This is a genomic window from Pseudomonas vranovensis (assembly GCF_040438935.1).
GTDB lineage: Bacteria > Pseudomonadota > Gammaproteobacteria > Pseudomonadales > Pseudomonadaceae > Aquipseudomonas > Aquipseudomonas vranovensis.
Genome location: NZ_CP159259.1, coordinates 4557990 through 4613430, shown reverse-complemented (window position 1 = coordinate 4613430; position 55441 = coordinate 4557990). Strand labels below are relative to the sequence as shown.

Annotated in this window: 54 protein-coding genes (2 of these 54 only partly in view); 28 read left to right on the top strand and 26 right to left on the bottom strand. The window is 62.6% G+C overall.

Annotated features, from left to right (window positions below):
- Positions 1-928, bottom strand: the 5' portion of a protein-coding gene (locus ABVN19_RS21410) for a coniferyl aldehyde dehydrogenase (protein WP_105641864.1). It extends 506 nt beyond the left edge of the window; the window shows 928 of its 1434 coding nt (coding positions 1-928); its start codon is at positions 926-928; the stop codon falls past the left edge of the window.
- A 147-nt stretch (positions 929-1075) separates the two neighbouring features.
- Between ABVN19_RS21410 and ABVN19_RS21405 the strand changes: the two genes are divergently transcribed.
- Complete coding sequence (locus ABVN19_RS21405) at positions 1076-1741, top strand: TetR/AcrR family transcriptional regulator (RefSeq protein ID WP_028943892.1); 666 nt, start codon at positions 1076-1078, stop codon at positions 1739-1741.
- Between the two features lie 39 nt (positions 1742-1780).
- Positions 1781-2635 (top strand): sulfurtransferase, encoded by an 855-nt coding sequence (locus ABVN19_RS21400; protein ID WP_028943893.1) that lies wholly within the window; start codon positions 1781-1783, stop codon positions 2633-2635.
- A gap of 24 nt (positions 2636-2659) precedes the next feature.
- On the opposite strand, the gene ABVN19_RS21395 is transcribed toward ABVN19_RS21400, so the two are convergent.
- The 4 genes from ABVN19_RS21395 to ABVN19_RS21380 all read right to left on the bottom strand — a co-directional run bounded on the left by ABVN19_RS21395 (position 2660) and on the right by ABVN19_RS21380 (position 7171).
- Positions 2660-3655 (bottom strand): hydrolase, encoded by a 996-nt coding sequence (locus tag ABVN19_RS21395; RefSeq protein WP_028943894.1) that lies wholly within the window; start codon positions 3653-3655, stop codon positions 2660-2662.
- A gap of 75 nt (positions 3656-3730) precedes the next feature.
- On the bottom strand, positions 3731-4324 hold the full coding sequence (rsmD, locus tag ABVN19_RS21390; RefSeq protein WP_028943895.1) for a 16S rRNA (guanine(966)-N(2))-methyltransferase RsmD: 594 nt from the start codon (positions 4322-4324) through the stop codon (positions 3731-3733).
- Positions 4324-5823, bottom strand: a complete 1500-nt coding sequence (locus ABVN19_RS21385; protein ID WP_028943896.1) for a pitrilysin family protein — start codon at positions 5821-5823, stop codon at positions 4324-4326. Before ABVN19_RS21385 ends, rsmD begins: the two co-directional genes overlap by 1 nt.
- The gene (locus tag ABVN19_RS21380) at positions 5816-7171 is read right to left on the bottom strand and encodes a pitrilysin family protein (protein ID WP_028943897.1); all 1356 of its coding nucleotides are present in this window, start codon (positions 7169-7171) and stop codon (positions 5816-5818) included. Before ABVN19_RS21380 ends, ABVN19_RS21385 begins: the two co-directional genes overlap by 8 nt.
- 230 nt (positions 7172-7401) lie before the next feature.
- Between ABVN19_RS21380 and ftsY the strand changes: the two genes are divergently transcribed.
- From ftsY to ABVN19_RS21355, 5 genes are all read left to right on the top strand, one after another.
- Positions 7402-8961, top strand: a complete 1560-nt coding sequence (gene ftsY, locus ABVN19_RS21375; protein ID WP_353632770.1) for a signal recognition particle-docking protein FtsY — start codon at positions 7402-7404, stop codon at positions 8959-8961.
- Positions 8958-9629, top strand: a complete 672-nt coding sequence (gene ftsE / locus ABVN19_RS21370) for a cell division ATP-binding protein FtsE (protein ID WP_009396779.1) — start codon at positions 8958-8960, stop codon at positions 9627-9629. The genes ftsY and ftsE overlap by 4 nt, the downstream gene beginning before the upstream one ends.
- Entirely contained in the window at positions 9626-10654 is a 1029-nt protein-coding gene (gene ftsX, locus ABVN19_RS21365) for a permease-like cell division protein FtsX (RefSeq protein WP_105641866.1), read from the top strand. The genes ftsE and ftsX overlap by 4 nt, the downstream gene beginning before the upstream one ends.
- 113 nt (positions 10655-10767) lie before the next feature.
- Entirely contained in the window at positions 10768-11622 is an 855-nt protein-coding gene (rpoH, locus tag ABVN19_RS21360) for an RNA polymerase sigma factor RpoH (RefSeq protein ID WP_028943900.1), read from the top strand.
- Between the two features lie 80 nt (positions 11623-11702).
- A complete protein-coding gene (locus tag ABVN19_RS21355; RefSeq protein ID WP_028943901.1) occupies positions 11703-12212 on the top strand; it encodes a DUF1993 domain-containing protein in 510 nt (169 codons plus the stop codon).
- Positions 12213-12273: 61 nt separating this feature from the next.
- Here ABVN19_RS21355 and mtgA read toward each other — a convergent pair whose 3' ends face one another.
- On the bottom strand, positions 12274-13032 hold the full coding sequence (gene mtgA, locus ABVN19_RS21350) for a monofunctional biosynthetic peptidoglycan transglycosylase (RefSeq protein WP_177431051.1): 759 nt from the start codon (positions 13030-13032) through the stop codon (positions 12274-12276).
- Positions 13033-13065: 33 nt separating this feature from the next.
- Here mtgA and ABVN19_RS21345 point away from each other — a divergent pair, with 33 nt between their 5' ends.
- The 4 genes from ABVN19_RS21345 to trmB all read left to right on the top strand — a co-directional run bounded on the left by ABVN19_RS21345 (position 13066) and on the right by trmB (position 15314).
- Positions 13066-13437, top strand: a complete 372-nt coding sequence (locus tag ABVN19_RS21345) for a DUF423 domain-containing protein (protein ID WP_028943903.1) — start codon at positions 13066-13068, stop codon at positions 13435-13437.
- 101 nt (positions 13438-13538) lie between these two features.
- Entirely contained in the window at positions 13539-13739 is a 201-nt protein-coding gene (gene thiS, locus ABVN19_RS21340) for a sulfur carrier protein ThiS (protein WP_028943904.1), read from the top strand.
- Between the two features lie 48 nt (positions 13740-13787).
- Positions 13788-14582, top strand: coding sequence for a thiazole synthase (locus ABVN19_RS21335; protein ID WP_028943905.1), 795 nt, complete (start codon positions 13788-13790; stop codon positions 14580-14582).
- Between the two features lie 9 nt (positions 14583-14591).
- Complete coding sequence (gene trmB, locus ABVN19_RS21330; protein WP_028943906.1) at positions 14592-15314, top strand: tRNA (guanosine(46)-N7)-methyltransferase TrmB; 723 nt, start codon at positions 14592-14594, stop codon at positions 15312-15314.
- Positions 15315-15367: 53 nt separating this feature from the next.
- Here the strand turns inward: trmB and ABVN19_RS21325 are convergent, their stop codons facing one another.
- From ABVN19_RS21325 to ABVN19_RS21285, 9 genes are all read right to left on the bottom strand, one after another.
- A complete protein-coding gene (locus tag ABVN19_RS21325) occupies positions 15368-15691 on the bottom strand; it encodes a DUF3392 domain-containing protein (protein WP_028943907.1) in 324 nt (107 codons plus the stop codon).
- 9 nt (positions 15692-15700) lie between these two features.
- Positions 15701-16915, bottom strand: a complete 1215-nt coding sequence (gene hemW / locus ABVN19_RS21320; protein WP_105641867.1) for a radical SAM family heme chaperone HemW — start codon at positions 16913-16915, stop codon at positions 15701-15703.
- Entirely contained in the window at positions 16912-17508 is a 597-nt protein-coding gene (gene rdgB / locus ABVN19_RS21315) for an RdgB/HAM1 family non-canonical purine NTP pyrophosphatase (protein WP_105641868.1), read from the bottom strand. The genes hemW and rdgB overlap by 4 nt, the downstream gene beginning before the upstream one ends.
- Positions 17505-17939: a DUF4426 domain-containing protein gene (locus ABVN19_RS21310; protein WP_028943910.1), complete on the bottom strand. Its 435-nt coding sequence runs from the start codon at positions 17937-17939 to the stop codon at positions 17505-17507. The genes rdgB and ABVN19_RS21310 overlap by 4 nt, the downstream gene beginning before the upstream one ends.
- Before the next feature lie 22 nt (positions 17940-17961).
- On the bottom strand, positions 17962-18582 hold the full coding sequence (gene metW / locus ABVN19_RS21305; RefSeq protein WP_028943911.1) for a methionine biosynthesis protein MetW: 621 nt from the start codon (positions 18580-18582) through the stop codon (positions 17962-17964).
- A 7-nt stretch (positions 18583-18589) separates the two neighbouring features.
- Positions 18590-19729: a homoserine O-acetyltransferase gene (locus ABVN19_RS21300; RefSeq protein ID WP_028943912.1), complete on the bottom strand. Its 1140-nt coding sequence runs from the start codon at positions 19727-19729 to the stop codon at positions 18590-18592.
- 129 nt (positions 19730-19858) lie between these two features.
- Positions 19859-20449: a YggT family protein gene (locus tag ABVN19_RS21295; RefSeq protein WP_028943913.1), complete on the bottom strand. Its 591-nt coding sequence runs from the start codon at positions 20447-20449 to the stop codon at positions 19859-19861.
- Between the two features lie 10 nt (positions 20450-20459).
- Positions 20460-21278 carry a pyrroline-5-carboxylate reductase gene (gene proC, locus ABVN19_RS21290; protein WP_105641869.1) on the bottom strand — a complete coding sequence of 273 codons (819 nt, stop codon included), beginning with the start codon at positions 21276-21278 and terminating at the stop codon, positions 20460-20462.
- Between the two features lie 38 nt (positions 21279-21316).
- Entirely contained in the window at positions 21317-22003 is a 687-nt protein-coding gene (locus ABVN19_RS21285; protein WP_105641870.1) for a YggS family pyridoxal phosphate-dependent enzyme, read from the bottom strand.
- Between the two features lie 66 nt (positions 22004-22069).
- Here ABVN19_RS21285 and ABVN19_RS21280 point away from each other — a divergent pair, with 66 nt between their 5' ends.
- A complete protein-coding gene (locus ABVN19_RS21280; protein WP_105641871.1) occupies positions 22070-23098 on the top strand; it encodes a type IV pilus twitching motility protein PilT in 1029 nt (342 codons plus the stop codon).
- On the opposite strand, the gene ABVN19_RS21275 is transcribed toward ABVN19_RS21280, so the two are convergent.
- A complete protein-coding gene (locus ABVN19_RS21275; protein WP_028943917.1) occupies positions 23095-23718 on the bottom strand; it encodes a C40 family peptidase in 624 nt (207 codons plus the stop codon). The genes ABVN19_RS21280 and ABVN19_RS21275 overlap by 4 nt on opposite strands.
- Positions 23719-23965: 247 nt before the next feature.
- Between ABVN19_RS21275 and ABVN19_RS21270 the strand changes: the two genes are divergently transcribed.
- Positions 23966-24385: an NINE protein gene (locus ABVN19_RS21270; RefSeq protein ID WP_028943918.1), complete on the top strand. Its 420-nt coding sequence runs from the start codon at positions 23966-23968 to the stop codon at positions 24383-24385.
- Between the two features lie 42 nt (positions 24386-24427).
- Here the strand turns inward: ABVN19_RS21270 and ABVN19_RS21265 are convergent, their stop codons facing one another.
- The 3 genes from ABVN19_RS21265 to ABVN19_RS21255 form a co-directional block, all read right to left on the bottom strand.
- Positions 24428-25117: an SPOR domain-containing protein gene (locus ABVN19_RS21265; protein ID WP_028943919.1), complete on the bottom strand. Its 690-nt coding sequence runs from the start codon at positions 25115-25117 to the stop codon at positions 24428-24430.
- 1 nt (position 25118) lies between these two features.
- The gene (gene argS / locus ABVN19_RS21260) at positions 25119-26855 is read right to left on the bottom strand and encodes an arginine--tRNA ligase (protein WP_028943920.1); all 1737 of its coding nucleotides are present in this window, start codon (positions 26853-26855) and stop codon (positions 25119-25121) included.
- A 141-nt stretch (positions 26856-26996) separates the two neighbouring features.
- Complete coding sequence (locus ABVN19_RS21255) at positions 26997-29216, bottom strand: primosomal protein N' (RefSeq protein ID WP_105641872.1); 2220 nt, start codon at positions 29214-29216, stop codon at positions 26997-26999.
- Between the two features lie 168 nt (positions 29217-29384).
- On the opposite strand from ABVN19_RS21255, the gene rpmE reads away from it, so the two are divergent.
- The 3 genes from rpmE (at position 29385) to ABVN19_RS21240 (ending at position 31871) form a co-directional block, all read left to right on the top strand.
- Positions 29385-29600 carry a 50S ribosomal protein L31 gene (rpmE, locus tag ABVN19_RS21250; RefSeq protein WP_028943922.1) on the top strand — a complete coding sequence of 72 codons (216 nt, stop codon included), beginning with the start codon at positions 29385-29387 and terminating at the stop codon, positions 29598-29600.
- A 2-nt stretch (positions 29601-29602) separates the two neighbouring features.
- Positions 29603-30424: a thermonuclease family protein gene (locus ABVN19_RS21245; RefSeq protein ID WP_028943923.1), complete on the top strand. Its 822-nt coding sequence runs from the start codon at positions 29603-29605 to the stop codon at positions 30422-30424.
- Between the two features lie 178 nt (positions 30425-30602).
- Positions 30603-31871: a malic enzyme-like NAD(P)-binding protein gene (locus tag ABVN19_RS21240; protein WP_028943924.1), complete on the top strand. Its 1269-nt coding sequence runs from the start codon at positions 30603-30605 to the stop codon at positions 31869-31871.
- A gap of 197 nt (positions 31872-32068) precedes the next feature.
- Here ABVN19_RS21240 and ABVN19_RS21235 read toward each other — a convergent pair whose 3' ends face one another.
- Positions 32069-34519 carry a penicillin-binding protein 1A gene (locus ABVN19_RS21235; RefSeq protein WP_105641873.1) on the bottom strand — a complete coding sequence of 817 codons (2451 nt, stop codon included), beginning with the start codon at positions 34517-34519 and terminating at the stop codon, positions 32069-32071.
- Positions 34520-34693: 174 nt separating this feature from the next.
- Here ABVN19_RS21235 and pilM point away from each other — a divergent pair, with 174 nt between their 5' ends.
- Complete coding sequence (gene pilM / locus ABVN19_RS21230; RefSeq protein WP_105641874.1) at positions 34694-35632, top strand: pilus assembly protein PilM; 939 nt, start codon at positions 34694-34696, stop codon at positions 35630-35632.
- Positions 35633-35679: 47 nt separating this feature from the next.
- On the opposite strand, the gene ABVN19_RS21225 is transcribed toward pilM, so the two are convergent.
- Positions 35680-35853 (bottom strand): hypothetical protein, encoded by a 174-nt coding sequence (locus ABVN19_RS21225; protein WP_167332115.1) that lies wholly within the window; start codon positions 35851-35853, stop codon positions 35680-35682.
- Here ABVN19_RS21225 and ABVN19_RS21220 point away from each other — a divergent pair.
- The 10 genes from ABVN19_RS21220 (at position 35821) to ABVN19_RS21175 (ending at position 49692) form a co-directional block, all read left to right on the top strand.
- Complete coding sequence (locus tag ABVN19_RS21220) at positions 35821-36147, top strand: PilN domain-containing protein (protein ID WP_167332116.1); 327 nt, start codon at positions 35821-35823, stop codon at positions 36145-36147. The genes ABVN19_RS21225 and ABVN19_RS21220 overlap by 33 nt on opposite strands.
- 5 nt (positions 36148-36152) lie before the next feature.
- The gene (locus tag ABVN19_RS21215) at positions 36153-37082 is read left to right on the top strand and encodes a pilus assembly protein PilP (RefSeq protein ID WP_028943927.1); all 930 of its coding nucleotides are present in this window, start codon (positions 36153-36155) and stop codon (positions 37080-37082) included.
- 30 nt (positions 37083-37112) lie between these two features.
- Positions 37113-38396, top strand: a complete 1284-nt coding sequence (locus ABVN19_RS21210) for a type IV pilus secretin PilQ family protein (protein WP_256585836.1) — start codon at positions 37113-37115, stop codon at positions 38394-38396.
- Between the two features lie 4 nt (positions 38397-38400).
- Positions 38401-38919: a shikimate kinase AroK gene (gene aroK / locus ABVN19_RS21205; RefSeq protein WP_028943928.1), complete on the top strand. Its 519-nt coding sequence runs from the start codon at positions 38401-38403 to the stop codon at positions 38917-38919.
- 99 nt (positions 38920-39018) lie between these two features.
- Positions 39019-40116: a 3-dehydroquinate synthase gene (aroB, locus tag ABVN19_RS21200; RefSeq protein WP_028943929.1), complete on the top strand. Its 1098-nt coding sequence runs from the start codon at positions 39019-39021 to the stop codon at positions 40114-40116.
- A gap of 16 nt (positions 40117-40132) precedes the next feature.
- Positions 40133-41734 carry an AAA family ATPase gene (locus tag ABVN19_RS21195; RefSeq protein ID WP_028943930.1) on the top strand — a complete coding sequence of 534 codons (1602 nt, stop codon included), beginning with the start codon at positions 40133-40135 and terminating at the stop codon, positions 41732-41734.
- Between the two features lie 362 nt (positions 41735-42096).
- Complete coding sequence (gene gltB / locus ABVN19_RS21190; protein WP_028943931.1) at positions 42097-46542, top strand: glutamate synthase large subunit; 4446 nt, start codon at positions 42097-42099, stop codon at positions 46540-46542.
- A gap of 33 nt (positions 46543-46575) precedes the next feature.
- Positions 46576-47994 (top strand): FAD-dependent oxidoreductase, encoded by a 1419-nt coding sequence (locus tag ABVN19_RS21185; RefSeq protein WP_028943932.1) that lies wholly within the window; start codon positions 46576-46578, stop codon positions 47992-47994.
- Positions 47995-48168: 174 nt separating this feature from the next.
- The gene (gene hemE, locus ABVN19_RS21180) at positions 48169-49233 is read left to right on the top strand and encodes a uroporphyrinogen decarboxylase (protein ID WP_028943933.1); all 1065 of its coding nucleotides are present in this window, start codon (positions 48169-48171) and stop codon (positions 49231-49233) included.
- Positions 49234-49344: 111 nt separating this feature from the next.
- Positions 49345-49692 carry a NirD/YgiW/YdeI family stress tolerance protein gene (locus ABVN19_RS21175; protein WP_028943934.1) on the top strand — a complete coding sequence of 116 codons (348 nt, stop codon included), beginning with the start codon at positions 49345-49347 and terminating at the stop codon, positions 49690-49692.
- Between the two features lie 63 nt (positions 49693-49755).
- On the opposite strand, the gene ABVN19_RS21170 is transcribed toward ABVN19_RS21175, so the two are convergent.
- The gene (locus tag ABVN19_RS21170; protein ID WP_028943935.1) at positions 49756-51015 is read right to left on the bottom strand and encodes an MFS transporter; all 1260 of its coding nucleotides are present in this window, start codon (positions 51013-51015) and stop codon (positions 49756-49758) included.
- Positions 51016-51134: 119 nt separating this feature from the next.
- Here ABVN19_RS21170 and ABVN19_RS21165 point away from each other — a divergent pair, with 119 nt between their 5' ends.
- On the top strand, positions 51135-52040 hold the full coding sequence (locus ABVN19_RS21165; protein ID WP_028943936.1) for a LysR family transcriptional regulator: 906 nt from the start codon (positions 51135-51137) through the stop codon (positions 52038-52040).
- Between the two features lie 4 nt (positions 52041-52044).
- Here the strand turns inward: ABVN19_RS21165 and ABVN19_RS21160 are convergent, their stop codons facing one another.
- The 4 genes in view from ABVN19_RS21160 to ABVN19_RS21145 are tightly spaced (each overlapping or abutting the next) and all read right to left on the bottom strand, a layout consistent with a single transcriptional unit that may run on beyond the window.
- Positions 52045-53271: a beta-ketoacyl-ACP synthase gene (locus ABVN19_RS21160; protein ID WP_105641877.1), complete on the bottom strand. Its 1227-nt coding sequence runs from the start codon at positions 53269-53271 to the stop codon at positions 52045-52047.
- Positions 53271-53999 carry a 3-oxoacyl-ACP reductase FabG gene (fabG, locus tag ABVN19_RS21155; protein ID WP_028943938.1) on the bottom strand — a complete coding sequence of 243 codons (729 nt, stop codon included), beginning with the start codon at positions 53997-53999 and terminating at the stop codon, positions 53271-53273. The genes ABVN19_RS21160 and fabG overlap by 1 nt, the downstream gene beginning before the upstream one ends.
- Entirely contained in the window at positions 53992-54462 is a 471-nt protein-coding gene (locus ABVN19_RS21150) for a hotdog family protein (protein ID WP_105641878.1), read from the bottom strand. Before ABVN19_RS21150 ends, fabG begins: the two co-directional genes overlap by 8 nt.
- On the bottom strand, positions 54459-55441 hold the 3' portion of the coding sequence (locus tag ABVN19_RS21145) for a beta-ketoacyl-[acyl-carrier-protein] synthase family protein (protein ID WP_028943940.1). Its footprint extends 217 nt past the window's final position; 983 of the gene's 1200 nt are visible here — the last part of the coding sequence; its start codon lies off the right edge, out of view; the stop codon is at positions 54459-54461. The genes ABVN19_RS21150 and ABVN19_RS21145 overlap by 4 nt, the downstream gene beginning before the upstream one ends.

Here is a 55441-nt window from a genome sequence, read left to right as displayed (position 1 = left end):
AGCTGTCCAGGCGCGCCAGATGGCGTGGGTTGATGATCGCGCTGTAGTCCGGGTTGTCGGCCACGGTCGGGTAAAAGCGGTGGACGACACTGCGATAAGCGCTGGCAAAGTCATCCAGGCGTTCGCGTGGCACCAGCACGTAGTCCGGGGCCACACAGGTCTGTCCGGCGTTTAGGGTCTTGCCGAAGGCGATGCGTTCGGCGGCGTCTTTCAGGGGCACGGTAGCCGAAACGATGGCCGGGGATTTACCGCCCAGCTCCAGGGTGACCGGGGTCAGGTTCTGCGCCGCTGCCAGCATCACATGGCGACCGATGCTGGTCGCGCCGGTGAACAAAAGGTGGTCGAAGGGCAGGCGTGAAAAGGCTTCGCCGACTTCCGCCTCGCCCAGCACGACGCTGACCAGGTCCGTGGGGAAGATCGATTCCAGCAGCTGCTTGAGCAGCAGACCGGTCGCTGGCGTGGCTTCGCTGAGCTTGAGCATGACCCGGTTGCCTGCGGCCAGGGCGCCGGTCAGCGGCCCGATGGCGAGGAACAGCGGGTAGTTCCACGGCACGATGATCCCGACCACACCCAGTGGTTGGTACAGCACCTTGGCGCTGGCGGGCTGGAAGGCCAGGCCGACCTTGCGCGGCGAGTCTTTCATCCATTGCTTGGTGTGGCGCTCGGCATGGTGCAGCCCCTGGATGCTCGGCATCAACTCGGCCAGCCGGGTTTCGTCGGCGCTGCGGCCGCTGAAGTCTTCGCTGATGGCCTGGATCAGGGCGTCCTGTTGGCTGAGCAGCAATTGGCGCAAGCTCTTGAGCCATTGTCGGCGCTGGGCCAGTGGCGGCATGGGGTTGCCGGCAAACGCCTGGCGTTGGGCGCTGAACTGCGCGGTGAGTTCTTCAAGGGCGGTCGAAGGCAAAAGACGAGCAGCATTGGCGGTCATGCGAAACTCCACGGCAGCGTTTTTTCTAGAGCTTATACTCTAATCTGATTCTTTTGCGACCCCTTTTTGACGACAGGCAGGTACATCCGCATCGGGATAAACCGTAAGATGGACCCATTCATTCACGCCCGGTATCTGGAACTGATCATGGCCCCGCGCATCAAGACCCGCGAGCGCATCGTGCAAAACAGCCTGGAGCTGTTCAACCAGCAAGGCGAACGCAGTGTCAGTACCAACCACATTGCCGCTCACATGGAGATTTCCCCGGGCAACCTCTACTACCACTTCGCCAACAAGCAGGAAATCATTGCCGTGCTCTTCACCCAGTATGAAGAGCTGGTGGAGAGCTTCCTGCGCCCGCCCCAGGGGCGGCCTTCGACGGTCGATGACAAGCGCTTCTACCTCAAGGAGTTGCTGGCGGCGATGTGGAACTACCGATTTCTGCACCGTGACCTCGAACACTTGCTCGACAGCGACAAGGAGCTGGCAGCCCGCTACCGGCGTTTCTCCCAGCGTTGCCTGATCCAGGGGCAAGCCATCTATCGCGGTTTTGTCGAAGCTGAAATCGTCCAGATGGACGCCGTGCAGATCGAGTCGCTGACCCTCAACGCCTGGATCGTGCTGACCTCCTGGGTGCGGTTTTTGTGTACCACCCGGGAGAATTCGACCCACCTGAGCGAGGACGCCTTCAAGCGCGGGATCTATCAGGTGTTGGTACTCGAGCTCGGTTTTGTCACCGCCAAGGCCCGTCCGGCGGTGGATGCGTTGTGCCAGGAATTCTACGTTTCGCTCAATCAGGCACTGGAGCAATAAAGCCCGGGCCCTACTCGTTCAATCGTTCAGGAGACTGTCATGCCCCTCGCGCAACTGATCACCGCCCAGCAATTGGCCGAACGCCTGGAGGCGCCGGCGCTGGTGATTCTCGATTGTCGTTTTGCTCTGGAGGATATTGATTATGGTCAGCGCAGCTACGCCGAAGGACATATCGCCGGGGCGCATTTTGCCGACCTTGAACGTGACCTCAGCGGACCGATCGTCAAGGGTGTGACCGGGCGACATCCGCTGCCTGACCCCCTGCGCCTGGTCGAGCGCCTGCGCAGCTGGGGCATCGACAACGACAGTGAGATCGTCCTGTATGACGATGGTCCAGGTGCCTTTGCCGCCCGCGCCTGGTGGCTGCTGGCCTGGCTGGGCAAGCGTAGCGGGGTGTCCATTCTCGATGGCGGCTTGAAGGCCTGGCATGCGGCCGGTTTGCCCTTGAGCCTCGATCCGCCGGCCAGGCGTGAGGGCAGTTTCAGCGGTGAACCCGACATGAACCTGGTGATTGCCGCCGATCAGTTGGTCGAGCGCCTGGGGCAACCCGAGATGACCCTGATCGATGCCCGAGGCTTGCCGCGTTTTCGTGGTGAAGTGGAGCCGATCGATCCGGTGGCCGGGCATATTCCCGGGGCGCAGTGCGCGGCGTTTACAGATAACCTCGGCGCCGATGGTCGCTTCTTGCCGGCCGACCAGCTCAAGCAGCGCTTTGCCAAAAAAATCGGCAAGCGCTCACCGGAACAGTTGGTGGCGTATTGCGGCTCGGGCGTAACGGCGTGCCACAACCTGTTCGCCCTGGCGTTGGCGGGGTATCCGCTGGGCAAGCTGTATGCCGGGTCGTGGAGCGAGTGGATCACCAACCCGCAACGGCGGGTGGCTACGGGCGACTGAAAAATGGGGGCAAGCCCGCTCCCACTATAAGTTTCCCGCCAACCACTGCGGAATCCGCCGTTCCAGGTAATACCCGGGATTTCGCAGGCTCCCATCGACAAACCCCACATGACCACCGCGCGCGTGCAGCTCGAAGGTGGTCTGTGGCGGCAATTCATTGGTCGAAGGCAGGCTGTGGCTGAACACGAACGGATCATCGCTGGAATGGATGATCAGCGTCGGCGTACGGTTTTCACCGAGAAAGTAGCGACTCGATGCTCGGCGGTAATAGTCCTTGGCATCGACAAAACCATTGAGGGGCGCCGTCACCCGGCCATCGAAATCCCAGAACGTGCGCAGGTTCTCCAGCGAGCCCAGGCGCTCCAGGGCGGCCAGGCCTTCCTGGTGGTCGTGATGTCGGAAGTGGCGTTGTTTATCTTTCACGTAGGCCAGCATGGCGCGCATGAAATGTGCCTGATATACCTTGGAAAAGCCGAGACCGATGCGGTCGGCACAATGGTCCAGGCGGAAGGGTACCGATACCGCCACCGCCGCCTCCAACTGGCTCGCCGAGCCCACTTCCCCCAGGTGCTTGAGCAACACGTTGCCCCCCAGCGAATACCCCACGGCATACAGCGGTGCTTGCGGGCGGCTGGCGCGGATGTGATCGATGGCCTCGGCAAGATCCTCACTGGCGCCGGAGTGGTAGCTGCGCGCAAGCAGGTTCGGCTCGCCCGAGCAGCCGCGCCAGTTCAGCGCCACGCTGGCCCAGCCACGGCCAGCCAGGGCCTGTTGCAAGCCGATGACATAGGGAGAGCTGGATGAGCCGGTCAGCCCATGCAGCACCAGCACCAGCGGCGTGGAGGTTTCGTGCGGGCCGTGCCAGTCGAGATCAAGAAAGTCGCCATCGGTGAGCCACAGCCGTTCGCGTAGACGGCTCAACGCAGCAGATTTGCGCCACAGCGGCCCCCATAGCGTCTGCATATGCGGGTTACCCAGTCCCAGGGCGGGTTTGAAGGGGCTGGACGGAGAAGGGGACATCGAAGGTATCTCGGCAAAAAAAAGGCGCAACGGTTGGTTACAAGTGTAACGTCCGTTGCGCCTTTCTGCGTTCAATCAGCCGCGTTGCCAGAGCGCGTAGTACACCTGGCCGGCTTTCTTTTCCCGGTGCAGGCGCCAGTTGCCAGGCAGTTGCAGGGTCGAGGGCGGGGTTTCGCTTTCGGTGTAGATCCAGGCATTGGCAGCCAGCCAGTTGCGCTCTTCGAGCAGGGCGCAGGTGGTGGGCAGCAGTTCCTGGTGGAACGGTGGATCCAGGAACACCAGGTCGAAGGCCATTTTCGGCTCGCCCTGGAGGTAACGCTGGGCGTCGCTCTGGATCAACTGGCCACGCGGGCAGCGCAACAGCTCCAGGTTCTGCCGCAGGCTGGCGATGGCAGCCGGGTTGCTGTCCAGTGCTACCGCCTCGGATGCACCACGGGACAGCGCCTCAAGGTACAGGGCGCCGCTGCCGGCAAAGGCATCGAGCACTTTGGCGCCTTCGATATGCGGCGCGAGCCAGTTGAACAGCGTCTCGCGCACCCGGTCCGGCGTTGGGCGCAGGCCGGGGGCGTCGGGGAAGCTCAGGCGACGGCTGCGCCATTCGCCAGCGATGATGCGCAGTTGGCCGGTGCCGTGGTGTGGCTTGGCCGATTTTGCAGATGGACTGGCCATTAATGCTCCGGTACGCCAAGCGGCTGCTCGGCGGGTTTGTCAGTGGGCGGCGGCAAAGGCTTTTGCGGCACGCTTGGGCCAGCGGTGACGATGACCATCTTGTCCGCAGCCAGGTGTTTGTTCAGGGCAGCCTTGACCTGTTCGGTGGTCAGGGCCTGGGATTGTTGCATGTAGTCTTCCAGCCAGGTCAGCGGCAGGTTGTAGAAACCGATGGCGCCCAGTTGGCCGACGATGCTGGCGTTGCTGGCATTGGACAGCGGGAAGCTGCCGGCCAGCTCACGCTTGGCGTCGTCCAGCTCCTGCTGGCTCGGGCCGGTCTTGAGGTAATCGCCGAGGATGTCCTGGACCAGCTTGAGCGTGCCTTCGCTGAGTTCGGCACGGGTCTGCAGGTTGATCATGAACGGGCCACGGACCTGCATCGGGCTGAATACCGAGTATACGCCGTAGGTCAGGCCGCGTTTTTCGCGCACTTCGCTCATCAAGCGGGTACCGAAGGTGCCGCCGCCGAGGATCTGGTTGCCCAGCGACAGCGCGGCATAGTCCGGATCGTTGCGGTCGATGCCCAGCTGGGCCAGCATCAGGTGGGTCTGCTTGGACGGGAAGTCGATGTGCGTGGTGCCAGGTTTGGGCTCGGTGGGTTGCGCCAGCTTGGCCAGCGCCGGGCCCTTGGGCAGGGCTGAAGAGACCTGTGCGGCAATGGCTTCGGCTTCGCTGCGGCTCAGGTCGCCGACCAGGGCAATGACCGCGTTGCCTGCGGTGTAGGCCTTGGCGTGGAAGGCGCGCAGTTGCTCCAGGGTGATCGGCGGGATGCTCTTGGCAGTGCCGTCGCTGGGGTGGGCGTAAGGGTGGTTGCCGTACAGGCGCTCGAACAGCGCGATGCTGGCCAGCTTGCCCGGGTTCTGCTTCTGGTACTCGAAGCCTGCCTGCATCTGGTTCTTGATGCGTTCGAGGGCATCCTGCGGGAAGGTCGGTTTGCCGACGACCTCGGCGAACAGCTTCAGCGCCGGTTCGCGTTTGTCTGTCGCGCTCAGGCTGCGCAGGGTGGCCACGGCCATGTCGCGGTATGCGCCGTTGCCAAAGTCTGCGCCCAGGCCCTCGAAGCCTTCGGCAATGGCAGTCACGTCTTTACCGGCAACCCCCTCGTTGAGCATGGCGTTGGTCAGGGTCGCCAGGCCTGGGGCGTCGCCATCCTGGCTGCTGCCGGCGGCGAAGGTCAGGCGCAGGTCGAACATCGGCAGCTCGCGGGCTTCGACGAACAGTACCTTGGCGCCTTCGGTGGTGTTCCAGGTCTGGATGTTCAACTGACGGCGGCTGGGAGCCTTGCCGTCCAGTTCGGCCAGGGTCTGCAGGGTGTTGGCCGGCTTGGCGGCGGTGCTGCCCGCAGGTTGCGCGGCGTTGTCCGACTGGGCGGGCTTGGCCAGGAAGAACGCCACGGCGCCAACCAGCACCAGGACGCCGAGGCCGATCAGGGTGTAGCGGGGTGCGCTGCGATCACTCATGAGCGGTCTCCTCGGGCAGTACGTGTGCAACGCTCAGGCGTTCACGGGTGAAGTAGGTGCGCGCAGCGTTCTGGATGTCGGCCGGGGTCACGCTTTTGAGTTCGTCGAGTTCACTGTCGATCAGCTTCCACGACAGGCCGACGGTTTCCAGCATGCCGATGGCCGTGGCCTGGCTGCTGATGGAGTCGCGGTCGTAGACCAGCCCCGCGATCACTTGGGCGCGCACGCGTTCAAGTTCTTCAGCGGTTGGTGGGGTAGTCTTGAGTTCGTCGAGCAGTTTCCAGATACCGGTTTCAACCTCGGCCAGGGTCTTGTTCTTCTGCTGGTTCGGCGTGGCCGAGATCAGGAACAGGCTGTCGCCGCGGGTGAACGGGTTGTAATTGGACGAGGCGCCGGAGACCAGCTCCTGGCCGCGTTCCAGCCGGCTCGGCAGGCGAGCGCTGTAGCCGCCGTCCAGCAGGGCCGAGATCAGGCGCAGGGCATGCACGGTGCGCGGTTCCTTGGCGGTGGCCAGGCCCGGGACGTTGAAACCGTAGATAAGGCTCGGCAGTTGGGTGCGTACATGCAGGGTGGTTTCGCGCAGACCCGGCTCGGCCAGTTCCAATGGCAGCTTGGCTGGTGGGATCGCACGCTTGGCAATCGGACCGAAGAAGCGCTGGGCAAGGCCCTTGACCTCGTCGGCGGTGACGTCACCAACGACCACCAGCGTGGCGTTGTTCGGTGCATACCAGGATTCGTACCAGTGACGCAGCTCCTCGACCTTCATGCGGTCCAGGTCGGCCATCCAGCCGATGGTCGGGGTGCGGTAGCTGCTGGCGGGGAAGGCCATGGCGCTGAACAGTTCGAACGCCTTGGCGCTGGGCTGGTCATCGGTGCGCAGGCGGCGCTCCTCCTTGATGACCTCGATTTCGCGGCTGAACTCGTCGGCCGGCAGGCGCAGGCTGGCCATGCGGTCTGCTTCTAGCTCGAGGGCGACGGGCAGGCGGTCGCGGGCCAGCACCTGGTAGTAGGCGGTGTAGTCGTCGCTGGTGAATGCGTTCTCTTCAGCGCCCAGGTCACGCAGGATGCGCGAGGCTTCGCCGGGGCCGAGCTTCTCGCTGCCCTTGAACATCATGTGTTCCAGGGCATGGGAAAGACCGGTCTGGCCCGGGGATTCGTAGGTGGAGCCGACCTTGTACCAGATTTGCGAAACCACCACCGGCGCTCGGTGGTCCTCGCGCACGACCACTTTCAGGCCGTTGTCGAGAATGAACTCATGAGTAGGTTGCGGATCGGCGGCAAAGGCGGCGAGCGGCAGAAAAACTGTGCTGAGCAACAGGCCAGCGGCGCGGCGGGCTAGAGCATTCATACGTTGTTTAACCTGTAGGGCTGCCCGCGTGGTCTTAGCGTCAGCGGGCTAGGAGGTGCTAGGATACTGATCCGGTTGCCTGACGACCATGCCTGTCGTGGATCTGACCCACAGGCCTCAAGACAAAATGTTGCGCATGAACGAGCCGGAATAAAAGTAGTCTGTTCTGCGTTAAAAGTATTTTCGAGGCGCCGCAGTGGCGCATCGCTACCCTGAGATAGCCGTCTTCCATGTTTGGTTCCAACGACGACAAAAAGACGCCGGCCGCGGCCGGTGAAAAGAAAGGCCTGTTCGGCTGGCTGCGCAGAAAGCCGCAGCAACCCGTTGCCGAGCAGCCACAAGCCCCTGAGCCGACCGAACCGGAGCAGCCTGCAGCGCTGACCGCCGAGGTGCCGGCTGCGGATGCTCCGGCAGCGGTTACGCCGGCACCGGCGCCGGCACCTGTTGCAGCTGCGGAGCCTGCGCCAGAGCCAGCTCCCGCCGTGCCGCCGGTTGTTGCCTTCGAGGCCCCGCCCACGCCGCCCGCCGGCCTGGTTCTGCCGGTGCCTGAAGAGCCGGTTGCATTGGTGGCCGATCTTGAGCCTCACTCGCCTCCGCCCATCCCGGAACGCCCGGCACCTGTCGCGGCTGTTGTAACCGAGCCTGCGCCGGTTGTCGTTGCCCAGGCTGAACCCGTTGCCACTCCGGTCATTACCCCCGAGCCTGTAGCGCCTGTAGCGCCTGTAGCGCCTGTAGCGCCTGTAGCGCCTGTAGCGCCTGTAGCGCCTGTAGCGCCTGTTGTCCCGGTTGCTACCGTTGTGCCGGTGGTAGAGGCCGAGCCGGTCGAGGTGCCTGAGCCTGCCCGCAATGAAGAGAGCAAGGGCGGTTTCTTCGCCCGCCTCAAGCAGGGCCTTTCAAAGACCAGCGCCAGTATCGGCGAGGGCATGGCAAGCCTGTTCCTGGGCAAGAAAGCCATTGATGACGACCTGCTCGACGAAATCGAAACCCGCCTGCTGACCGCCGATGTGGGCGTCGAGGCCACCTCGGTGATCGTCCAGAGCCTGACCCAGAAGGTCGCGCGCAAGCAGCTCGCCGACAGCGATGCCCTGTACAAGTCCTTGCAAGGTGAACTGGCCGATCTGCTCAAGCCGGTCGAGCAGCCCTTGCGCATCCAGGCCCAGGCCAAGCCTTTCGTGATCCTGGTGGTCGGCGTCAACGGCGCCGGCAAGACCACCACCATCGGCAAGCTGGCGAAAAAGCTCCAGCTCGAAGGCAAGAAGGTCATGCTGGCCGCCGGTGACACCTTCCGTGCCGCCGCGGTCGAGCAGTTGCAGGTGTGGGGCGAGCGCAACCAGATCCCGGTGATCGCCCAGCACACCGGTGCCGATTCCGCCTCGGTGATCTTCGACGCCGTCCAGGCGGCCAAGGCCCGCGGTATTGATGTGCTGATCGCCGATACCGCCGGTCGCCTGCACACCAAAGACAACCTGATGGAAGAGCTGAAGAAAGTCCGTCGCGTCATCGGCAAGCTCGATGCCGACGCACCGCACGAAGTCCTGCTGGTGCTGGACGCCGGCACTGGCCAGAACGCCATCAACCAGGCCAAGCACTTCAACCAGAGCGTCGAGCTGACAGGCCTTGCCCTGACCAAGCTCGATGGCACTGCCAAGGGCGGGGTGATCTTCGCCCTGGCCAAGCAGTTCGGCCTGCCGATCCGCTATATTGGCGTGGGCGAAGGCATCGACGATCTGCGCACCTTCGAAGCCGAACCCTTCGTGAAAGCACTGTTTGCCGAGCGGGAGCATCCATGATTCGATTCGAACAGGTCGCCAAGCGCTACCCCAATGGCCACGTAGGCCTGCATGAGTTGAGTTTTCGGGTGCGTCGGGGCGAATTCCTGTTCGTCACCGGCCATTCCGGCGCGGGCAAGAGCACCTTGCTGCGCCTGTTGCTGGCCATGGAGCGACCGACCAGCGGCAAGCTGCTGTTGGCCGGGCAGGACCTGGGGCAGATCAGCACCGCGCAGATCCCCTTCCTGCGCCGCCAGATCGGCGTCGTGTTCCAGAACCACCAGTTGTTGTTCGACCGCACCGTATTCAACAACGTCGCCCTGCCACTGCAGATCCTTGGCCTGTCCAAGGTCGAAATTGCCAAGCGGGTCGATTCGGCGCTGGAGCGCGTGGCCTTGTCGGACAAGGCCGAGCTGTTCCCGGGCGACCTGTCCACCGGCCAGCAACAGCGTGTCGGTATCGCCCGCGCCATCGTCCACCGCCCGGCTCTGCTGTTGGCGGACGAACCCACCGGTAACCTCGACCCGCGCCTGGCCGCGGAAATCATGGGTGTATTCGAAGATATCAACCGCCTGGGCACCAGCGTGCTGATCGCCAGTCATGACCTGGCACTGATCGCGCGCATGCGCCATCGCATGCTGACCTTGCAGCGCGGCCGCTTGATCGGCGACGGGGAGGCCGGGCAATGAGTGCAACACGTAGTCCCAAGGTTTCCGAGCGGGTAGCGCCCAAGGCCGCTGATCCACAGCCGGAAAAGAAAAAGCGCGACAGCCATGACGATGATGGTCCTGACTTTCGCACCCTGCTGCACGCCTGGCTGGAAAGCCACCGCTCAAGCCTCATGGACAGCCTGCGCCGCCTGGGCAAGCAGCCCATCGGCAGCTTCTTTACCTGCCTGGTGATGGCCGTGGCCCTGAGCCTGCCCATGGGCTTGTCGCTGCTGTTGAGCAACGTCGAGCGGCTGGGCGGTTCCTGGCAGCGCGCGGCGCAGATATCCCTGTATCTCAAGCTTGACGCCAGCACCGCTGATGGCGAGGCCCTGCGTGAGCAGATCAAGGGCCTGCCCGGCGTGGCCGAGGCCGAGTACGTCAGCCGCGAGAAAGCACTGGAAGAGTTCCAGCAGCAGTCCGGCCTGGGCGATGCGCTGCGGGAACTACCTGAAAACCCGTTGCCCGGTGTGGTCGTGGTGACCCCGGCCGAAGTCGACAAACCTGCCCTTGAAGCCTTGCGCCAGCGCTTTGCGGAACTGCCCAAGGTCGATGTGGCGCAACTGGACCTGCTCTGGGTCGAACGCCTGGCGGCCATCCTCAAACTGGGCGACCGCTTTGTCTTCGGTCTGACGGTCTTGCTGGTTTCGGCACTGCTTTTGGTAATTGGTAACACAATTCGCCTGCACATCGAGAACCGCCGTACCGAGATCGAGGTGATCAAGCTTGTAGGCGGCACAGACAGCTATGTTCGCCGACCTTTCCTGTACATGGGTGCCTTGTATGGCCTGGGTGCGGGGGTATTGGCCTGGGGAGTACTCGCGTTTGGCCTTGACTGGCTCAACGACGCGGTTATCGGGCTTTCCGACCTGTATGGCAGTGATTTTTCCCTGGCCGGTGTGCCATCTGCCGATGGTCTGTCGCTCTTGCTTGGTGCGGTACTGTTAGGGTATATCGGTGCTTGGATTGCGGTCGCCCGCCACCTGAGCGAGCTTGCACCGCGATAGTGTCTTTTTGCTGCTATTGACTCTTTTCATTTTTAGGGAACTTGTTTCGCGGTTTCCGGTCAATGTTGGCAGTGCCTGAGGGCACGAGTTTAGTGAGTCGGAGGTTTTTTCGTATGACCACTTCGTTGCAACCTGCCTATGCCCTGGTTCCCGGCGCAAACCTGGAAGCCTATGTGCACACGGTCAACAGCATTCCATTGCTGACGCCGGAGCAGGAGCGTGAACTGGCCGAGAGTCTCTACTATGAGCAGAATCTTGAGGCGGCTCGGCAAATGGTGCTCGCCCACCTGCGGTTTGTCGTACATATCGCTCGCAGCTATTCCGGCTACGGGCTGGCCCAGGCTGACCTGATCCAGGAAGGCAATGTCGGGCTGATGAAAGCGGTCAAGCGTTTCAACCCTGAGATGGGTGTACGCCTGGTGTCCTTTGCGGTGCACTGGATCAAGGCCGAGATTCACGAGTTCATCCTGCGTAACTGGCGCATCGTCAAAGTGGCCACCACCAAGGCCCAGCGCAAGCTGTTCTTCAACCTGCGCAGCCAGAAAAAACGCCTGGCCTGGCTGAACAACGATGAAGTTCATCGTGTTGCCGAAAGCCTGGGTGTCGAGCCGCGTGAAGTGCGTGAGATGGAGAGCCGCCTGACCGGTCAGGACATGGCCTTCGACCCGGCCAGTGAAGCCGACGACGACAGTGCATTCCAGTCGCCGGCCAACTACCTGGAAGACCACCGTTACGACCCGGCGCGTCAACTGGAGGATGCCGACTGGAGTGACAACTCCACCAGCAACCTGCACGAAGCCCTGCAGGGCCTGGATGATCGCAGCCGTGACATCCTCTACCAGCGCTGGCTAGCCGAGGAAAAGGCCACCTTGCATGACCTGGCCGAGAAATACAGCGTGTCTGCCGAGCGGATTCGCCAGCTGGAAAAGAATGCGATGAACAAGGTCAAAGCCTTGATCGCAGTCTGATTCGCGATACGGCAATAACCAAAAAGCCCCGACGTGTCGGGGCTTTTTCATGATTCTCCGCCACCCCTGTCGAGACTGTTATGACCATTTCCTTGTACGCCGCTTCTGTTCCTGTTTTCAAGCAAATGCTCAACGCCTTGAGTGATGTTCTGAACAAGGCCGAAGCTCACGCCACGGCGAAAAACATTGATCCGAGCGTCTTCCTCCAGGCTCGCCTGTATCCGGATATGTTTCCACTGGTTCGCCAGGTGCAGATCGCTGTTGATTTCGCCAAGGGTGTATCGGCGCGCCTGGCTGAGGTCGAGTTGCCGAAATACGATGACAGCGAAACCACCTTTGCTGAACTGCAAGCGCTGATCAGTAAGGTTCTGGCTTTCCTGGATGGCGTTGCGCCGGCGCAGATCGACGGCAAGGAAGGCATCGAAATCGTGACCCGTCCGGGCACGCCGAAAGAGAAGCGCTTCAGTGGCCAGGCTTATTTGCTGACCTACGGCCTGCCACAGTTCTTCTTCCACGTCACCACCACTTACGCAATCCTGCGTCACAACGGTGTCGAAGTGGGCAAACGTGACTATATGGGCGCGTTCTAAGGCGGTTACCCAGTAATCAGCCAATAAAAAACCCGGCAAAGTGTGCGCTTTGCCGGGTTTTTTATTGGCTCCAGGGCGCCCGGCGCGGGCTGTCCAGCTGCGCCAGATAACCACTACCGCCCAGCTGGCGCATCTGCTGGCGAATCCAGCCGGCACGTCGCGCCACATAAGTGCTTGGCCGGCTGGCACTCCAGTTCAACGGGCTGGGCAGCACCGCAGCCAGCAGGCTGGCCTGTTGGCGCGATAGTTGACGGGCATCGACGCCAAAGTGGTGCCGCGCTGCGGCCTGCGCGCCAAACACGCCTTCACCCCATTCAGCGCTGTTGAGATAGACCTCAAGAATCCGCTCTTTCGACCACAGCAGCTCGATCAACGCGGTGAACCAGGCTTCCAGGCCCTTGCGCAGCCAGCTACGGCCAGCCCAGAGGAACTGGTTCTTGGCCACTTGCTGGCTCAGGGTGCTGGCGCCGCGGATACTGCCACCGCGTTCGTTATGGGCCAGCGCCGCCTGGATGGCATGGAAGTCAAAGCCCCAGTGGTAGGCGAACTTCTGGTCTTCGCCGGCGATCACCGCCAGCTTGAGCTCATCGGAGATGTTCTCCCACGGCTCCCAGTCCCGTTGCAGGTCGATCGGCTGGCCGTTGAACCAGGACTCGACCTTGCGTTCGACCATCAGCGCCGTGCCGGGTGGCGGGACCCAGCGAAATACCAGTACCAGCAGGACACTGCCAGCGGCAAACCAGAGCAGGGCGCGGGTAAGGCGACGGAAAAGGGAAGACAACATAGGTGATGGCTTGGCCGAACCGATGGAGCGGGCCATTATACAGACCCTGTGCTGACTAGGAGTCATCCCATGCTTCGTAGCTTTCTGCTGCTTGCGGCGTTTTTCGGATTCACCGGCGTGGCCCTGGGCGCCTTTGCTGCTCATGGCCTCAAGGGGCGCCTGAGCAGCGAATACCTGGCCATTTTTCACACCGGTGTGACCTATCAGCTGGTCCATGCCCTGGCCCTGCTCGGGGTTGCCGTCCTGGCTACCCAGTTGCCGGGACGCCTGGTGGGGTGGGCCGGTGGTCTGTTCGCCCTGGGGATCGTGCTGTTCTCCGGTAGCCTGTACTTGCTGACCCTGAGCGGCATCGGCAAGTTGGGTATCGTCACACCCATCGGCGGCCTGGCATTCCTCGGTGGCTGGCTGTGCCTGGGCCTGGCTGCCTGGCGCCTGGGTTGACCCAGCGGTCCAAATCGAGACGAATGGCGATGCTTGGCCTTGGTCGCAGCACCTGATCGGGGCTAGAATGCGGGCCCCTAAAAATAATGGTGGCCGTGCGCATGCGCATTCAATTGAACGGTGAACCCTTCGAGTTGCCCGATGGCGAAAGCGTCGAGGCCCTGCTGACCCGCCTGGACCTTGTCGGGCGCCGCGTCGCGGTAGAGCTCAACCTGGATATCGTGCCACGTAGCCAGCACGCCGCCACGGCGTTGCGTGATGGCGACCAGGTCGAAGTCGTGCATGCCATCGGCGGCGGCTAGGACCCCAGGATTACCTTGCAAGTCCCTCAACCTTTCAGAGGATTTCCGATGAGCAACCTCCGCAGCGACAAGCCCTTCACTCTGGCCGGCCGTACCTTCCAGTCGCGCCTGCTGGTCGGCACCGGCAAATACCGTGACCTTGAAGAAACCCGCCTGGCCATCGAGGCCTCGGGAGCCGAGATCGTCACCGTGGCCGTGCGTCGTACCAACATCGGCCAGAACCCGGGCGAGCCGAATCTGCTCGATGTGCTGCCGCCGGACCGCTACACCATCCTGCCGAACACCGCCGGTTGCTACGACGCGGTCGAAGCTGTACGCACCTGCCGCCTGGCCCGTGAGCTGCTCGACGGCCACAACCTGGTCAAGCTGGAAGTACTGGCCGACCAGAAAACCCTGTTCCCCAACGTGATCGAAACCCTCAAGGCCGCCGAAGTGCTGGTCAAGGACGGCTTCGACGTGATGGTCTACACCAGCGACGACCCGATCATTGCCCGTCAACTGGCCGAAGCCGGTTGTATCGCCGTGATGCCGCTGGCCGGCCTGATCGGTACTGGCCTGGGTATCTGCAACCCGTACAACTTGCAGATCATCCTCGAAGAATCGAAAGTGCCTGTGCTGGTCGACGCCGGTGTCGGCACTGCATCCGATGCCACCATCGCCATGGAAATGGGCTGCGAGGCGGTGCTGATGAACTCGGCAATCGCCAATGCCCAACAGCCGATCATGATGGCCGAAGCCATGAAACACGCCATCGTTGCCGGCCGTATGGCCTACCTCGCCGGGCGTATGCCGAAAAAACTCTATGCCAGCGCCTCGTCGCCGCTGGATGGTCTGATCAAGTAAGAGCCCCTGATGACTGAATCGCAAGAAACGCCGATCTCCCCTGAAGGCGAAGAGCGCCAACACCGCCGCATCAAGAGTTTCGTGATGCGCGCCGGGCGCATGACCGAAGGCCAGCAACGTGGCCTGGAGCAGGGTGGGCCGTTGTTCATCCTGCCGCTGGCCGAGAGCCCGGTGGACTACGACCAGGTATTTGGCCGTTCGGCGCCACGTACCCTGGAGATCGGTTTCGGCATGGGCCATTCCCTGCTGGAAATGGCTGCTGCCGCGCCTGAGCAAGACTTCATCGGTGTCGAAGTACACCGTCCGGGTGTGGGGGCGCTGCTCAACGGCGTACTGACCCAGGGCCTGAAGAACCTGCGGGTGTATGACTGCGATGCCATCGAAGTGCTGAACAAGTGCGTAGCCGACAACAGCCTTGATCGCCTGATGCTGTTCTTCCCCGACCCGTGGCACAAGAGCCGTCACCACAAGCGTCGTATCGTACAACCGGAGTTCGCTGAGCTGGTGCGCAGCAAGCTGAAGGTAGGCGGTGTATTCCATATGGCTACCGACTGGGAGCCCTATGCCGAATACATGCTGGAGGTGATGAATGTCGCCCCGGGTTATCGCAACCTGGCCGCCGACGGTAAGTGCGTCGAGCGCCCGGCCGAGCGCCCGATCACCAAGTTCGAGCGCCGTGGCGAGCGACTTGGGCATGGGGTGTGGGATTTGAAGTTCGAAAAACTGGCTTGAAGGATGTTGATCGCGGGGCAAATCGAGACGTCTCGACTTGCCCCGCGGTGCATTCAGCGCCGATCGGCTACAACGCCAATCAACACCAGCACAATCAGCAGCACCGGCGCCAACGCATAGTTGTTGAACTGCGCCAGGCCGCGCACCACCCAGGGCGTGGCATAGATCAACGCGGCGCCACTGCCGATCATCACCAGCACCGCCATGAACGGCACACGCAAGGCGCCTGCCAGGCCGCCCAGGCGCTGTTCTACCCAGCCTTTGATGTCGGTGCCAAACAGCACCAGCAGGCAGCCCACAAGGGCCAGCGAGATCTCCGACAAGTTGCTGCGACTCCAGCGGGAAACGGTCGAGAGCAGGTCGAGTACCAGGTCCATTCGCAATCCTTAGGTCAAGAAATACTGCAGCAGGTCGTTGAGGAACAACTGGCCTCGCGGGGTAGCGACCAGTCGCGTCGTTTCGACCTGCAATAAGCCTTTTTGTTCGGCCTCGCGCCGTGCGGCCGTCAGTTGCTCCAGCGCCAGGCCCGTGCGCTGGCTGAACAGCTCGGCGTCCACGCCCTGGGTCAGGCGCAGGGCATTCATCAGGAACTCGAACGGCAGTTCGTCCACCGGCAACAGCTTCTCGCCAGCCTTGAAGGCCTTGGCCGGGTTGAGATAGTCCTTGGGCAGGCGGGTTTTCCAGGTGCGCAGGATGCGCCCGTCGGGGTGGCTGAGCTTGCCGTGGGCGCCGGCACCGATGCCGATGAAATCACCGAAACTCCAGTAATTGAGGTTGTGCCGAGCCGCCCGGCCTGGCTGGGCGTAGGCCGACACTTCGTACTGGCTGTAGCCGTGGCTGGCCAGCAGGGCCTGGCCGGCTTCCTGGATGTCCCAGAGGATGTCGTCCTCGGGCAGCAATGGTGGTTGGTTCCAGAACACCGTGTTCGGTTCCAGGGTCAGCTGGTACCAGGACAGGTGCGTGGGGGCCAGGGCAATGGCCTGGCGCAGGTCGCCCAGGGCGTCATCCAGGGTTTGATCGGGCAGGCCGTGCATCAGGTCCAGATTGAAGTTGTCGAACCCGGCGTTGCGCGCCATGTCGGCAGCACGAATGGCCTCGTCACCATTGTGGATGCGCCCCAGTGCTTCGAGCTTGGCCTGCTGGAAGCTCTGGATGCCGATCGACAACCTGTTGATGCCCAGCTGCCGGTAGGCCTTGAACTTCTCCTGCTCGAACGTCCCGGGGTTGGCCTCCAGGGTGATTTCGATATCGCTGGCGAAGGGAATGCGCTGTTCCACGCCTGCCAGCAGGCGGCCCAGGGCACGGGCGCTGAACAGGCTGGGTGTACCGCCACCGAAGAAGATCGAGCTGATCGGCCGGCCATACACTGCGCCCAATTCCTGGTCGAGGTCGGCCAGCAAGGCATCGACGTAGGCCTCTTCAGGTAGTTCGGGCGTCGCGGCGTGGGAGTTGAAGTCGCAGTACGGGCATTTGCGCACGCACCACGGGATATGGATATACAGCGCCAGGGGCGGCAGCTGCGGCAAGGCCGCCCGTGGTGCTTGGGAAGTGAAGCCAGCCTCGCCCAGGTGCAGTGGCTGTGCCGGCGAACGATCGGTCATGCCAGGCCCAGACGTTGACGCAGCAGGCTCATGGCGCGGGCACGGTGGCTGATCTGGTTCTTGTCGGCAGGGCTGAGTTCGGCGCTGGAGCAGTTGCGCTCCGGTACCCAGAACAAGGGATCGTAGCCGAAGCCGTGTTCGCCACTGGCCTGGGTCAGGATACGGCCATGCCACAGCCCTTCGCAGAGAATCGGCAGCGGGTCGTCGGCGTGGCGCACCAGGGCCAGGACGCAGACGAACTGGGCGCCACGCTCGGGCTCGGGCACCTCCTTGAGGGCTTCGAGCAGCTTGGCGTTGTTGGCTGCGTCGCCCTGGCCATCGGCGTAGCGCGCCGAGTAGATACCGGGTGCGCCGCCGAGGAAGTCCACCGCCAGGCCCGAATCGTCGGCCAGCGCCGGCAGGCCGGAGATGCGCGCAGCGTTGCGCGCCTTGAGGATGGCGTTCTCGACGAACGACAGGCCGGTTTCTTCCGGCTCTACGCTGCTGAACTCACCGATGGAGCGCAGTTGCACGGTGTCACCGAGCATGGCCTGCAGTTCCTTGAGTTTGCCAGCGTTGTGGCTGGCCAATACGAGTTGCTGGAAAGTCATCATTCGCCTGGGAAAAGCTCTTGGTTGAAACTGATGGTCTCGGTCTTGCCATCAATGCCAACGTTAATGGTGAAGGTACGGGTTTCCTGTTGTTCGACAGGGAACTGGGCGATGTAATAGATCGCACCTTGCTCGGTGATCTGCTTGAACTTCAGCGGGACCGAAGCGCTGGTCAGGTCCTTGACTGTGCCATTGACCTGGGTGACCACGGGTTTGCCGGCCTTGATCACCGAGACGTTGATCACGCCCTGGTTCTTGCTGCGGATCAGTTCGGCGGCCTTGGCGGTGTCCGGTTGCAGGAAGGTGGAGATGAAGGTGCTGTAGTGCACCGTCGTATCCCCGAAGACTTCCTTGCGTTCACCCTTGATGGCATCGGCAGCGACTGCCGACGCACTCAGGCAGGCAACCAGTAAAAAGCTCAACAAGCGGCGCATGTTCGTTCTCCTCAGCTGATGGTCAGACCGCGACCTTGTGTTCCAGAAGGCCGGGGCTGCTGACACGGTAAATGCCGATCTCCCCTAGAAGATTAGGCCATAGCCTGCTCGCCCACCCGTGGCGGTGCAAGTGGTCGACTGCCAGGCGGTCGAGGACCTGGGCGCGACGCTCGCTGCACAGTGCCTCGAAGTCTTCAAAGGTGCAGAAGTGGATGTTCGGCGTGTTGTACCAGGTATACGGCATGAAGTCGGAAACCGGCATGCGACCCTTGGTCGCCAGGTACCAGCGGCACCGCCAGTGGCCGAAGTTGGGGAAGGTAATGATGCACTGGCGGCCCACGCGCAGCATTTCGTCGAGGATCCGGTCAGGGTACTCCACGGCCTGTAGGGCCTGGGTCATGACCACTACGTCGAAGCTGTTGCTGGCGAAATTGCCCAGCCCCTTGTCCAGGTCCTGCTCGATGACGTTGACGCCCTTGGCCACGCACTGGGCGATATTGTCGGGGTCGATCTCCAGGCCATAGCCCGCGACTTGCTTGTTGTCGCGCAGCGATGCCAGCAGCTCGCCGGTACCGCAACCGAGGTCGAGTACCCGGCTACCGGCGGGGATCCAGTCTTGGATGATTTCCAGGTCGGCTCTCATAGGGTCCTCAGCAGACGATGCGGTTCATGTAGTTCGTGAAACCCGTGATGTAGCGCGGGGTCGGGATCAGGAAGGCATCGTGGCCATAGGGCGAGTCGATATCCAGGTAGCAGACGTTCTTGCGCGCGGCGATCAGGGCGTCGACGATCTCCCGCGAGCGTGCCGGCGAAAAACGCCAGTCGGTGGTGAACGACATCACGCAATAGTCCGCCGTGACGTTGGCCAGGGTTGCGGCCAGGTCGCCACCGTGGGCGGCGGCCGGGTCGAAGTAGTCCAGGGCCTTGGTCATCAGCAGGTAGGTGTTGGCGTCGAAACGCCCGGAGAACTCCTCGCCTTGGTAGCGCAGGTAGCTTTCGACCTGGAATTCGACGCTGTGGAAGTCGTAGTTGAGCTTGTCGCTCTTGAGCTCACGGCCGAATTTCTCGCCCATGGAGTCATCGGACAGATAGGTGATGTGCCCGACCATGCGCGCCAGCATCAGGCCGCGCTTGGGGATCACGCCGCGGTCCTGGAACGAGCCGCCATGAAATTCCGGGTCGGTGAGGATGGCTTGGCGGGCCACCTCGTTGAAGGCGATGTTCTGTGCCGAGAGCTTGGGTGCCGAGGCGATGTCCAGGCAGTGGCGCACGCGATCGGGGTAGGTGATGGTCCACTGCAGCGCCTGCATGCCACCCAGGCTGCCGCCGACCACGGCGGCCCACTGCTGGATCCCCAGGCGATCGGCCAGGCGGGCCTGGCTGTGTACCCAGTCTTCGACCGTCAGCACCGGGAAATCGGCGCCATAGGGCTTGCCGGTGACCGGGTTGACGCTGCTGGGGCCGGTGCTGCCATTGCAGCCGCCGAGATTGTTCAGGCTGACGACGAAGAAGCGATTGGTGTCGATCGGCTTGCCCGGGCCGATGCAGCTGTCCCACCAACCGGGCTTGCGGTCGTTGGGGCTGTGGTAGCCCGCCGCATGGTGGTGGCCCGATAGTGCATGGCAGATCAGCACGGCGTTGCTGGCCGAGCTGTTGAGCGTACCGTAGGTTTCGTAGATCAGTTCATAGGAGGCCAGCGAGCGGCCACAGGCCAGCGCCAGGGGCTCGTTGAACTGCGCCAGTTGCGGTGTTACCAGACCGACCGAATCTTCGGGAAAGACAGTGGACATCGACCCTGCTCACGCTTAAATGAGGCGTAAGTCTAAAGACCGCAGATGAGTGCGGCAAGGAAAGCATCGCGGGGCAAGCCCGCACCTACAAACCCTGTAGGAGCGGGCTTGCCCCGCGAAGGATGAACATCAAACCAGTAGGCGCAGTACCTCCGGCATACCGGTCATGGCCGCCAGGTTGTTGATCACCAGCATGTCGATCAGCTTGAGCGCCATGAACGCCAGGATCGGCGAAATATCCAGGCCGCCCAGGTTCGGCAGAATGCGGCGGAACGGGGCCAGGAATGGATCGCAGATCTGGTTGATCAGCTCGGCGCCCGGGTTGTGGCTTCCTGGTGCGACCCAGGACAGGATCACGCTGATGATCAGGGCGAAGAAGAAAATCTTCAGGAACAGCGCGGTTACGCCGATGATCGACCAGATCAGCAACTGCAGCGGGTTGCCGGTGGTGCCGTAGGCCAGCAGCAGCGTCAGGCCCATGATCAGCATCTGCACGATGATCGCCAACAGCAGCGAGGACATGTCCAGGCCGAACAGGCTGGGGATGATCCGGCGCATGGGCTTGAGCAGTGGTTGGGTAGCGCGTACGGCGAACTGGCTGAGCGGGTTGTAGAAGTCGGCGCGTACCAGCTGCAGGATGAAGCGCAGCATGATGATCAGCAGGTAGAGGCTGCCCAGGGTTTGCAGGATATAGATGGCAGCGGTGTTCAATCCGATCATGTTCGGCTCCTTAGTTGCCCAGTTGTTCGGCCATCTCGGCCGAGCGGTGCGCCGCAGCGCCCAGCGCCTTCTCCACCAGCGCTTCGAATCCATCGGCCTGGAACGACCTGATCGCCGCTTCGGTGGTGCCGGCTGGCGAGGTCACGCGGCGACGCAGTTCGGCGGCGTCTACATCGCTGCTGACGGCCATGTGGGCGGCGCCCAGAGCGGTTTGCAGGGTCAGCTTGGCAGCGGTTTCACGTGGCAGGCCGAGTTTTTCACCCGCAGCGGTCATCGCTTCGATCAGCAGGAAAAAGTACGCAGGGCCGCTACCGGAGACGGCGGTGACGGCGTCCAGCTGTTGCTCGGTGTCCAGCCACAGGGCGATGCCCACAGCCGACAGCAATTGCTCTGCTTGCTGTCGCTGGGCGGCCGAGACCTGGGCCGTGGCGTACAGGCCGCTGACGCCCTGGCGCAGCAGTGCCGGGGTATTGGGCATGCAGCGCACGATGGGGTGGGCGCCGAGCCAGTTGTTCATGCTCGCGCAGGTGATGCCGGCAGCGATCGACACCACCAGTTGCTCAGGCTTGAGGCTTGGCTTGAGGGCCTCGCACACGGCTTTCATGGCCTGTGGCTTGACCGCCAGGACGATAACGTCGGCACCGTCGATGGCCTGGGCGTTGTCGGCGAACATTTCAATGCCGTGTTCGGCATGGATCTTGGCCCGTTGCTCGGCACCCGGGTCGCTGGCGCGAATCTGCGAAGCGTCCAGGCCCTGGGCGCGCAGGCCGCCGATCAGGCTGGCGGCCATGTTGCCGGCGCCGATAAAGGCAATACGAGTCTTGCTCATGTCAGGTCCTTGAAGGGAAAGGTTGAAAAAGGCATGGGTCAGGGCTGACCGTAATCGCGGGCACCGAACAGTGCCGTGCCGATACGGACCCAGGTCGCGCCCTTGGCGATGGCCGCTTCCAGGTCGTGGCTCATGCCCATGGAAAGGGTGTCCAGGGCCAGGTCCAGCTCGGCCTGCAACTGACGAACCTGGGCGAAGGCGGCTTCTTGTGCCGTGCGATCGTCGGTGGGTTCGGGAATCGCCATCAGCCCGCGCAAATGCAGGCGCGGCAGCGCAACGATGGCGCGGGCCAGGGCTGGGAGTTCGTCCGGGGTGCAGCCGGATTTGCTGGACTCGCCACTGACATTTACCTGCAGGCAGATGTTCAGCGGCGCCAGGCCATCGGGGCGTTGCTCGGACAGGCGTTGGGCGATTTTCAGTCGGTCCACGGAATGTACCCAGTCAAAATGCTCGGCGATTGCACGCGTCTTGTTCGACTGAATGGGGCCGATGAAGTGCCAGGTCAAGGGCAGGTCGGTCAATTCGGCCTGTTTGTTCAAGGCTTCCTGCAGGTAGTTTTCACCCACGTCACGCACCCCGGCAGCATAGGCCTCACGCACGGCGGCGGCGGGTTTGGTCTTGCTCACTGCCAGCAGGCGAATGTCGGAAGGCTCGCGCCCGGCGGCCTGAGCGGCAGCACGGATGCGTGCGGCAAGCGTGGAAAGGTTGTCTGCTATGGTGGACATTGATCGATGCCAGCGGCTCTTTGGGTCTGCGGCATTCTACCTGCTTGGCAGCCTTTGGGGAGTCTCATGGATGTGACTGAACTGCTGGGCCTGGCCACCAAGGCCGGCGCCTCGGACCTGCACCTGGCCGCGGCCGAAGTGCCGGCGATCCGTCTGGACGGACGCATTCGTCGCCTTGAGCTGGCAGCGCTCAGTGCCGAACAGCTGCAGGCGTTGCTTGGGCAATTAATGTCCGAATCGCAGAAAAAGGACTTTGAAACACAACTGGATATCGATTTTGCGGTCGCGGTACCAGGGCTTGGACGTTTTCGGGTCAATGCGTTCAATCAGTTGCAAGGCCCGAGTGCAGTCGTGCGGGTGGTGGCAAGCAAGGTGAACAGCCTGGCTGAGTTGGGCCTGGGAGATGTGTTTCGCCAGATTGCCGAGTTGTCGTCGGGGCTGGTGCTGGTCAGTGGGCCAACGGGGTCAGGAAAGTCCACCACCCTGGCGGCCTTGATCGACCACCTGAATCGGGAGCGAGCGTTGCACATTCTGACCCTCGAAGACCCCATCGAATTTATCCACAGCCCGCAACGCAGCCTGATCAGTCAGCGTGAGGTCGGCAGGCATAGTCATGGATTCGCCGAGGCCTTGCGTGCCGCCCTGCGCCAGGATCCGGATGTCATCATGCTGGGCGAGTTGCGTGACCCGCCTACCATCCGCCTGGCCCTGACCGCCGCGGAGACCGGGCACCTGGTACTGGCGACGGTTCACACGGGGTCGGCTGCAAAGACCATCGATCGCTTGGTGGACGTGTTCGCCGCCGAAGAAAAGCAGTTGGTCCGCACCATGCTGGCCGAAGCGCTGCAGGCGGTGGTGTCACAGGTGCTGGTGGAACGGGTGGGGGGTGGCCGGGTGGCGGCCCATGAGGTACTGCTGGCTACACCGGCGGTGCGCAACCTGGTGCGCGAAGGCAAGGTCGCACAACTGTATTCGACGATTCAAACCGGGGGAGCATTGGGGATGCAGACCCTGGACAGTTGCCTGCAGGGCCTGCTCCAGCGTGGGCTGATCAGCCCGGACAGCGCCCGGGAGCGGGCGCATGGCAATTTTTAGTGGTTGGCGGCCAGGGCCAATTGCTGGCTCTTTGGCAGGACACGCTTGGCTACCACGTAGCGGCTGCGCCAGTAGGGTTTGCTCAAGGTGTCGATACTTACCCGCTTGCCCGTGCGAGGGGCATGGATAAAGCGGTCGTTACCCAGGTAGATGGCAACGTGATTCACCCGGCGGCTCTTGATATTGAAGAAGATCAGGTCGCCAGGCTTGAGGTCGTTGCGATCGACTTTGATACCGTGGCCCTGGGCCATGGCATTGGAGGTGCGTGGCAGGTCGACTTCCTCTACTTCGTGGAAGGCATACTTGACCAGGCCGCTGCAGTCGAAGCCCTTGCTCGGGCTGCTGCCGCCCCAGCGGTAGGGCGTACCCAGTACATTGACGGCGCGACTGAGCACATCGCTGCTCTGCTGGGGCGACATCGACGCCACCGGCAGGCTTGGCTTGCTTGCACGCGTGCGGTTCTGGACCTTGGGGCTGGCGTTCTTGGTGGAACGCACAGCCGACGAATTGGTGGTGTATCCGGAAAAGCCGTTGGGTAAACGTTGCTCACGGTTGGTGGCGTGGGCGGCCAGTGGCAATAATAGGCAAAGGGTCAGCCATGTCTTGAAAAAAGGACGCATAGGCAGGGCTCTTGTTGGTTAAGCGCGCAACTTTATAACAGCTTTTTGATCAATTTCTGATCCGTTGGTCGATTGCAACGGCCTTGAAAACCGGCCACATTGCAGCAAAAAAACGTTATCAAGCGGCGCAGCCCAGGCGGGACAAGCCTTTGCACGCAGCAAGCGGGCCAAATGCCATACGTCGGCTCGCCACAAAAAAGTCACATTTTTTCTTAGAAAATTTTCCGATAACCCTCAGAGGCTATGAATGAACAGTTATCAACAGGACGGACAGCTGCATGACACTCACAGCAAGGTGATTGGTTATCTGCTGTGGATTTTTGGCTTCACCGGCGCTCACCGCTTTTATTACGGCAAGCCGGTCACAGGCACGATCTGGTTCTTCACCTTGGGCCTGCTGGGTATCGGCTGGCTGATCGACCTGTTCCTGATCCCGGCGATGGATCGCGAGGCCGACCTGCGCTTTCACCCTGGCCCGCTGGACTACAGCCTGTCGTGGATCCTGCTGACTTTCCTGGGTGTATTTGGCGTGCACCGCATGTACCAGGGCAAATGGATCACCGGGATCCTCTACCTGTTCACGGGCGGGTTGTTCCTGGTGGGGGTCTTGTACGACTTCTGGACGTTGAACACCCAGGTGTCGCTGGCCAACGCTCAGCGGCGTTGAAAACCTGCGGCCTTGTCGATGTCGACAAGGCCGCCAGTTGTTCTACTGGCGAGTCTGGCGCTGCTGCAACAGCAGGTTGCTGAAGCCGCTGCCGGCCAGTTGCTTCTGGGCGACGGTCAACTGTTCACGGTTGCTGAACGGGCCGACCAATACCCGGTACCAGGTTTCATCCTTCACCGTACCGGACTCCACCTTCACCGCCTGGCCCAGCAGAATAATCTGCGCGCGTACCTTGTCGGCATCGGCCTGCTTGCGGAACGAGCCCGCCTGCAGGAAGAACTGGGTGGTCGCCGCCGGTTTGATCACTGGCGGTGCAGGCGGTGGTGTCTGCCCCATCAGCGCGGCCTGGGCGCGGGCGGTGTCGATCTTCGCGGCCTCGGCCGGGGTGACCGGAGGCTGCGCTGGCACCGGCGGAGTTTTCTCCGGCACGGCTTCAGGCGGCACGATCACTTCAGACTCGGGCAGCAAGGTATAGAAGTCGTACTTGGGCTTGACCGGCTGTTGCGGGCTGGGTGCGGTCTTGTTGGCTTCAGCGACCTTCTCGGCTTTGTGCTGCTCGGGCTTGGTACGTTTGACCTCCTCGTTGCCAGGCTCAAGCTTCATCAGGAAAACCACGAAGGCACCGACCGAAAGGCCGATCGCCAGCCACAGCCAGCCCGGGATGGGTTGCTTGGCAGGTGGTTGGTAGCGACTGGCGCCGCGCTTGGGTGCGGGTTTTTTCTTGGCAGCCAACTTACATGCGCTCCAGGGTTTCCAGGCCAAGCAGTTCCAGACCTTGCTTGAGAGTACGACCGGTCAGGGCAGCCAGGCGCAGGCGACTCTGCATTTGTTCCGGGGTTTCGGCGGCCAGGATCGGGCAGTTCTCGTAGAAGCTGGAGAACAGGCCGGCCACGTCGTAGAGGTAGGCGCACAGTACGTGCGGGGTGCCTTTTTCAGCGACGTTGTTCAGGATTTCACCGAACTGGGCCAGGCGTGCGGCCAGGTCCTGCTCTTGCGCTGCTTGCAGAACGATCTGCCCGTCGACTTCGTCGAAGCGCTTGCCCAATTTGCGGAATACGCCGGCAACCCGGGTGTAGGCGTACAGCAGGTACGGGGCAGTGTTGCCCTCGAAGTTGAGCATCAGTTCGAAGTTGAAGCTGTAGTCGCTGGTACGGTGCTTGGACAGGTCGGCGTACTTGACCGCGCCAATGCCCACTACCTCGGCGATGGCACGCAGTTCGTCTTCGGCGAGCTCGGGGTTCTTCTCCTTGACCAGGGCATAGGCACGCTCCTTGGCTTCGGTGAGCAGGTCGATCAGCTTGACGGTGCCACCGTCACGGGTCTTGAACGGACGGCCATCGGCACCGTTCATGGTGCCGAAGCCCATGTGCTCCATCTGCATCGGGTGGCCGACGAAGCCTGCCAGGCGAGCCACTTCGAACACCTGGTTGAAGTGCAGGGCCTGACGCTGGTCGACGAAATACAGGGCGCGGTCAGCCTTGAGCACGTTGCTGCGGTAGCGCACGGCCGCGAGGTCAGTGGTGGCGTACAGGTAGCCACCGTCGGCCTTCTGCACGATCACAGGCAGGGGTTCGCCCTCGGCGGTCTTGAAGTCGTCGAGGAATACGCACTGGGCGCCCTTGCTTTCGACCAGCATGCCTTTGGCCTTAAGGTCGGCAACCACGTTGGCCAGGTCGTCGTTATAGGCACTCTCGCCCATGACGTCGGCCATGGTCAGCTTGACGTTGAGCAGCTCGTAGGTCTTCTGGCAGTGGGACAGGGAGATGTCCTTGAAGCGGGTCCACAGCTTCAGGCATTCCTCGTCACCGGCTTGCAGCTTGACCACCAGGCCACGGGCGCGGTCGGCGAATTCTTCGGACTCGTCGAAGCGTTTCTTCGCGGCGCGGTAGAAGTTTTCAAGGTCCGACAGCTCGTCGCTGGTGATCGGGTTTTCCTGAAGGTAGGCCATCAGCATGCCGAACTGGGTACCCCAGTCGCCCACGTGGTTCTGGCGGATCACGGTGTCGCCGAGAAACTCCAGTACGCGCGAGACGGCATCACCGATGATGGTCGAGCGCAGGTGGCCGACGTGCATCTCTTTGGCCAGGTTCGGCGCCGAGAGATCGACCACGACCTTCTGCTGCGGGCCGGCCTTGTGTACACCCAGCTTGGCATCGGCCAGGGCGGCGTCGAGGCGGGCAGCCAGGGCCTGGGTGTTCTGGAAGAAGTTCAAGAAACCTGGGCCGGCGATCTCGACCTTGCTGACCTGCGGGTCGGCAGGCAGGGCGTTGATGATTTTTTCGGCCAGGTCACGAGGTTTCATGCCTGCAGGCTTGGCCAGCATCATCGCGACGTTGCTGGCGAAATCGCCGTGGGTCTTGTCCCGGGCGTTTTCTACCTGGATCGCCGGCGTCAGCCCTTCAGGCAGCACACCGTCGGTGACGAGTTGGGTGAGGGCTTGCTGGATCAGCTGGCGAATGGTGTCTTTCATGGGCTTCTCTTTCGACCGCAAGCGCGGCGGCGCTTCGATGCGCAGGTGGAAAAACTGAACATTATCCGTTGCCGGGGCGGGGTTGCCAACCTTTGGGGGATTTGCGGTGTCGGGACCGCGGGCCGAGCCCGCTCCCGCAGATCAATAGAGGTCTACAGGGTCCACATCCAACGACCAGCGCACCTGTCGCCCGGACGGCATCTGTTCCAACAGTAGCAACCAGGCACTGATCAGTCGATGCAAAGGCGCCCGGGCATTGGCCTGGAGCAATAGTTGTGCACGAAAACGTCCTGCGCGTCGTTCCATCGGCGCTGGCACCGGCCCGAGCAGCTCGATGCCATGCAGGTTGTGCTCGGCCAGCAACTGTTCGGCAGCGCTGCAGGCTTCGTCGAGAAAACCTTCGGCCTGCCCGGGCTTGTGCGCTTCGGCGCGCAGCAGGGCCAGGTGGGCAAAGGGCGGCAGGCCGGCGGCACGGCGCTCGCTCAGGGCCTGTTCGGCGAAGGCGAAATAACCCTGTTCGGTCAGTTGCACCAGCAGTGGATGGTCGGCCAGGTGGGTCTGGATGATCACCTTGCCCGGCTCTTCGGCGCGTCCGGCGCGGCCGGCCACCTGGACGATCATCTGGGCCATGCGCTCGCTGGCGCGGAAATCGCCAGAGAACAGGCCGCCGTCCGCATCCAGGATCGACACCAGGGTCACCCGCGGGAAGTGGTGCCCTTTGGCGAGCATCTGAGTGCCGACCAGGATGCACGGCTGGCCGCGCTGGATGGTGGCGAACAGCTGGTTCATGGCGTCCTTGCGCGAGGTGCTGTCGCGATCCACGCGTAATACGGGGTAGTCCGGAAACAGAATGCTCAGGCGCTCTTCGGCGCGCTCGGTGCCCGCGCCCACCGGCCGCAGGTCGACCTTGTTGCACTGCGGGCACTGGCGCGGCACGCGCTCGTCGTAACCGCAATGGTGGCAGCGCAGCTCGTTGGAGCGCTGATGGACGGTCATGCGTGCATCGCAGCGTGGGCATTCGGACATCCAGCCGCAGTCGTGGCACAGCAAGGTCGGGGCGAAACCGCGTCGGTTGAGGAACACCAGCACTTGCTGGCCTGCGGTGAGGGTCTGGCCGATGGCCTGTTGCATGGGCCCGCTGATGCCGCTGTCCAGGGGCCTGCTCTTGACGTCCAGGCGCAGGAAGCGCGGCTGCTTGGCACCACCGGCGCGGTGGTTGAGGCGCAGCAGGCCATAGCGGCCGGTATAGGCGTTGTGCAGGCTTTCCAGTGAAGGCGTCGCCGACCCGAGCAGGATCGGAATGTTTTCCTGGCGGGCGCGCACCAGGGCCAGGTCGCGGGCGTGGTAGCGCAGGCCTTCCTGCTGTTTGTAGGAGCCGTCGTGCTCCTCGTCGATGATGATCAGCCCCGGGTGCTTCATTGGCGTGAACAGTGCCGAGCGGGTGCCGATGATGATATCGGCTTCGCCGTCGCGGGCTGCAAGCCAGGCGTCCAGGCGTTCGCGATCGTTGACAGCCGAATGCAGCAGGGCGATGCGTGCATTGAAACGCTGTTCAAAGCGCGCCAGGGTCTGGGGGCCGAGGTTGATCTCCGGGATCAGGATCAGCGCCTGCTTGCCGGCCTCCAGGGTCTCACGGATCAGTTGCAGGTAGACCTCGGTCTTGCCGCTGCCGGTGACCCCGGCCAGCAGGAACGCATGGAAGCTGTCAAAGCCCGAGCGCACGGCATTGAAAGCGGCGCGCTGCTCCTCGTTCAGAGGCAATTCCGGTTGGGCCAGCCAATGTTCGTGACGTTCCTGGGGCAGGTGCCGGCGTACGTCGACCTGAACCAGTTCCTTGGCCAGCAGCAGGTCGAGGCTGTCCTTGCTCAACATCAGTTTGCTCAGCAAGGTATGGGCGACGCCGTGGGGGTGTTGTGCCAGGGTCGCCAATGCCTCGCGCTGGCGTGGCGCGCGGGCGATGCGCGGGTCGTCGAGGCGCGCTCCGGGGGCAATCTGCCAGAAGCGCTCCTGGCGCGCCTCGGCCGGCTCGCCCTGGCGCAGCAGCACCGGCAGGGCCCAGCTCAAGGTGTCACCGAGGCTGTGTTGGTAGTACTGGGCCGTCCACAGGCAGAGTTTGAACAGGGAGGCAGGTAGCGGCGAAACCGGGTCGAGCAGGGCGATCGCCGGTTTGAGTTTGTCGGCCGGGACCTCGCTCTTGTCGGCAACCTCGATCAGGATGCCGATCATTTCCCGGCGCCCGAACGGCACGCGTATGCGCATGCCCGGGGTCAGTGCCTGGCGTGCCATGCTCGCCGGGGCCCTGTAGTCGAACAGTCGCCGCAAGGGCGAGGGCAGGGCGAGGCGCAGAATGACGTCGGACACGCGGAGAGTTCTCTGAAGGGGTTTTCCAAGGTCCGGCGAGCCTAGCAGACGACAGCCGGTGCAAGCGACAACTTGCGTTGAGAGCATGCTCTGGTATTATTCGCCGCCTAATTACGTGCGGTATTCAACAATGGTGTTGGGTGGCGGCACGCAGTCGAGGAAGTGACCATGAAGCCAGAAATTCACCCGAATTATGAAGTAGTCGCAGTCACCTGCAGCTGCGGTAACAAGTTTGAAACTCGTTCGACCCTGTGCGCCCCGCTGGGTACCGACGTATGCAACGAGTGCCACCCGTTCTACACCGGTAAGCAGAAGACTCTGGACACCGGCGGCCGCGTCAAGCGCTTCGAAGACCGCTTCGCGGCGTTCGGCAGCAAGAAGTAAGATTGCGCGTCGCGGGCCCCATGGGCTTTGCAATGCTGCTGAAAAAGGCGTCCCTTGTGGGCGCCTTTTTTATGGGCGTCATTTGGCAGTTGCCGGCGCAAGCCTTCTGCCCGACCCCGGTCGATCCCCAGCGCGTGAGCGTGCGCCAGGTGGTCGATGGCGACACCGTGCGTCTGGTAGATGGGCGCAGTGTGCGCCTGATTGGTATCAATGCACCGGAAATCGGCCGCAAGGGTCGAGCCAGTGAGCCCTTCGCCGAAGCCGCCCGTCAGCGCTTGCAGGCCCTGGTCAAGGCCAGCGGGGGTGAAGTCGGGCTGGTGCCTGGGGTCGAGTCCAGAGACAAGTACGGCCGCACCCTGGCCCATATCTATGGGCGCTCTGGCGACAATTTCGAAGCACAACTGCTCAGTGAAGGGCTTGGTTACCACGTGGCGGTGGCGCCGAACGTCAGCCTCACGGGCTGTCAGCAGCAGGCCGAACGCGCCGCTCGTCAGCTGAAGGTCGGGCTGTGGCGACAAACCCCGGTGATACCGGCAGTACAGCTGCAAAACTCAGGTTTTGCGCTGATCGGCGGCGAAGTCAAAGATATCGAGCGCAATCGTGGCGGCATCTGGGTTGAAATCGACAGTGCGCTGGTGGTGCAGGTGCCTGCCCGGCTGCAGCGTAATTTTCCGCCTTCCTTCTTCGATGGCTTGAAAGGCAGCAGCGTCGAAGTACGTGGTTGGGTGCTGGATCGTTCCCGCAAAGGTGGCCTGAAAGCCGGGCAAAAGCGCTGGTTGCTGCCACTGACCGATCCAGCGATGCTGGAACGGGTCGAAAGATAAAAAATTGTGGACATTTTTTTGTACGATTGTACACATTGAAACCCTTGCGGGCTGCGGGTCTTGGCGGAAAGTCGTAGGTTAAAGGCCTTGACACAAGTGACCGGGCAGTCTTGTCGGCCCATTGCTCTTTGCGTATCCTCGGCGGTCCGTCAGAACAGTAAATAGCGGAATGCCCACCATGTCAGATTTGAAAACTGCCGCTCTCGAATATCATGCTCAGCCTCGTCCGGGGAAACTGAGCGTCGAGCTCACCAAACCTACCGCGACTGCTCGCGACCTGGCGCTGGCCTACAGCCCAGGCGTGGCCGAGCCGGTACGTGAAATTGGTCGCGATCCGGAGCTGGCCTACAAGTACACCGGCAAGGGCAATCTGGTAGCAGTCATTTCCGACGGCACCGCCATTCTCGGCCTGGGTAACCTCGGCCCACTGGCCTCCAAGCCAGTAATGGAAGGCAAGGGTGTTCTGTTCAAGCGTTTCGCCGGTATTGACGTGTTCGACATCGAAGTCGACTCCGAGAGCCCGCAAGCCTTCATCGACACCGTCAAGCGTATCTCCATCACTTTCGGTGGCATCAACCTGGAAGATATCAAGGCACCTGAGTGCTTCGAGATCGAGCGCGCCCTGATCGAACAGTGCGACATCCCGGTATTCCACGATGACCAGCATGGCACCGCGATCGTGACCGCTGCCGGCATGATCAACGCCCTGGAAATCGCGGGCAAGACCTTGGCCGACGCCAAGATCGTCTGCCTGGGCGCCGGCGCTGCCGCCATCTCCTGCATGAAGCTGCTGGTAAGCATGGGTGCGCAGATCGAGAACATCTTCATGGTTGACCGTACTGGCGTGATCCACGCTGGCCGTGACGACCTGAACCAGTACAAGGCGGTCTTCGCCCACGCTACCGACAAGCGCACCCTGGCTGATGCCCTGGAAGGCGCTGACGTGTTCGTCGGCCTGTCCGGTCCGAACCTGCTGAGCCCGGAAGGCCTGAAGTCGATGGCGCCGAACCCTATCGTCTTCGCCTGCTCCAACCCGGATCCGGAGATCTCCCCGGAACTGGCTCACGCTACCCGTAGCGACGTGATCATGGCCACCGGTCGTTCCGACTACCCGAACCAGGTCAACAACGTATTGGGCTTCCCATTCATCTTCCGTGGTGCCCTGGACGTTCGCGCCAAGCGCATCAACGAAGAGATGAAGATTGCTGCAGCCAACGCCCTGAAAGACCTGGCCAAGCTGCCAGTGCCGAAGGAAGTCTGTGCAGCCTACGGTGTGGACGCGCTGGAATTCGGTCGTGAGTACATCATTCCTAAGCCAATGGATGCCCGCCTGATCACCGTCGTCTCCGACGCCGTGGCCAAGGCTGCGATCGAGACTGGCGTTGCAACCCTGCCGTATCCGAAGAACTACCCGCTCAAGAGCGTGGATGACGTGTTCAACGGCTGAGTCGTTGTAGCGTTGTAATAAAAAGCCCCGGCTCGCGAGAGTCGGGGCTTTTTTATTGGTCGCTGGTTGTCTTGTACGGTGCCAGGAGCGCTAGGCCTTGTAGCCGCTGGCGGCAGCCTGCGATCGGCCGCCCAGCGGCCGTATTCCAGGCGATAACTGACTCGCTGTGTGCCGGCCTCTTCGCGGGGCTGGTTCTGTCAGAACAGGTCGATCGGCGCTGCTTCATCCGCTGGCAATGGGCTGCCCGGCACCGCACCGTTACCCAGCTCGTTCACCGACGGTGGCGTGTCTTCGGCCTTGAACAGCTCGAAGTAGGCGTTGGGCGTACCCGGCGAGGCGGCGCGGCCACTGACCGGGTCGACTCGCAGGCTGAGAATGCCTTCCGGCTCGGCCGGAGCATGGTTGGGCTTGTCTTTGAGTGCCGCGCCCATGAAGTTCATCCAGATCGGCAGCGCCACGGTGCCGCCGTATTCGCGGCGCCCCAGGGTTTCCGGCTGGTCGAAGCCGCTCCACACGGTGGTCACCAGGTCGGCGTTGTAGCCGGAGAACCAGGCGTCCTTGGACTCGTTGGTGGTGCCTGTCTTGCCCGCCAGGTCGGTGCGGCCAAGGGCCAGGGCACGGCGCCCTGTACCGCGCTTGATAACGTCCTGGAGCATGCTGGTCAGGATGTAGCTGGTGCGGCCGTCGATGATGCGCTCGGCCACCGCCGGAGGTTGTGCGATGGCGGGGTCGCTGCCGGTGGTTGCCGCAGGTTCGCCCGGGAACTGAACGTTGATCGGCGCTTCCGGTGCGGCCAGGCCTGCCTCGACCGGCTCCGATTGCGGCACCCGTGGCGGATTGGCAGTAAACAGCGTTTCGCCGTTGCGGCTCTCGATGCGTTCGATCAGGTATGGGGTGATTTTGTAGCCGCCGTTGGCAAAGGTGCTCCAGCCGGTGGCGATTTCCATTGGCGTCAGCGTGGCGGTGCCCAGCGCAAGGGACAGGTTCGGCGGCAGGTCCTGCTTGTTGAAGCCGAACTTGCTGATGTAGTCGATGGTCGAGCCCACGCCCATGGCCTGCAGCAGGCGGATCGACACCAGGTTGCGCGACTTGTACAGCGCTTCACGCATGCGAATCGGGCCCAGGAAGGTGTTGGTGTCGTTCTTGGGGCGCCAGACCTTGTCGAGGTACTCGTCGACGAACACGATCGGGGCGTCGTTGACCAGGCTGGCAGCGGTGTAGCCGTTGTCCAGCGCTGCGGCATAGACGAACGGCTTGAAGCTCGAACCTGGCTGGCGCTTGGCCTGCATGGCACGGTTGTAGTTGCTCTGCTCGAAGGAGAAACCGCCGACCAGGGCACGGATGGCGCCGGTATTCGGGTCCAGCGAGACCAGGGCGCTTTGGGCGCCTGGCACCTGGCTGAACTTGAGGGTGCCGTCATCCAGGCGCTGGACGCGGATCAGGTCGCCGACCTGGGCGACATCCGAAGGCTGTTGTGGGGCGCGGCCCTGGCTGTTGGTGTTGAGGAACGGACGGGCCCATTTCATGGTTTCCCAGGCCACGCTCTCCTGCTGGCCGGCACGGGTCAGCACCTGCAGGCCGGTCTTGTCGACGTGGGTGACGATGACGGGCTCCAGGCCGCCCAGTGGACGCTGTTTGCTCAGCTCCTGCAGCCAGGCGGCTTGGGTCTTGCCTGGGAATCGCGCTTCCGGGCCACGGTAGCCGTGACGTTCGTCATAAGCGCTCAAGCCGTCGAGCACAGCCTTGTTGGCGATTTCCTGCAGGTCGCTCGGCACCGTGGTGGTGACGCGGAAGCCTTCGGTATAGGCGTCGCTGCCGTAGCGGCCGACCATCTCGGCACGGGCCATTTCGGCAATGTACGGCGCGCTGACTTCAGGTGTCGGTACGTGGTAGCTGGCGTTGATCGGCTCGGCCAGGGCGGCCTGGTAGCTGGCTTCGTCGATCTTGCCCAGCTTGTACATGCGTCCCAGGATCCAGTCGCGGCGTTCCTTGGCGCGTACCGGGTTGGCCAGCGGGTTGAAGCGCGATGGTGCCTTGGGCAGGCCGGCGATCATGGCCATCTGCGCCAGGCTGATGTCGCGGATCGACTTGCCGTAGTAGACCTGCGCCGCTGCCTCGATGCCGTAGGCGCGGTTACCCAGGTAGATCTTGTTGACGTACAGCTCGAGGATTTCGTCCTTGGTCAGTTCGCGTTCGATCTGCAGGGCCAGGAGAATTTCGTTGGTTTTGCGCGAGAAGCTGCGTTCGCTGCTCAGAAAGAAGTTCTTCGCCACCTGCATGGTGATGGTGCTGCCGCCGGTCTGGATGTGCCCGGACTTCAGCAATTGTGTTGCAGCACGCATCAGGCTGCTGGGGTCGACCCCATAGTGATTGGCGAAATTGTCGTCTTCGGCCGAGAGCAAAGCCTGGATGAAATGGGGGGGAATGTCGGCGAAACGGATGGGAGAGCGGCGCATTTCGCCGAACTCTGCAATCAGCTTTCCGTCGCTGCTGTAGACCCGCAAAGGGATCTGCAACTGGATACTTCTGAGGGCCTCTACCGAGGGCAAGCTGGGGCTAAGATACAGAAACGCGCCGCTCAGGCCGAGCACGAGAGCGCAAATGACTGCGACGAAAGACCACCAGAAAAACTTCAGCAGGCGTATCAAGGCTTTTGGGCGTCCAGTTAAAAGAATGGGTTGCGCGCGGGGCCAGCGGACAAGGAAAAACGCTGGGCATTATAAGCATTTTTCGCACGGCCGCGTTATCGGCGCGGGTGCCATGGAATCTGTCAGGTCTCATCGGGAAAACCCCATTGACCTGCCTTTATCAAGGAAAAACCGATGCTTGGACGCTTTGGCAGGGATGCCGGTTCACTGCTGGGGGTGGAAATTACCCCTCCATTCATCAGGCTGGTGCATGCACACCGTCGTCAGGGGCGCTGCCAGGTCGGCGCCTGGGCCATCGAACCATTGCCGGCGGCGGCCCTGCACAACGGCTGGATCGTTGACCCCGAGCTTGTGGGGACGGCCCTGCTCAGGGCGGTTAGCCGCAGTGCCATGCCGGGACGGCGTGTAGCCGTCGCGCTGCCGGGTGCCCTGGTGGTGGAGAAGCAGCTCGCAATGCCCATCGGGTTGGACGACGACGCCCTGGTCGAGCAACTGCCTGAGGAGGCCAGTGCATTCATTCCCTTCGCCCTGGAAGATGCGGCGCTCGACTTCCAGCAGATGGGCCCTGATCCCGACAACCCCCAGTGCCAGCGGGTTGTGGTTGCCGCCTGTCATCTGGCGTTGCTGGAGGTGCTGCATGCCAGCCTGGAGTGCGCCGGGCTGCGCGCTTGCGTCGTGGAGGCCGATCATCATGCCTTGCGCCGTGCCTTGCCGGTATCTTCGGTGCGCGAGGCGTTATGGCTTCAGGTCGAGGATCAGTCTGTGGTTTTCCATGAAGTGGGGGGCGAGGCAGCAGGGCTACGCCGCCAGATTCCTCTTGGCAGCCAACCTGTCGATGCGCAAGCGCTGGCCGCCGCAGTGGATACCTACCTGTTGTCCAGCCCGGGGAGGGCACTGCCTGATCAATTGCAGCTTCTGGGTGGCGGGGTGCTGGCGGCCAAATTGCCAGGGCAGTTGCAGCAACGTCTAGGTATCGAGGTGCTGCATGCCGACCCCTTTGGCGCGACAGTGTTGGCGCCGGGCCTGAAGTCGGACGCGCTGGCCGCGCAGGCACCCTGCCTTGCGGTTGCCTGTGGCTTGGCAATGCGAGTGGCTGACCCATGCCTGGATTGAATCTTCTGCCGTGGCGGGTGCGCCGACATCAAGCGGCCGTTCGGCGACTACAGGGCATGTTGGTCGCTGTCGGGTTGCTGGCCGTCGTGGTTGTGTGGCTGCTGGACACTCAGGGGCGGCAGGCGCTGCAGCGTCAGTTGCTTGGCAGTGTCGTCGCGCACCAGGCCATCGAGCAGGAGGATGCCCGGTTGGCAACGTTTGCGCAGTATCAGGTCGAGCATGAACAGATCCGGCAGCAGCACCTGGCACTCGAGGCGCTACACGCCCGACGGTTTGCGCTTGTCGACCTTCTCGAGCAGATCGAACGTGCGGTGCCTGAGGGGGTTCACCTCGCTACAGTGACCCGGCAAGGGCAGCGCCTGAACATCAGTGGGGTGGCGCACTCAGGGGGGCTGGTGGCGCAATTGCTTCGCACCCTGGCCGACGCTTTTGGCGAGGTGGACAGGCAGCAGATGAAAGCCGTGGCTGAGGGCGAGGCATTCGAATTGGGCGTAGCCCTGCGGGGGATGCCTTGAGCGCGGTGTGGTGGCATGCCGTGCAGCGCTGGGCAAGTGGCTCGCGCATCAGGACGGTGCTGCTGCTGGCGGGCTGGTTGTCACTGTTGTTGGGGGTGGCCTACGTCGTTCATCTTCAGGCACTGTTCGTGGAAGTCGACAGAGTGGCCGGGCATGCGCAGCAATTGCGCGCAGAGCAGACCGCAAAGGTCGAGCGTGCCGAGGCGCTGTCAGTCAGCGATGCACAGCGTGCTGCGGCCTCCCGGGCACTTGAGGCGTCGCGTTGGCGATTGGCGGCCGGGGGTGACTCCGCCAGCCTGCTGGAGGGCATCGCCTATCAGGGCCAGCAGCACGGGGTGTTCATCGAGCATCTGGAACTGTTGCCGCAGATCCTTCAGGGCGAATATGTGGAGCTGCCGATGCAGCTGCAGGTAGAAGGCAGCTACCCGGCCTTGGCGGCTTTTGCCCAAGGCCTGGCCCAGTTGCCTCGCCTGATTGCGCTGCAGGACTTCTCCCTTGCGCCGGTCCAGGCGCAACACCCGGCGCAGTTGCGCATGCAATTGCGCGCCAGTGCCTACCGAGGCGAGCGGCCAGGCATCGAGCCCTTGGCCCTGAGCGCCGAGCCGGTTGCCGAGCGCCCCTTTCTGGAATTTACGCGCAATCCCTTCGAGCGGCCGCCGTTGCAACAATACCGGCAACACCTGGAAGCCCTGCCTATAGAGCAATTCGAGCTGGTGGGCAGTCTTGCGCGTCAGCACACGCGCTTTGCCCTGCTGCGTGCTGCCGGTGCGGTGCATCGTCTGCAGCTGGGCGACCGGCTGGGCCGGGACAGGGGACGGATCGTCGCTATCGAAGAGCACCAGGTGGAGATCATCGAAGAGGTATTCGTGGTGGGCAAGGGGTGGCTGGAGCGGCGGCGCACGCTGACCCTCAAGGCCACAACCGGTACGGGGTAGCATCGCAGGCCAGGGAGGTCGCTGATGGGCATGAAACGATACATGGCGGTAGTGGGGGTGTTGTTGGGTGCCCAGGTGCTGTACGGGGTTCCAGTTAGCAGTGCGCTGGAGCGCGAGCCGCTGTCACTGAATTTCCAGGATGTAGAGGTGCGCACGGTGCTGCAGGTGCTGGCCGATTTTTCCGGCGTGAACCTGGTCGCCAGCGATGCGGTGCAAGGCAAGGTAACCCTGCGTCTGCATGAGGTGCCATGGCAGCAGGCGCTGGATCTGGTGCTGCGTAGCAAGGGCCTGGAAAAACGCATGGAAGGCAATGTGCTGTTGGTGGTGCCGGCGGGTGAGCTGGCGGGCCAGGACCGGCGGGCGCTGGAGGATCGCCAGTACGTGGCGGCGCTGCAGCCCACCCATCAGGCGCTCCTGCCTGTGCATTACGCCCAGGCCGCCGATATCGCGTCCGTATTCCAGTCGCTTGCCGCCGATGATCCCTTCGAGCCCACTCAGGGCATGATCAGTGTCGATGAGAGAGCCAACACCTTGATCGTCCGCCAGACACCGGAGCGCCTGGAGCAGTTGCGTCAATTGATCGCTAGCCTGGATGTGCCAGTGCGCCAGGTGATGATCGAGGCGCGAATTGTTGAGGCCAATGTCGATTACGAGAAAAATCTCGGCGTGCGCTGGGGAGGTGAATTCCAGTTGGGTGGCGGCCTGACCGTGGGGGGTGGCGATACCTTCGTTGATCTGGGGGCATCACGGGCGACATCGGTCCTCGGCCTGGGCCTGGTGCGTGACAATGCCTTGCTCGACCTTGAACTCAGCGCCATGGAGAAGTCCGGCAATGGCGAGATCATCTCCCAGCCCAAAGTGGTCACCGCCGACAAGGAAACCGCGCGGATCCTCAAGGGCACCGAGGTGCCCTATCAGGAAACCAGTGGCAGTGGCGCCACCTCGGTGACCTTCCGTGAGGCTTCGTTGTCTCTGGAGGTGACGCCGCAGATCACCCCGGACAACCGGGTGATCATGGCTGTACGGGTTACCAAGGACGAGCCGGACTACCTCAACGCCCTGAACAGCGTACCGCCGATAAAGAAAAACGAGGTCAACGCCAAGGTCCGGATCAATGATGGCGAAACCATCGTGATCGGCGGTGTGTACTCCACGGTGCAAAGTAAAGTTGTCGACAAGGTGCCATTTTTCGGCGATGTGCCGTATGTTGGGCGGCTGTTTCGTCGCGATGCAATACAAGAGAAAAAATCCGAGCTGCTGGTCTTCCTGACTCCGCGTATCATGAGTGACCAGGCGATTGCTGTGAGTCGTTGATTCTGTGCGAAATTTGATACTTGTGGGGCCCATGGGTGCTGGTAAAAGCACCATCGGCCGCCTGCTGGCCAAAGAGCTGCGCCTGCCGTTCAAGGATTCCGACAAGGAAATTGAACTGCGTACAGGCGCCAATATCCCGTGGATCTTCGACAAGGAAGGCGAGCCGGGCTTTCGTGATCGCGAGCAGGCGATGATCGCCGAACTGTGCGCGTTCGATGGTGTGGTCCTGGCCACCGGCGGGGGCGCGGTGATGCGCGATGCCAATCGCCAGGCCCTGCATGCCGGAGGGCGGGTGGTGTACCTGCACGCCTCGGTCGAGCAGCAGGTCGGACGTACCGCGCGTGACCGCAATCGTCCGCTGTTGCGCACGGCCAATCCGGAAGCCACCTTGCGTGCGCTGCTGGAGGTCCGTGACCCGCTGTATCGCGAGATTGCCGACCTGGTCGTCGAAACCGACGAACGGCCACCGCGAATGGTGGTGCAGGACATTCTCGAGCGCTTGCAGAAGTTGCCGCCCCGTTAAGCCGGGCTTATCCTCGGCGACCAGTCATGCCGTGACAGGGCACACCGTTATCGCGCGGGTCGAGCCATCGATGCCGCGCCTCGTTCATTGTGGGGACACATGCAGACACTTAAGGTCGAACTGGGCGAACGTAGCTACCCGATCTACATTGGCGAAGGCCTGCTGGATCAATCCGAACTGCTGGCGCCGCACATTGCCGGCCGGCAGGTCGCCATCGTTTCCAACGAAACGGTTGCCCCCCTCTACCTCGAGCGTCTGAGCCGTACCCTGGGTGCCTATTCGGTGCTGCCGGTGGTACTGCCCGATGGCGAAGCCCACAAGAACTGGGAAACCCTGCAGCTGATTTTCGATGCCCTGCTGACGGCGCGTCATGACCGTCGAACCACCGTGGTCGCGCTCGGCGGCGGTGTGATCGGTGACATGGCTGGTTTTGCTGCCGCCTGTTACCAGCGTGGCGTGGACTTTATCCAGGTGCCGACCACCTTGTTGTCCCAGGTCGACTCGTCGGTGGGCGGCAAGACCGGCATCAACCACCCGCTGGGCAAGAACATGGTGGGCGCTTTCTATCAGCCCAACGCCGTGCTGATCGATACCACCAGCCTCACCACCTTGCCTGCGCGCGAGCTGTCGGCCGGTCTTGCCGAAGTGATCAAATACGGTCTGATTTGTGACGAGCCGTTCCTGGGATGGCTCGAAGCCAATATGGATGCCCTGCGTGGCCTGGACCAGGCCGCGCTGACCGAAGCCATTCGCCGCTCTTGCGCCGCCAAGGCCGCCGTCGTCGGCGCCGACGAGCGTGAATCCGGTGTTCGGGCCACCCTCAACCTCGGTCATACGTTCGGCCACGCCATCGAAACCCACATGGGCTATGGTGTGTGGCTGCATGGCGAGGCGGTGGCGGCAGGTACGGTGATGGCGCTGGAGATGTCGATGCGCCTGGGTTGGATCAGCCAGCAGGAACGTGACCGCGGCATTCGTCTGTTCCAGCGCGCCGGTCTGCCGCTGGTGCCGCCCGAAGAAATGACTCCTGCCCAGTTCATGGAGCACATGGCAGTGGATAAAAAGGTACTCGACGGTCGTCTGCGTCTGGTACTGCTCAGCCGGATGGGCGAGGCAGTGATCACCGACGACTACCCGAAAGAGATTCTTCAGGCCACGCTGGCCGCGGATTACCGCGCGATCGTGGCCCAGCTTTGAGGTTGATGAGAGTTCGATGACTAGTCTGCACGCCGACGAGGCCTTTCTCGGCCATTACCAGTTGAACCATGACCCCTTCGCTGCGCGGGTGCCTGGTTTCAAATTCTTCCCGGCCCAGCGCAAGCCGGTGCTGGGCCAGTTGCATCACTTGGCCCGCTATAGCCAGCTGCTGCTGGTGGTAACCGGCCCTAACGGCAGCGGCAAGACCCTGCTGCGCCAGGCCCTGGTTGCCAGCACCAACAAGCAGTCGGTGCAGAGCGTGGTGGTATCTGCCCGAGGCGCCAGTGATGCTGCCAGCGTGCTGGGCCAGGTCGCCCAGTCCCTGGGCGTGGCGCAACCGGAAGTCCCCGAGCTGCTCGCCCAGGTGGTGCAACTGGCCTTGACCGGTCAGGAAGTCTATCTGCTGGTGGACGATGCGGAACAACTTGACGAGTCGGCACTCCAAGCCTTGCTGGAACTGGCGGCGGGCACTCCTGAAGGGCGTCCGCACGTGTTCCTGTTCGGCGAGCCGTCACTGATCGCCGGGCTAGAAGAGCTCAATGCCGATCAGGAACGTTTTCACGTGATCGAGCTTGCGCCCTACAGCGAGGAAGAGACCCGGGAATACCTCGAGCAGCGCCTGGAAGGTGCAGGGCGGGGCATCGAAGTGTTCACCAGTGAACAGATTGTCGATATTCACCAAAACTCGGACGGCTGGCCTGGGGCAATCAACCAGGTTGCCCGCGATACCTTGATCGAAGCCATGATCGCCAGCCGGAACACGGCGAAGCGACCATCAATGGGGTTTATGGGGTTCAATATGCCTAAGAAACACGTGCTGGCGCTGTCTGCAGTCGTAGTGGTCGCCGTAGCTGCGGCCGTACTGATGCCCAAGAAGGGCGACCAGGCACCGACCGCGCCTGCAGAGCAGGCTCAATTACCGCTGGGCCAGGGGCAGCCGGGCAATGCGCAGTCGAACAATGGCGGCCCAGCCATCGAGTTCGCCGGTAACTCGCAGCCCATGCCCTTGCCGCTGGTCGGCCAGTCGCAGCCCGTGATGCGCGGCCCCCTGGCCGAGGCTGCCGGCATGGGTGAAGGTGAAGAGGGCGGACCTGCCGGTGATACCGCGCTGCAGCCGCCTACCGTGACCACCATTGCACCGCCTGCGGGTGTTGCGGCTGGTCCTGCGCCAACCCCTGCCCAGCCGATTGCTCAAGCACAGCCGTCACATCCGGTTGCGCCTGCTGCAAGCAAGCCGGTTGCACCAGCTTCGAAGCCAGCGCCGGTCCAGGTTGCAACGGCCAAGCCTGCCCCTAAACCTGCCGAAAAGCCGGCCGCCAAACCCGCTGCCGGTGGTAGCTGGTACGCCGGGCAGAAGCCGGGCAATTACGTCGTGCAAATTCTCGGCACCAGCTCGGAAGCGTCTGCACAGGCCTACGTCAAAGCCCAGGGTGGCGACTATCGCTACTTCAAGAAAACCCTGCAGGGCAAGCCGCTGTACGTGATCACTTACGGCAACTTTGCCAGCCGCGATGCAGCCCTGGCTGCAATCAAAGCCTTGCCAGCCAAGGTCCAGGCTGGTAAACCTTGGCCACGTACCGTCGCCAGCGTCCAACAAGAACTGGCCGCGACCCGCTGATATAGCCTGGTGGCACTACCCCGCCACCTGCTGAGCGACTCCTGAACTTCGGTCAAGCCTGCTGCGTAATGCGCGGCAGGCTTTTCTGTCCCAGACTGCCGGCCACAAGCCCATCTTGCAGTCCAGGCTGAAACGCTTCAGACTCAAGCCATGCCGTTACCACGGTCCGCGATTTAAAACATTCAAAAATGCGACATGGATTTATGGCTATTCGTCATAAATTTGTGGGCTTCCCTGTCGTTGTGCAACAATGGCTCCCCTATTGCCCCCGCAAAGCTGGCATTCGTTCGGCGTGGATGGTAAGTGGTTGTACTAAAAAGAGATTTGCCTTGGTGAGAGGCGAACCTGGTGAGAAAGTGTCTATGAAAACAGGTCTGTACCATCCCGAAGAATTCAAGGATAACTGTGGTTTCGGCCTGATCGCCCATATGACGGGCGAACCCAGCCACCACCTTCTGCAAACAGCCATGCAGGCTCTGACTTGCATGACCCACCGCGGTGGGATCAACGCTGATGGCAAGACCGGCGACGGTTGCGGCCTGTTGATGCAAAAGCCCGATCAGTTCTTGCGTGCCGTCGCCCATGAGCAGTTCGGCGTCGAACTGCCCAAGCAGTACGCGGTCGGCATGGTGTTCTTCAATCAGGACAACGCCCGCGCTGAAGCTGCACGCGAAAACATGAACCGCGAGATCCTCGCTGCTGGCCTGCAACTGGTGGGCTGGCGCAAGGTCCCGATCGACACCAGCGTTCTGGGCCGCCTGGCGCTGGAGCGCCTGCCGCAGATCGAACAGGTGTTCGTCGGCGGCGAAGGCCTGAGCGATCAGGAATTCGCCATCAAGCTGTTCAGCGCCCGTCGTCGCTCCTCGGTGGCCAACGCCGCGGATACCGACCACTACATCTGCAGCTTTTCCCACAAGACCATTATCTATAAAGGCCTGATGATGCCGGCGGACCTCGCCGCCTTCTTCCCAGACCTGGGTGACGAGCGCCTGCAGACCGCCATTTGCGTGTTCCACCAGCGCTTCTCCACCAACACCCTGCCGAAATGGCCGCTGGCGCAGCCGTTCCGCTTCCTCGCCCACAACGGCGAGATCAACACCATCACCGGTAACCGCAACTGGGCCCAGGCCCGCCGCACCAAGTTCGCGAACGAACTGATCCCGGATCTCGAAGAGCTCGGCCCGCTGGTCAACCGCGTAGGTTCCGACTCATCGAGCATGGACAACATGCTGGAGCTGATGGTCACCGGTGGTATCGACCTGTTCCGCGGCGTGCGCATGATCATTCCGCCAGCGTGGCAGAATGTCGAGACCATGGACGCCGACCTGCGCGCGTTCTACGAGTACAACTCCATGCACATGGAGCCATGGGACGGCCCGGCCGGCGTGGTCATGACCGAAGGTCGCCACGCAGTCTGCCTGCTCGACCGCAACGGCCTGCGCCCGGCCCGCTGGGTGACCACCAAGAACGGCTACATCACCCTGGCCTCGGAAATCGGCGTCTGGGACTACAAGCCTGAAGACGTGATCGCCAAGGGCCGTGTAGGCCCGGGCCAGATTTTCGCCGTGGACACCGAGACCGGCCAGATCCTCGACACCGACGCCATCGACAACCGCCTCAAGTCACGCCACCCGTACAAGCGCTGGCTGCGACAGAATGCTCTGCGCATCCAGGCCGACCTGAGCGACGACCAGGGCGTGGCCAGCTACGACGCCGACCAGCTCAAGCAGTACATGAAGATGTTCCAGGTCACCTTCGAAGAGCGTGACCAGGTGCTGCGTCCACTCGGCGAACAAGGCCAGGAAGCGGTCGGTTCGATGGGCGACGACACGCCGATGGCGATCCTGTCCCAGCGCGTGCGTTCGACCTACGACTATTTCCGCCAGCAATTCGCCCAGGTCACGAACCCGCCGATCGACCCGCTGCGCGAAGCGATCGTGATGTCGCTGGAGATCTGCCTGGGTGCCGAGCGCAACATCTTCCAGGAGTCGCCCGAGCACGCCTCGCGGGTGATCCTCAGCTCGCCGGTGATCTCGCCAGCCAAGTGGCGCTCACTGATGAACCTCGACCGTCCAGGCTTCGAGCGTCAGCTGATCGACCTCAACTATGAAGAAGGCGTGGGGCTTGAAGCTGCGGTGCGCAATATCGCCGACCAGGCTGAAGAGGCTGTGCGTAGCGGCAAGACCCAGCTGGTGCTGAGCGATCGTCATATCGCTCCGGGTAAACTGCCGGTCCACGCTTCGTTGGCCGTGGGGGCAGTCCATCACCGTCTGACCGAGCTGGGCCTGCGTTGCGACAGTAACATCCTGGTAGAAACCGCTACCGCCCGTGACCCGCATCACTATGCCGTATTGATCGGTTTCGGCGCTTCGGCCGTTTATCCGTATCTGGCCTACGAAGTACTGGCTGACCTGATCCGCACCGGTGAAGTGCTCGGTGACCTGGACGAAGTCTTCAAGTACTACCGCAAAGGCATCTCCAAGGGGCTGTTGAAGATCCTGTCGAAGATGGGCATCTCCACCATTGGTTCGTACCGTGGCGCACAGCTGTTCGAAGCCGTGGGCCTGTCGGAAGAAGTGGTCGGCCTGAGCTTCCGTGGCGTTGCCAGCCGCCTCAAGGGCGCACGCTTCGTCGACATCGAGAACGAGCAGAAGCTGCTGGCCGCTGAAGCCTGGAGCGCGCGCAAGCCGATCCAGCAAGGCGGCCTGCTCAAGTTCGTCCACGGTGGCGAGTACCACGCCTACAACCCGGATGTGGTCAACACCCTGCAGGCTGCTGTGCAGCAGGGCGACTACGCCAAGTTCAAGGAATACACCGCGCTGGTCGACAAGCGCCCGGTGTCGATGATCCGCGACCTGCTTCAGGTCAAGGTTGCCGACCAGCCGCTGGCGCTGGAAGAAATCGAGCCGCTGGATGCCATCCTCAAGCGCTTCGACTCCGCCGGTATCTCCCTGGGCGCTCTGTCGCCGGAAGCCCATGAAGCCCTGGCCGAGGCGATGAACCGCCTGGGGGCGCGCTCCAACTCCGGTGAGGGTGGTGAAGACCCGGCCCGCTACGGCACCATCAAGAGCTCGAAGATCAAGCAAGTGGCGACCGGCCGCTTTGGCGTGACCCCCGAATACCTGGTCAACGCCGAAGTGCTGCAGATCAAGGTAGCCCAGGGCGCCAAGCCCGGCGAAGGCGGCCAGTTGCCGGGCGGCAAGGTCAACGGCCTGATTGCCCGCCTGCGCTATGCGGTGCCAGGCGTGACCCTGATCTCGCCTCCGCCACACCACGACATCTACTCGATCGAAGACTTGTCGCAGCTGATTTTCGACCTCAAGCAGGTCAATCCGCAGGCGCTGGTATCGGTCAAGCTGGTGGCAGAAGCTGGCGTAGGTACCATTGCTGCCGGCGTGGCCAAGGCCTATGCCGACCTGATCACTATCTCCGGCTACGACGGTGGCACCGGCGCTTCGCCGCTTACCTCGATCAAGTACGCTGGCGCCCCGTGGGAACTGGGCCTCGCTGAAACCCACCAGACCCTGCGCGGCAACGACTTGCGCGGCAAGGTCCGGGTACAGACCGACGGCGGCTTGAAAACCGGCCTGGACGTCATCAAGGCGGCCATCCTCGGCGCTGAAAGCTTTGGCTTCGGCACCGCGCCAATGATCGCCCTGGGCTGCAAATACCTGCGTATCTGTCACCTGAACAACTGCGCCACCGGCGTTGCCACCCAGAACGACAAGCTGCGCAAGGATCATTACATCGGTACCGTCGACATGGTGGTGAACTTCTTCACCTACGTGGCCGAAGAAACCCGTGAGTGGCTGGCCAAGCTGGGTGTGCGCAGCCTCGGCGAGCTGATCGGTCGTACCGACCTGCTGGAAATGCTCCCCGGCGAAACCGAGAAGCAGAAGCACCTGGACCTCAGCCCGCTGCTGGGCAGCCCGCACGTGCCGGCCGACAAGCCGCAGTTCTGCGAAGTCGACCGCAACCCACCGTTCGACAAGGGCGTACTGGCCGAGAAGATGGTCGACATGGCCCTGCCGGCCATTCGCGACCTCAGCGGGGGCGAGTTCAGCCTCGACATCTGCAACTGCGACCGTTCGATCGGTGCGCGGATCTCTGGCGAAGTGGCCCGCCTGCACGGCAACCAGGGCATGGCCAAGGCGCCGATCACCTTCCGCTTCAAGGGCACCGCTGGCCAGAGCTTCGGCGTGTGGAACGCCGGTGGCCTGAACATGTACCTCGAAGGCGATGCCAACGACTACGTCGGTAAAGGTATGACCGGTGGCAAGCTGGTGATCGTGCCGCCTGCGGGCAGCCCGTTCGCGACCCAGCACAGCGCCATCATTGGCAACACCTGCCTGTACGGCGCCACGGGAGGCAAGCTGTTCGCTGCCGGTACCGCGGGCGAGCGCTTTGCGGTGCGTAACTCTGGTGCCCACGCGATTGTCGAGGGCACGGGCGATCACTGCTGTGAATACATGACGGGTGGTTTCGTCTGCGTGTTGGGCAAGACTGGCTACAACTTCGGCTCGGGCATGACCGGTGGTTTTGCCTACGTGCTGGACATGGACAACAGCTTCGTTGACAAACTCAACCACGAACTGGTCGAGATCCAGCGTATCAGCGGCGAGGCGATGGAGGCTTATCGCAGCCACCTGTCACGCGTGCTGGCTGAGTACGTCGAAGAAACCAACAGCGAATGGGGTCGTGAGCTCTGGGAAAACCTGGACGACTACGTGCGTCGCTTCTGGCTGGTGAAGCCGAAGGCGGCAAACCTGAAGAACTTGCTGTCCAGCACCCGTGCCAACCCGCAGTGATATGCGCCTGAAGAGTTTGATGAGGTTTTGAACATGGCTGAACGTCTGAGTAATGACTTCCAGTTCATCGAGGTCGGGCGCAAGGATCCGAAGAAGAAACTGTTGCGTCAACGCAAGAAAGAGTTCGTGGAGATCTACGAACCCTTCAAACCCCAGCAGTCGGCCGAACAGGCCCACCGCTGCCTGGGCTGTGGCAACCCGTACTGCGAGTGGAAGTGCCCGGTACACAACTTCATCCCCAACTGGTTGAAGCTGGTGTCCGAAGGCAACATCCTCGCCGCTGCGGAGCTGTCGCACCAGACCAACACCCTGCCGGAAGTGTGCGGCCGGGTCTGCCCGCAGGATCGTTTGTGCGAGGGTGCCTGCACCCTCAATGACGGCTTCGGCGCGGTGACCATCGGTTCGGTGGAGAAGTACATCACCGATACCGCCTTCGCCATGGGCTGGCGCCCGGACATGTCCAAGGTCAAACCGACCGGAAAACGCGTCGCGATCATCGGTGCGGGCCCGGCGGGCCTGGGCTGTGCCGATGTGCTGGTGCGCGGCGGGGTTACACCGGTGGTGTTCGATCGCAACCCGGAAATCGGCGGCCTGCTGACCTTCGGTATCCCGGAGTTCAAGTTGGAAAAGACCGTGCTGAGCAACCGTCGCGAAGTCTTCACCGGCATGGGGATCGAGTTTCGCCTCAACACCGAGGTGGGCAAGGACATCACCATGGAGCAACTGCTCGAAGAGTACGATGCCGTGTTCATGGGCATGGGCACCTACACCTACATGAAGGGCGGGTTCCCGGGTGAAGACCTACCGGGCGTACACGACGCCCTGGATTTCCTGGTGGCCAACGTCAACCGCAACCTGGGCTTTGAAAAGTCGCCGGAAGATTTCGTCGACATGAAGGGCAAGAAGGTCGTGGTACTGGGCGGCGGCGACACGGCGATGGACTGCAACCGGACCTCCATCCGCCAGGGTGCCAAAGCGGTGACGTGTGCCTACCGCCGTGACGAGGCGAACATGCCCGGCTCGCGCAAAGAGGTGAAGAACGCCAAGGAAGAAGGCGTGAAATTCCTCTACAACCGCCAGCCGATTGCCATCGTCGGCGAGGACAAGGTCGAAGGCGTGAAAGTGGTCGAGACCCGTCTCGGCGAGCCGGATGCCCGCGGCCGTCGCAGCCCCGAACCGATCCCGGGTTCCGAAGAGATCATCCCGGCCGACGCCGTGGTCATCGCCTTCGGTTTCCGCCCAAGCCCGGCGCCGTGGTTCGAGCAGTTCAGCATCCAGACCGACAGCCAGGGCCGCGTCGTGGCACCGGAGAAGGGCCCGTTCAAGCACCAGACCAGCAACCCGAAGATCTTCGCCGGTGGCGACATGGTCCGTGGTTCCGACTTGGTGGTGACGGCGATCTTCGAAGGGCGCAATGCGGCTGAAGGGATCCTGGATTACCTGGAAGTGTGAGAGGGATCGCGGGGCAAGCGCGCGCCTACAGCCAGTGGGGGCGGGCTGGCCCCGCGATGGATACATCAAAATCTATTGACCCATCTCAGGTCGATAGACAAAAGGCACGGTACTTACCGTGCCTTTTCCGTTGGTGTCTGAGAAAATGCCCGCACTTTTTTTCCGGATGCCGACATGACTGCCTTGAAGAACGATCGTTTTCTGCGCGCCCTGCTCAAGCAACCCGTAGACGTCACCCCGGTGTGGATGATGCGCCAGGCCGGCCGCTATCTGCCGGAGTACCGCGCCAGCCGTGCCAAGGCCGGTGATTTCATGAGCCTGTGCATGAACCCGCAGTTTGCCTGCGAGGTCACTATGCAGCCGCTGGACCGCTACCCGCTGGACGCCGCGATCCTGTTCTCCGACATCCTGACTATCCCCGACGCCATGGGCCAGGGCCTGTACTTTGAAACCGGCGAAGGCCCGCGTTTCAAGAAAGTCATCAGCACCCTGGCCGATATCGAGGCGCTGCCGATCCCTGACCCCCAGAAAGACCTGGGCTACGTGATGGATGCGGTCAGCACCATTCGACGCGAGCTCAACGGCCGCGTCCCGCTGATCGGCTTCTCCGGAAGCCCGTGGACGCTGGCCACCTACATGGTCGAAGGCGGCTCGTCGAAAGACTTCCGCAAGACCAAGGCGATGCTCTACGACAACCCGCAGGCCATGCACCTGCTGCTCGACAAGCTGTCCCAGTCGGTCATCAGCTACCTCAATGGCCAGATCCTGGCCGGTGCCCAGGCTGTGCAGATCTTCGACACCTGGGGTGGCAACCTGTCGGCAGCGGCGTACCAGGAATTCTCCCTGGCCTACATGCGCAAGATCGTCAGCGGCCTGATCCGCGAGCACGAAGGGCGCAAGGTACCGGTGATCCTGTTTACCAAGAATGGCGGCCTGTGGCTGGAAAGCATCGCCGAGGCCGGCGCTGATGCCCTCGGCCTGGACTGGACTTGCGACATCGGCGAAGCCCGCCAGCGTGTCGGCAGCAAGGTCGCCCTGCAGGGCAACATGGACCCGACCGTGCTGTACGCCAAGCCTGAAGCCATTCGTGCTGAAGTGGGGCGCATCCTGGCCAGTTACGGCCAGGGCACTGGCCATGTGTTCAACCTGGGCCACGGCATTACCCCGGAAGTCGACCCGGAGCATGCTGGCGCGTTCATCAACGCCGTGCACGAGTTGTCGGCGCAGTACCACCAGTAAGCATTGCTGCAACAAAAGCGCCCGGCCAATGCCGGGCGTTTTGCTGGTTAAGGTTCAATTCAGCCTGCCTGGGTAATCTATCCTCATCGAAACCCAAACAGGATCTGGACCATGAAAACCCGTTACCTTGCTCTGCTGCTTGCCCCTCTGTTCAGCACCGCCGCCCTGGCCGCCGGCTACACCGGCCCTGGTGCCCAACCGGTAACCACCGTGGCTGCTGCCAACGACGCTTCCGACGACACTCCGGTGGTGCTGCAGGGCTTCGTGGTCAAGCAGTTGAACAACGATGACAAGTTCGAATTCAAGGACAACACGGGCACCATCACCGTCGAAATCGACAAGGAAGACATGCCGGCAGTGCCTTTCAACGACAAGACCAAGGTCAAGCTGACCGGTGAAGTCGAGAAGAAGCTGATGAGCCGTGAGATCGATGTCGATCTGGTTGAAGTGATCAACTGAGAATCATCGCGGAACAAGCCCGCTCCCATTCCGTGGGAGAGGGCTTGTTCCGCGATTTGCATGTCACGCCTTGGCCGGCAACCGGCTCAAATGCAACGCCACCAGCAGCGCCACCACCAACAGGCTGCTGATGAACAGGCCTATGCCATTCCACCCCGCCTGATGCCAGAACACCCCACCGGCCGTCCCGGCCACACTTGATCCCGCGTAGTAACTGAACAGGTAAAGCGACGAAGCCTGGCCCTTGGCTTTGGTCGCACGCCGGCCGATCCAACTGCTGGCCACCGAGTGCGCGCCGAAGAAGCCGAAGGTGAACACCAGCATGCCAGCGATCACCAACAGCAACGGTGTGAACAAGGTCATCAGCAGGCCGCTGAACATTAGCACGATGGTTGCCCAGAACACCTTGCGCCGCCCCAGTTTGTCGGCCAGGGCGCCGATTTGCGCCGAGCTGTAGATGCCCGACAGGTAGACCACCGACAGCAGGCCCACCAGGGCCTGGCTCATGTGATACGGCTCGGCCAGCAAGCGGTAGCCGATGTAGTTGAACAGGGTGACGAAGGCGCCCATGAGCAGGAAGGCTTCAAGGAACAGCCAGGGCAGGCCGGCATCGCGAAAGTGCAAGGTAAAGCCTTCGAGCAGGCTGCGCGGGTGCAGGGAGCGCGGGCGGAAGTTGCGCGATTCGGGGAGGATCTTCCAGAACACCACGGCGGCAATCAGCGCCAGGCTGCCGATCACCAGCAACGCCGTGTGCCAGCTGACGAAGTCGATCAGAACCCCGGTGATCAAGCGGCCGCTCATGCCGCCGATGGCGTTGCCGCCAATGTACAGGCCCATGGCCAGACCGATGTGTTGCGGGTGAATCTCTTCGCTCAGGTACGTCATGGCTACGGCAGCCAGTCCGCTAAGCGACAGGCCCAATAAGGCGCGGGTCAGCAGCACCGCCTGCCAGCTCGGCATCAATGCGCTGACGATCGTGCACAGGGCCGCGCAGAACAGCGCGGCGACCATCACCGGCTTGCGCCCGATGCGATCGGAGATGGGCCCGGTGATCAAAAGTCCGATCGCCAGCATGGCGGTGGACACCGAGAGAATCAGGCTGCTTTGCGCCGCATTGATGGAAAACTCCTGGGACAGCATCGGCATCATCGGCTGCACGCAGTAGAGCAGGGCGAAGGTGGCAAAGCCGCCGCAGAACAGTGCCAGTACCGTGCGCAAGAAGGCCGGGGTGCCTTTCTCGATCCAGCTTTCGGTAACAGTGACGCGAGCGTCGACAGCGGCAGGGGGAATTTCGTGGGCGTGTGGAGCAACAGCAGTTTTCACGGGTGACCTCGGGCGTCACGACCTGGCAGGCAGTGAAAAAAGCATATAGCTGGCTAATGATCATTTCCAATATATTGTTCGACCTGTTTAAGAGGTTTTACGACCTATTGGAGGCCTTCATGGAATTGCGCCATCTGCGTTACTTCATCGCCGTGGCCGAAGAGCTGCACTTTGGCCGCGCCGCGCAGCAATTGGGGATTTCCCAGCCGCCCTTGAGCCAGCAGATCCAGGCGCTGGAACAGGAGCTTGGCGCGCGCCTGTTCGAGCGTACCAATCGTCGGGTTGCACTCAGCGAGGCGGGGCGACTGTTCCTCGAAGAGGCGCGGCAGGTGCTGGCGCAGGTCGACAAGGCTGCTGATGTGGCCCGCCGTGCGCAGCTAGGCGAGCTGGGCGAAATGAAAATCGGCTTCACCTCGTCGGCACCGTTCAACTCCAGCATCTCTGCGGCAATCTATGCGTTTCGCCAGCGCTTCCCGGCGGTTCACTTGAACCTCAACGAAATGAGCAGCCAGGCAGTAGCCGACGCCCTGCTCGATGAAAGCATCGAAGTCGGCCTGATGCGGCCGCTGGCGCTGCCGGAAACCCTGGTCGCTACGGAGCTGCTGCGCGAGCCGCTGGTCGCAATCATCAACGCCACACACCCGCTGGCCCACGGCAGTGAAGGCGGGCTGTACATGGCAGCGCTGGCCAATGAGCCGTTCGTGTTCTTCCCCCGTAGCTACGGCAGCGGCCTGTATGCGCAGCTGCTGAGCCTGGCTCGTCAGGCAGGCTTCAGCCCGCATTTTGCCCAGGAGGCCAGTGAGGCCATGACCATCATCGGCCTGGTGTCGGCGGGCTTGGGAGTTTCGGTGCTGCCGGCGTCCTTCCAGCGCATGCGTATGGAGGGTGTGGTCTACCGGACCTTGCTCGACAGCGATGCGATGACAGCCGTGTGGGTGGTACAACGCCGCCAATCGACCTCGGCGATGGCCCGTGCATTCGTATCGTTGCTCAGCGGACACGAAGCGCACCCGCCCAAGCCCTGAAGCCTCAGTGCCAGCGGCGGAAAATCAATGAGGTGTTGACCCCGCCAAAGGCGAAATTGTTGTTCATCACGTATTCGTTGCTCATCGCCCGCCAGTCGCCGCACAGGTAATCCAGCTCGCCGCACTGCGGGTCGATGTTGACCAGGTTGAGGGTGTGTACGTAACGGTCGCTGTTCAACATCTCGATGCTGAACCACGACTCCAGCGCGCCGCAGGCACCCAGGGTGTGACCGAGAAAACTCTTTTGCGAGCTGATCGCCATGCGTGGGCCGAACAGGCTGCTGGTAGCCAGGGTTTCGGCGATGTCGCCCTGCTCGGTGGCAGTGCCATGACCATTCACATAGCCGATGGCCTCGGGCGCCAGGTTGGCGTCTTCCAGGGCCAGCTCCATGGCGCGGCGCATGGTCAGCTGTTCTGGACGGGTAGTGTGCTGGCCGTCGGCATTGGTGCCGAAACCGACGATTTCGGCGTAGATGTGCGCGCCACGAGCCAGGGCATGTCCGAGTTCTTCAAGCACCAGCATGCCACCGCCTTCTCCAATCACCAGGCCGTCGCGGCTGCTGTCGTAGGGGCTGGGGGTACTCTGCGGTGCATCGTTTTTCAGGCTGGTGGCATACAGCGCATCGAACACCATGGCCTCGGTGGGGCAGAGCTCTTCGGCGCCACCGGCGAGCATCAGTGGCAGGCGCCCGAACTTGATCGCCTCGTAGGCATAGCCGATGCCCTGGCTGCCGCTGGTGCAGGCGCTGGAGGTGGGGATCAGGCGCCCGGTCAGGCCGAAGAAAATGCTGATATTGGCCGCCGTGGTGTGCGGCATCATGCGTACATAGGAGTTGGCGTTCAGGCCTTCGGCCACCGAATTGAGCAACATGTTGCCGAAGGTTTTCATTTCGTCGGTACTGCCGGTGGACGAGCCACAGGCCACGCCCATGCGCCCGTCGCGAATCATCGGGTCGTCAAGCAGGCCGGCATCACGCAGGGCCTTTTCGGCTGCCGCCACCGCCAGGCGCGACACCCGGCCCATGCTGCGCAACTGCTTGCGGGTCCAGGCGCCGGGCACCACGAAATCATCGACCGGGCCCGCCAGGCGCGTGTTGAGCTCCTCGAAGCGATCCCACTCGTGCATCCGGCGAATGCCGCTGCGATGGCTGGAGAAGTGCCCGGCGATGGTCGCCCAGTCGTTGCCCAGGGAGGTGATACCGGCCATGCCGGTGACCACTACGCGCTTCATCAGCACAACCCTCCGTTGACCGCCAACACTTGGCGGGTGATGTAGGCGGCTTCTGCCGACATCAGGAAATTGACCGCACCTGCGACTTCTTCCGGGGTGCCCATGCGCTGGGCCGGGATCATTTTCAGCAGTTCGTCGACCGGTACGTGCTCATCGAGCATGGCCGTGTCGATCAGCCCGGGGGCGACGCAGTTGACGGTGATCTTGCGCTTGGCCAGCTCAATTGCCAGGGCCTTGGCGGCGCCGATCACGCCGGCCTTGGAGGCGCTGTAGTTGACCTGGCCGCGGTTGCCGATCATGCCCGACACCGAGGTGATGCACACGATGCGCCCCGCGGCACGACGGCGGATCATCGGCATCATCAACGGGTGCAGCACGTTGTAGAAGCCGTCGAGGTTGGTGCGCAGCACCTGGTCCCAGTCCTCTTCGCTCAACGCCGGGAAGGCGCCGTCGCGGGTCAGGCCGGCGTTGCACACCACACCGTAATAAGCGCCATGGGTGTCGACATCGTCAGTGAGGATGGCGGCGCAGGCGGCGCGGTCAGCCACGTCGACCTGCAGCACCCGTGCCTGCTGGCCCAACGCCCGGACCTCATCCGCGACGGCCTCGGCCTCGCTGCGGCCACTGCGGCAATGCAGGACCAGGTCGAAACCGGCTCGCGCCAGGCGCAGGGCAATGGCCCGGCCAATACCGCGGCTGGAACCGGTAACCAGGATGGTGTCAGGCATGGGGAGACTCCTGCGGGCCAGCTTCGGCCAGGTAGCTGGCCGCCTGCGGCGGGCTGAAAACGTTCAAGCGGGCCGTGGCATGAATACCCGGACCGTGCAGATGACATTCGAATACACCCATGCCGTTCTCGTCTTCGAGCGAGCGTTGGGCATGGATGTGCAGTTCGGCACCGGCGGGAAAACACTCGACGTTGCATTCGAACTTGCGGGTGCCGAGCAAAAAGCCCAGCCCTGCGGGTTTGCCCTGGGCGCGGGCGCGGCAACCGGCGAAGGCGGCAATGCTCTGGGCCATCAGCTCGATGCCGACCCAGGCCGGCAGGCTGCCGTCGAGGCGATTGAACAGGCCGCCAGGGCGCACGGTCAAGCGGGTCTGAACCTGCTCCTCATCGAAGGATTCGACCGCATCGATCAGGATCATGTCGCCGGCATGGGGCAGAAGTTCGGCCAGGGGCCAGGTGATCATGACGCGTCTCCGAGTATCAGGCTGACATTGTTGCCACCGAAGGCGAACGAATTGCTCATCAGTCGCCGCGGCCCTGCAGCGGGCAGGCGCTGGCTGGCGTCGATCAGGTTCAGTGCCGGTAGTTGCGGGTCGATCGCACCATCCCAGACGTGAGGCACCAGGCGCCCCTCGGGATTGTGCGCCGACAGGCTCAACCAGCAGAACGCCGCTTCCAGCGCGCCGGCCGCACCCAGGGTGTGACCGGTCATGGGTTTGCTCGAAGAGCAGGCCAGCAGGCTGCCGAACAGGGCATGCACGGCCTGGCTCTCCATGGCGTCGTTGTGCGCAGTGGCGGTGCCGTGCAGGTTCAGGTAGTCGATCTGGGCAGGCTGCAGACCTGCATTGTCCAGTGCCTTGGTCATGGCCTGCAAGGCGCCCTTGCCCTGTGGGTCGGGGGCCGAGATATGGTGCGCATCGGAGCTGGCGCCGGCGCCCAGCAGGGCAACAGTGGGACCTTCCCGGTTGGCGTCGCGGGTCATCAGGAACACCGCAGCCGCCTCGCCAATAGTAATGCCGTCGCGGTTGATCGAGAACGGATTGCAACGTTGTGCGCTGACCGCCTCCAGTGCGCTGAAGCCATTGAGGGTGAGCTTGCAGAGGCTGTCGACACCACCGCAGATCACGGCATCGCACACACCCAGGTCGAGCAACCGGCGGGCGCTCATCAGGGCGCGGGCACTGGAGGTGCAGGCAGTGGAAATCACATAGGCCGGGCCGCGCAGTTGCAGCCAGTCGGCGAGGAAATTGGCCGGGGCGCTGAGCTCTTGCTCGGCATAGTCGTAGCCAGGCGGGAACTGTTGATCACGCAGGTAATGAGCGATACCGTCGCCCGCTTCGGCGATGCCCGAGGTACTGGTGCCCAGGACGATGGCCACGCGCTCGCTGCCGTGGCAGGCGATGGCTGCCCGGATAGGCGCGATGATCTGCAAACAGGCTTCGT

Bases quoted from the DNA above. Each gene is read 5' to 3' on its own strand.
- ABVN19_RS21275 (WP_028943917.1), bottom strand. From the start codon at position 23,718: ATGCGTCCTTTTTTCAAGACATGGCTGACCCTTTGCCTATTATTGCCA.
- ABVN19_RS21405 (WP_028943892.1), top strand. From the start codon at position 1,076: ATGGCCCCGCGCATCAAGACCCGCGAGCGCATCGTGCAAAACAGCCTG.
- aroB (WP_028943929.1), top strand. From the start codon at position 39,019: ATGCAGACACTTAAGGTCGAACTGGGCGAACGTAGCTACCCGATCTAC.
- metW (WP_028943911.1), bottom strand. From the start codon at position 18,582: ATGAGAGCCGACCTGGAAATCATCCAAGACTGGATCCCCGCCGGTAGC.
- ABVN19_RS21160 (WP_105641877.1), bottom strand. From the start codon at position 53,271: ATGAAGCGCGTAGTGGTCACCGGCATGGCCGGTATCACCTCCCTGGGC.
- proC (WP_105641869.1), bottom strand. From the start codon at position 21,278: ATGAGCAAGACTCGTATTGCCTTTATCGGCGCCGGCAACATGGCCGCC.
- trmB (WP_028943906.1), top strand. From the start codon at position 14,592: ATGACTGAATCGCAAGAAACGCCGATCTCCCCTGAAGGCGAAGAGCGC.
- ftsE (WP_009396779.1), top strand. From the start codon at position 8,958: ATGATTCGATTCGAACAGGTCGCCAAGCGCTACCCCAATGGCCACGTA.
- ABVN19_RS21325 (WP_028943907.1), bottom strand. From the start codon at position 15,691: ATGGACCTGGTACTCGACCTGCTCTCGACCGTTTCCCGCTGGAGTCGC.
- ABVN19_RS21385 (WP_028943896.1), bottom strand. From the start codon at position 5,823: ATGAGTGATCGCAGCGCACCCCGCTACACCCTGATCGGCCTCGGCGTC.
- ABVN19_RS21310 (WP_028943910.1), bottom strand. From the start codon at position 17,939: ATGCGCCGCTTGTTGAGCTTTTTACTGGTTGCCTGCCTGAGTGCGTCG.
- ABVN19_RS21150 (WP_105641878.1), bottom strand. From the start codon at position 54,462: ATGATCACCTGGCCCCTGGCCGAACTTCTGCCCCATGCCGGCGACATG.
- mtgA (WP_177431051.1), bottom strand. From the start codon at position 13,032: ATGGCCCGCTCCATCGGTTCGGCCAAGCCATCACCTATGTTGTCTTCC.
- gltB (WP_028943931.1), top strand. From the start codon at position 42,097: ATGAAAACAGGTCTGTACCATCCCGAAGAATTCAAGGATAACTGTGGT.
- fabG (WP_028943938.1), bottom strand. From the start codon at position 53,999: ATGCCTGACACCATCCTGGTTACCGGTTCCAGCCGCGGTATTGGCCGG.
- ftsX (WP_105641866.1), top strand. From the start codon at position 9,626: ATGAGTGCAACACGTAGTCCCAAGGTTTCCGAGCGGGTAGCGCCCAAG.
- ABVN19_RS21270 (WP_028943918.1), top strand. From the start codon at position 23,966: ATGAACAGTTATCAACAGGACGGACAGCTGCATGACACTCACAGCAAG.
- ABVN19_RS21185 (WP_028943932.1), top strand. From the start codon at position 46,576: ATGGCTGAACGTCTGAGTAATGACTTCCAGTTCATCGAGGTCGGGCGC.
- ABVN19_RS21195 (WP_028943930.1), top strand. From the start codon at position 40,133: ATGACTAGTCTGCACGCCGACGAGGCCTTTCTCGGCCATTACCAGTTG.
- hemE (WP_028943933.1), top strand. From the start codon at position 48,169: ATGACTGCCTTGAAGAACGATCGTTTTCTGCGCGCCCTGCTCAAGCAA.
- ABVN19_RS21380 (WP_028943897.1), bottom strand. From the start codon at position 7,171: ATGAATGCTCTAGCCCGCCGCGCCGCTGGCCTGTTGCTCAGCACAGTT.
- ABVN19_RS21210 (WP_256585836.1), top strand. From the start codon at position 37,113: ATGAAACGATACATGGCGGTAGTGGGGGTGTTGTTGGGTGCCCAGGTG.
- thiS (WP_028943904.1), top strand. From the start codon at position 13,539: ATGCGCATTCAATTGAACGGTGAACCCTTCGAGTTGCCCGATGGCGAA.
- ABVN19_RS21165 (WP_028943936.1), top strand. From the start codon at position 51,135: ATGGAATTGCGCCATCTGCGTTACTTCATCGCCGTGGCCGAAGAGCTG.
- ABVN19_RS21240 (WP_028943924.1), top strand. From the start codon at position 30,603: ATGTCAGATTTGAAAACTGCCGCTCTCGAATATCATGCTCAGCCTCGT.
- ABVN19_RS21345 (WP_028943903.1), top strand. From the start codon at position 13,066: ATGCTTCGTAGCTTTCTGCTGCTTGCGGCGTTTTTCGGATTCACCGGC.
- ABVN19_RS21285 (WP_105641870.1), bottom strand. From the start codon at position 22,003: ATGTCCACCATAGCAGACAACCTTTCCACGCTTGCCGCACGCATCCGT.
- ABVN19_RS21355 (WP_028943901.1), top strand. From the start codon at position 11,703: ATGACCATTTCCTTGTACGCCGCTTCTGTTCCTGTTTTCAAGCAAATG.
- ABVN19_RS21175 (WP_028943934.1), top strand. From the start codon at position 49,345: ATGAAAACCCGTTACCTTGCTCTGCTGCTTGCCCCTCTGTTCAGCACC.
- ftsY (WP_353632770.1), top strand. From the start codon at position 7,402: ATGTTTGGTTCCAACGACGACAAAAAGACGCCGGCCGCGGCCGGTGAA.
- hemW (WP_105641867.1), bottom strand. From the start codon at position 16,915: ATGACCGATCGTTCGCCGGCACAGCCACTGCACCTGGGCGAGGCTGGC.
- rpmE (WP_028943922.1), top strand. From the start codon at position 29,385: ATGAAGCCAGAAATTCACCCGAATTATGAAGTAGTCGCAGTCACCTGC.
- ABVN19_RS21335 (WP_028943905.1), top strand. From the start codon at position 13,788: ATGAGCAACCTCCGCAGCGACAAGCCCTTCACTCTGGCCGGCCGTACC.
- ABVN19_RS21295 (WP_028943913.1), bottom strand. From the start codon at position 20,449: ATGATCGGATTGAACACCGCTGCCATCTATATCCTGCAAACCCTGGGC.
- ABVN19_RS21400 (WP_028943893.1), top strand. From the start codon at position 1,781: ATGCCCCTCGCGCAACTGATCACCGCCCAGCAATTGGCCGAACGCCTG.
- ABVN19_RS21280 (WP_105641871.1), top strand. From the start codon at position 22,070: ATGGATGTGACTGAACTGCTGGGCCTGGCCACCAAGGCCGGCGCCTCG.
- argS (WP_028943920.1), bottom strand. From the start codon at position 26,855: ATGAAAGACACCATTCGCCAGCTGATCCAGCAAGCCCTCACCCAACTC.
- rsmD (WP_028943895.1), bottom strand. From the start codon at position 4,324: ATGGCCAGTCCATCTGCAAAATCGGCCAAGCCACACCACGGCACCGGC.
- ABVN19_RS21300 (WP_028943912.1), bottom strand. From the start codon at position 19,729: ATGTCCACTGTCTTTCCCGAAGATTCGGTCGGTCTGGTAACACCGCAA.
- ABVN19_RS21225 (WP_167332115.1), bottom strand. From the start codon at position 35,853: ATGCTCGACCTGATACTGCGCAAACGTTGCCAACCGGGCATCCTCCTG.
- rpoH (WP_028943900.1), top strand. From the start codon at position 10,768: ATGACCACTTCGTTGCAACCTGCCTATGCCCTGGTTCCCGGCGCAAAC.
- rdgB (WP_105641868.1), bottom strand. From the start codon at position 17,508: ATGATGACTTTCCAGCAACTCGTATTGGCCAGCCACAACGCTGGCAAA.
- ABVN19_RS21395 (WP_028943894.1), bottom strand. From the start codon at position 3,655: ATGTCCCCTTCTCCGTCCAGCCCCTTCAAACCCGCCCTGGGACTGGGT.
- pilM (WP_105641874.1), top strand. From the start codon at position 34,694: ATGCTTGGACGCTTTGGCAGGGATGCCGGTTCACTGCTGGGGGTGGAA.